Genomic DNA, 56,625 nt, shown 5'->3' with positions numbered 1-56,625 from the left:
TGTCCATGGTTGCCGCCATTCCTCGTCGTCGTCCTGTCCTATTGTGGCGGTAGCCCGCCGCGATCAGAGAGTCGGGTCCTCTCCCGCGTCGATCGCCTTCCACTGATCGGCCCCGTGATCAGAGGTGCCGCCGGATTGCTTGCCGACGGTCGCCGCTGCCGGTTCACGCTCATACCGATCGGTAGGACGCTTCCAGCGGTGTGCGGTGAGCACGGTGAACAGACCGGCGAGCAGCAGCGCCACTCCCCCGGCCAGAGCCGGCCACGGTGCCGCTCCGGTGCTCAGCACCACGCTGTCGGTCACTGCCTGGCTCAGCTCGGGACGTAGCCGGCTGAGCTCGTCTACGTCCGGCCGCACCTGCAGCGCAACCGCGATCGCCGCGACACCCAGCAGCGCGACCAGTACGCCGATGATGCGGCGAAGCGCCGTACCGGCGAGTTTGGTGACTACTACCGCGACCACTGCAGCCAGAGCCAGTGTGACTGGCGCTCTGGTGACGCTGTAGCCGTTGAAGGTAACCGCCTGCCGCCCACTGCCCGGATCGGCCGTTGCCCACGTCAGATTGGCAGACAGCACCAGCAGCGCCAACGCGATCAGCGTCAGCAGGTCGACCAGTCGCTGTGGCTTCATCAGATCTCGCTGAACGTTCCCGCGACCGCGATCGCGTTCAGGACCGCTGCTGCCTTGGTCCGGCACTCCGCGTCCTCGGAGGCCGGGTCGGAGTCGGCCACGATGCCCGCACCGGCCTGCACGTACGCCGTCGAGCCGCGCAGCACCGCCGTCCGGATCGCGATCGCGGTATCCGCGTCACCGGCGAAGTCGAGGTAGCCGACGACACCGCCGTACACCCCGCGGCGCGTCACCTCGAGCTTGTCGATGATCTCCATCGCACGCGGCTTCGGGGCGCCCGACAACGTACCGGCCGGGAAGGCGGCGGTGAGTGCGTCGAACGCGGTCTTGCCCGCGGCGAGCTGACCGGTGACGGTCGACTCCAGGTGCATCACGTGGCTGTAGCGCCGCACGTCCATGAAGTCGACGACCTCGACCGTGCCAGGTGCGCAGACCTTGCCGACATCGTTGCGGCCGAGGTCGACCAGCATCAGATGCTCGGCGCGCTCCTTGGCGTCGGCCCGCAGCTCCTCTTCGAGCGCGTGATCCTCCTCCGGCGTCGCACCGCGGCGGCGGGTGCCGGCGATCGGGTGCAGGATCACCTTGTTGTCGGTGACCTTCACCAGCGCCTCCGGGCTGGAGCCGACGATGTCGAAACCGTCCAGACGGACCAGATACATGTAGGGGCTCGGGTTCGAACGGCGCAGCACCCGGTAGATGTCGAGCGCGGACGCGGTCGTCTGCAGCTCGAAGCGCTGGGAGACGACGATCTGGAACGCCTCACCGGCCCGGATCTCTTCCTTGGCCGTCTCGACAGCCTCCCGGTACTCCGCGCTCGAACGCTGCCGGTGCGGGTCGGGCTGGGCGTCGCGGTCCGCGCGGACGACGTACGACGGGGTCGGCCGGGCCAGGTCGGCCTCCATCGCGTCCAGGCGGCGCACGGCATCGGCGTACGCGTCGTCGACCCGCTCGTCGGTGTCGTCCCAGTTGATCGCATTCGCGATCAGCCAGATCTCACCGGTCTCGTGGTCGAGCGCGGCCAGGTCAGTGGCGAACAGGAAGGTCAGCTCGGGCAGTCCGAGGTCGTCGGTCGTTGTGTCCGGCAACCTCTCCAGCCGGCGGACGGCGTCGTACCCGAGGAAGCCGACCATGCCGCCGGTGAGCGGCGGCAGGCCCGGCAGGCGGGGCGTGTGCAGGATCTCGACGGTCTCGCGCAACGCGGCCAGCGGGTCGCCGGTCTGCGGCAGGCCGACCGGCGGGTTGCCGGTCCACACCGCCTGACCGTCCCGCTCGGTCAGCGTCGCGGCCGAACGGACGCCGATGAACGAATACCGCGACCAGACGCCGCCGTTCTCCGCGGACTCGAGCAGGAAGGTGCCCTCGCGCTCGGCGGCCAGCTTGCCGTAGACGCCGATCGGCGTCTCGGCGTCGGCCAGCAGCCGGCGCGTCACCGGGATCACCCGGCGGTCCTTGGCGTAGTCGCGGAAGGTGTCCAGATCGGGGGTGTTCATGCCGTCACCTTGATCGTCCCGTGCTCGAAGCAGCTGCGCGTTCCGGTGTGACAGGCCGGGCCTTCCTGATCCACCAGGACCAGCAGGGTGTCGGCGTCACAGTCGACGAGAATCTCCTTCACGTGCTGGCGGTGACCACTGGTCTCGCCCTTCACCCAGTACTCCTGGCGGCTGCGCGACCAGAACGTGCTCCGGCCCGTCTCCGCCGTCCGGCGAACGGCCTCGGCGTTCATCCAGCCCACCATCAGCACTTCGCGCGTGTCGTACTGCTGCACGACAGCCGGGATCAGCCCGGCCGCGTCGAAGGTCAGCTCGTCGATACTCACTCACCTATTGTCACCGATGGCACCGACAGCTTTGACCAGGCCTCCGAACCCGGACGCCGTACTGCGTCCCACTCAGCTGGCAGGATGTCGGAATGACGACGAGTGAGGCACGAGTCCAGGGGCTGCTCAGCGAGTCTCCGGTGATCGACGGGCACAACGATCTGCCGATCGCGTTCTACGAGCTGTGCGAGTACGACCTGGACGCGCATGACCTGAGTGGGTCGGTGCCGCAGTTGCACACCGATCTGCCGCGGCTGCGCAGCGGCCACGTCGGTGCGCAGTTCTGGTCGCTGTGGGTGCCGCACGACGAGCACGCCGTACGGCGGACCTTCGAGCAGCTCGACTTCGTCCACCAGCTCGTCGCACGGTTCCCCGACGACCTGCAGCTCGCGACCACGGCCGATGACGTGGATGCGGCGATCAAGGCCGGCCGGGTCGCGTCGCTGATGGGCATGGAGGGCGGCTACTCGATCGGTGAGTCGCTCGGGGTCCTGCGCACGATGCGCACACTGGGTGTGCGCTACATGACGCTCACGCACAACAACAACATCTCCTGGGCGGACTCCGCGACGGACAAGCCGGTGCTGGGTGGACTGAACGAGTTCGGCGAGCAGGTCGTCCGGGAGATGAACCGGATCGGCATGCTGGTCGACCTGTCGCACGTCTCGGCCGACACGATGCGGCACGCGCTGCGCATCACCAGCGCCCCGGTGATCTTCAGCCACTCCTCGGCCCGCGCGGTCTGCGACGTACCGCGGAACGCGCCCGACGACGTACTGGAGACGCTCGCCGGAAACGACGGCGTGTGCATGGTCACCTTCGTCCCGTACTTCGTCTCCCAGGAGTACGTCGACTGGGTGGCCGGCCTGCTCGCCACCGCGGAGTCACTCGGTCTGGACAAGGACGACCCGGCGCAGCGCGACCAGGTCCTCGCCGCCTACGACAAGCCGAAGCCGCTCGCCTCACTGGCCGATGTGGTCAAGCACGTCGAGCACGTCCGCGAGGTCGCCGGGATCGACCACGTCGGGATCGGCGGCGACTACGACGGCGTCCCCGAGACCCCCGTGGACCTGCCGGACGTCTCGTCGTACCCGCGACTCTTCGAGGCCCTGGCCGACCGCAACTGGAGCGACCAGGACCTCACAAAGCTTGCCGGAGGCAACATCCTCCGCGTCCTCCGCGCCTCCGACGACATCGCCGGCTAGGCAGCGGGGCTAGGCGTCGCGGCGGAGGTCTCGGAGGTCTTCGCCGCGGACGAAGCCGGCTGCCTCGTAGGTGGCGACCGCGCCGACGTTGAAGGCCGGCGTGTACGTGTACGCGGTCGACGCGCCCATCTGCTGCAGGTGGTACGCCGCTGCGACGGTGATCGCCTCGCCGTAGCCCCGGCCGCGGTGCATCCGGTGCACGCCCATCGGCTCCAGATACCCCGGCTTGCCCGCGCCCGCCGACCACACCGTCACGGCCGCCACCGACTCCCCTAGCTGGTTACGACCCACCAGACACCGCGCATCGGCGTACGGGATGCCGTCCGCCATCGTGAACCACCGCTCATTGGTGAACGTCGACCCCTCGAACGACTCCCGCTGCACAGTGACGCGCTCATGCGCCTCCTCGGACCCGATCACGTCCACCCGCAGCTCCGGCACAGGCACCGGCACACTCAGATCCCGCCGCAACGGCACCCACGGCTCATCCAGCTGCCACCCCGCCTTGAACAACACGTCCTTCACCAACGCCCCCGGCGGCGCCTCCACAAACACCTTGCCCTCAATCAGTACGCCGCGCTCCGGGTCAGCCACATCCGCAGCCACCCGCTCAGCCAGCTCCACGTCCTCCAACTCCGCCGGATCAAACGCGATCCGCACCAGATCAACCTCATCCAGCAACCCCAGCGCAACGATCCGCCCGTCCCGCGTCCACGTCCGAATCGCCGCCGCCGTCCGCTCCGCCCCGAACCGCCAGTACCAACCCACGTCCCCCGGATGCAACTGATGCGGAGTCGCATCCCCCTGCCACTCCCGCAAGGCCCCCACCACATCGCCCAACCCACCCACCGTCGCCGTACCCATCTCAATCGCCATCCCCCAATCCCACACCATCCCCTCCCCGCCCCCGCACAGGCGCACCCCCAAAGCCGCCCCGGCGCCCGCCTCCCGCCGCCCAAAGGTGGGCCGCCTTCTCTTTGTGCACGCCGCGCATCTTTGGGAACCCACCAACCACTGCAACGCCCCGGAAACGGTTGATGGGTTCTCAAAGATGCGGCGCGCGCACAAAGACGCCGTACCTACCCAAAGACACGCCAGCCCACCCTTGGGCACGAAGCACGACTTTGGGCACCAGCGGCAACTTTGGGAACCCACCAACCACCGGGACGCCTCGGAAACGGTTGGTGGGTGCACAAAGATGCGGCGCGCGCACAAAGACGCCGTACCTACCCAAAGACACGCCAACCCACCCTTGGGCACAAAGCACGACCTTGGGCACCAGCGGCAACTTTGGGAACCCACCAACCACCGGGACGCCTCGGAAACGGTTGGTGGGTGCACAAAGATGCGGCGCGCGCACAAAGACGCCGTATCTGCCCAAAGACACGCCAACCCACCCTTGGGCACAAAGCACGACTTTGGGCACCAGCGGCGACTTTAGGAACCCACCGACCACCGGGACGCCTCGGAAACGGTTGGTGGGTGCACAAAGATGCGCGGCGTGCACAAAGAGAAGGCGGCCCACCTTTGGGGGCGGGGTGGGAGTTATCCACAGGGGCGGAGAGCGGGGTGGCGGCGGGGGCGCGGGGTGGTGGAGGGTGGCGGCATGGAAGGACTTGAGATTGTTCGGCTACCGCAGCGGCGGGAGGTGTTGCTGGCGATCGGGCTGAGTGACGCCGACCTGCGACGGCTTGTACGGCGGGGAGAATTCCAGCATCACCACGGGCACTACCTCGACGGCGCCGTCGCCGCGGATCGCGCGATCAGCGCGTGTGCTCAGGCTGCGCATCCGGGCTCGGTCGTGGGCCACTTCAGTGCCGCACGGCTTACAGGTCTCAGCACTTGGGTCGACCGCGCACGCAGTGCGGCCCCGCCGGACGACGCCGCCTGGCTGACCCGGCCGCCAGGGTCGCAGCGAAACCAGCGGCGCCCGAACATCGTCGTACGACGGGCCGGCCTGCCACCTGCGGACCTCTCACGGCACGGCTGGCTGCCGGTCACCAGCGCCGCCCGAACCGTAGTGGATCTCGCCCGGGAGCTGCCGACCCGCGAGGCGATCGTCACCGTCGACGATGCCTTGCGAGCCGGTACGACGTCGGCTGAGCTGACGGCGGTCCTCGAGCGCCAGGAGCAGTGGCCTGGGGTACGGCGGGCTCGGGCCACGATCGCGTTCGGTGATGCGCGGGCGGAGTCGCCTTTGGAGTCGATCACCCGGATCAGATGCGCGACCGGAGGTCTCCCGGCCCCGGAGCTTCAGGTCCAGTTCTTCGACGGATTCAACTGGATGCCGGAGCGGGTCGACCTGTGGTGGCCGGAGTTCCGCACTGCCGCGGAGGCCGACGGCCTCGCGAAGTACGAGGCGGCGACCGCCGAGGAACGCCGCCATCTGCTGCGCCTGGCACATCGACGTGACCAACGGCTCAGTGATCGAGGGATCGAGCTCGTCCACTTCGGCTGGGAGGACTCCGTCGACCCGCGATCGGATCTCATCTCCCGCCTGTGCGCCGCATTCGACCGCGGCCGCGCCCGCCCCGGCACCGACCCTGTCTGGCGCGTCGCGCCCGCCTACACCCAGCTCGCCGCCTAGCCGCGGCTTTGGGTAGCCACCAACCATCTTCGGCACGGCAATCTGGTTGGTGGGTTCACAAAGTGGGGGTTTGGGGTGTGGGTGGTCGGGCACGGGGTGGGTTCAGTGATGTCTAGAGGTTGGAGCTGTTGTGCTTACCCTGACTGAGAACGCGACTCTGGTGATCAAGAGCATCACGGGGGTCGAGGGCGCGCCGGAAGGTGCCGGTGTGCGGATCTCGCAGGAGAATCCGGCGGATCCGGCGCTGGCGGTGACGACGACCGAGTCGCCGCTACCCGGTGACCAGGTGGTCGAAGAGGCCGGGGCACGGGTGTTCCTCGAGGAGAACGCGGCCAGCACGCTGGACGACAAGATCCTGGACGCGGCCGTGGACGACAAGGGCGGTGTCGAGTTCCTGCTGGTGCCGCAGCCTGGTGCCGGCCGGGAGAACGGTGCTGCGCCGACACCCTAAGAAGGTGCACTGATCCCAGGTACGACGGCGGCACCAACCTGACTGTGGTGCCGCGGCGTACCTGATCCGGGCGCGGCCGGTTCGACCCTCCCAGGGACCGGCCGCTCCCCGGGGTGCCCCTTCAAAGCACTCTTTAGAGAGCACTCCGTTGAGCGATCCAGCTCTCGTGCAGGTGTGAGTACACGCCGCCTGCGTTGACCAGCTCCGCATGCGGTCCGCGTTCGACGACCTCGCCATTGTCGAAGACCAGCACCTCGTCCGCCGCCTCGGCCGTGGACAGCCGGTGCGCGATGGTGACCGACGTACGGCCAGTCATCAACCGCTCCAGTGCCGCATTGACCCGAACCTCAGTCCCCGGGTCAACCGCGGACGTCGCCTCGTCGAGGACGAGCAGATCCGGATCCGCGATGTTCGCGCGCACCAGTGCGACCAGCTGACGTTCCCCTGCGGACAAGGACTCACCACGCTGCCCCACCGGCGACTGCAGCCCGTCCGGCAGCGACTCCAGCCAGTCCGTCAGCCCGAGTGACTCGAACGCCACCAGTAACTCGGCATCCGTCACCTCAGGCCGTCCGAACCGGACGTTGTCGGCCAGCGACGCGTCGAACAGGTACCCGTCCTGCGGCACCATCACCACACGCTCCCGCAGCGACTCGAACGAGATCTCCCGCGCGTCCACGCCGTCGAGCAGGACCGCACCCGAGGTCGGATCCATCAACCGCGTGAGCAGCTTCGCGAACGTCGTCTTACCGGAGCCCGTCTCCCCCACAACGGCCACCCGCCGATGCGGCTGCAGCCGGACGTCGACATCGCGCAGCACCAGCTCGCCTTCGGGATAAGCGAAGTTCACGTCCGCGAACTCGACCGTGATCGGTCCACGGGCCTGCTTCACTCCCGACTCCCCCGGGTCAACCACATCGGCCGGAGTGTTGATGACACCGAGCACCCGCCGCCAGCCGGCGAACGCGCTCTGCGCATCGGTCAGCACCTGCGTAGCGATCTGCACCGGGTCCGAGAACAGCGCAACCAGGAACATGAACGCGAGGATCTCCCCCAGCGTCGCGTTACCGTCCACTCCGAGCAGCACACCGGCCGTCAGCACACCGGCGTTGGCCAGACCGGCCGCCAGACCACCGATGGAGAAGGTGATTCCGGTCAGCGTCTGGGCACTGGTCGCCGTACGGCGGTAGTCGTCGACCGTCGAGTCGATCCGGGCCTGCGTCCGCTGCTCGATCGCGTACGCGCGCACCACCTGCGCACCGACCACCGGCTCCGCGACCGCGGACAGCATCTCGCCGACCTTGGCCCGGACCACGCCGTACGCGGCCGACATCCGGCGCTGCAACGCTTTGAGGCTCGCGAAGAGCGGGATGAAGCAGACCAGCACCACCAGAGCCAGCTGCCACGAGTAGAAGAACATCACCACGGTCGCGAGCACCATCTGCCCGAGGCTGACCAGGAAGATGAACCCACCGAACTGCAGGAACTGCGAGACCGTGTCGACGTCGGACGTCACCCGGCTGACCAGTGCGCCCCGGCGCTCGGTGCTCTGGGTCAGCACCGGCAGATCGTGCACGTGCCGGAAGGCCTTGATCCGCATGGTGGCCAGTCCGCGCTCGGAGTTGATCGCGAGCCGCACAGTCGTCAGGTACGACGCTACGGCGGTCACCAGCAGGCCGACCACGCAGATGGCGACCATCCAGACCACGAACGACATGTCCGGCCCACCGGGACCGGACAGGCCCTTGTCGATGGTCTGCTGGACAGCGATCGGGATGACGATCTTCCCGGCCGTCATGGTCAGCGCGAGCAGCGCAGTGACCCACCAGCCCTGAGCCAGCTCGGGTGAGATCCGCAGCCCCTGTCGCAGCGTCTCCAGACCACCGGCGTCATCGCCATGGTCGAGCCGCGTGGCCTCCGCCGAGCTCATGCCTTCACCCCATCAAGATCATCAAGCTCTTCGTCCAGCTCGGCTTCTTCCAGCCTGCGCTCGGCGTCCTTCTCGTACGCGTCGACAAGATCCCGGTACGCCGCCGACGTCTCCTGCAGCTCGGTGTGCGTACCCTGCGCGGTGATCCGGCCCTCGTCCAGGAACAGCACCTCGTCGGCGAGCGAGATGGTCGCCTTCCGGTACGCGATCACGAGCACAGTGGTCGCAGCGGTCGCGTCCGCCTGCACCACGGATCGCAGTCCGGCCAGGATGCGCGCCTCGACCTGCGGGTCGACCGCACTGGTCGCGTCGTCCAGGATCAGCAGCCGCGGCCGCCGCACCAGTGCGCGGGCCAGCGCGATCCGCTGCCGCTGTCCACCGGACAGCGTCGTACCGCGTTCACCGACCTTGGTGTCCAGTCCGTCCGAGAGCGTCTTCACGAACCCGTCGCCCTGTGCGATCCGCAGCGAGTCCCAGATGTCCTCGTCGCTGTAGTCACCGCCCAGAGTGATGTTGCCGCGGATGGTGTCGTCGAACAGGAACGCCGTCTGCGCCACCAGCGCGACGGAGTCCGCCAGCTCGCCCTGCGCCAGCGCACGCAGGTCGGTGCCGTCGACCTTGACCGCGCCCTCTTCGGGATCGACCAGTCTGGTCAGCAGCGTGGTCATCGTCGACTTCCCCGCACCAGTCGGCCCCACCACTGCGACTGTCCGGCCGGGCTCGACAGTGAAGTCCATCCCGCTCAGTACGTCGCGATCCGGCAGGTACCCGAATCGCAGCCCGGACACGTCGAGCCGGGCCGCCGTCCGCGACGTCAGCCGGTCCTCGCCGTACTCCATGCCGCCCTCTGCGGTCAGCACGCGCTGCACGCGGTCCCAACCGACCACGGACCGCGGCAGCTCACCGAGCACCCAGCCCAGCGCCCGGATCGGGAAGGCGATCAGGGTGAACAGGAACGCGACCTGCACCACGTCACCCGCGTCCGCAGCGCCCGAGCGGACCCGCCCGACGCCGACCAGCAGCACGATCAGCACGCCGATCCGCGGCAGTGCGTCAATCACCGGGTCGAACATGCCGCGGGCCTTGTTCACCGCGATGTTCGCGTCCCGCAGCGCGTACGTCGGGGTCCGGAAGCGCTCGGTCTCCGCAGCCTCGCGGCCGAGCGTCTTCACCACCAGCGCGCCGTCGAACGACTCGTGCGCCACCTCGGACACGTCAGCGCGCAACTGCTGCGCGCGCGTGGCCAGTGGCTGCAGGACGCGCTGGAAGATCACGTTGGCCACGAAGACCAGTGGGAAGACCAGACAGCCGACCAGAGCGAGCCACACGTCGGCCATGAACATCGCCGCGGTCGCGAAGGCCAGCATCGCGAGCACACCGATCGCCATCGGCAGCGGAGCGATCACGAACCAGATCGACTCCACATCGGCATTCGCATTGGAGAGCAGCTGGCCGGTCGGGTGCTGGTGGTGCCACTCCAACGGCAGCTTCTGGTACTGCCGGGTGACACGGCGCCGGTACGTCGCTTGCAGCCGGAACTGCATCACGCCCGCCCCGACGCGTCGCCCGACGACTCCGATAGCGCGCAGGATCGCGATCCCGAGGAACAGCGAGACCAGCGCGGCCAGCGCACCGAAGGTGGTGTCACCGCGCTCGAGGGCCGGCCGGATCACGTGGTCGGTGGCCCAGCCCAGCGCCCAGCCGTCGGCCACCGTCATCGCGCCGTACAGCATGCTGGCGGCCACGGAGAGCGCGAAGACCCACGGCTCCTCCCAGACGGCGACCCGCAGGACCGCGAACCCACGCCGGGTCGCGCTCCCCTTGTCAGGGACTTTCGGCACGGGCAAGAGTCACTCCAGGACGGTCAGGTGCGAACAGCAGTCACAAACATGACAACGATCGACATTCTGCCATTCCCCACCGACAACTTCGATCCCGTTACTAGGCTGTACAACGTGACTGACTACAGCCGGGTGGAACGACTTGCTCTGTGTGACCTCTTCGAGCAGCTGGGACCGGACCAGCCGACGCTGTGCGACGGCTGGACGACGTACGACCTGGCCGTGCACCTGTACGTCCGGGAGTCCGATCCGATGGCGGGTCCGGGGATCATGATCTCGGCGCTCGCCGACACCACCGAGAAGCGGATGGAGCGGGCCAAGGCGAAGTACGGCTTCACCGGGGTGGTCGGCAAGGTCCGCAACGGACCGCCGCGCGCCTCGATCTACGGGCTGCCGCTGATCGGGCACCAGCTGAACACGACCGAGTACCTCGTGCACCACGAGGATGTCCGCCGCGCCCAGCCGTCGTTCACCGTGCGCACGCTGCCTGCCGACCAGCAAGCCGGTCTGTGGAAGGGCCTCCGAGTCGCGGGCCGCACGATGACCCGCAAGGCGACCGCCGGCATCGTGCTGCAGCTCCCCGACGGCAAGTCGACGGTCGCGAAGCACCCCGTGAACGGCCGCACGGTCACTGTGATCGGTGAGCCGGTTGAGCTGGTGCTCTTCTGCTTCGGGCGGCAGGCAGTCGCCGATGTTCAGCTCGAGGGCGACGCAGCGGTCATCGACGAGCTGAAGGCGACCTCATTCGGCTTCTGAAGCTCCTGAAGCTCCTGAGGCTTCTGAAGCAGCAGCGGCGCGCTTGTGCCGGAGCTTCTGCACCAGGCTGCTGACCACCGTGGTCAGCAGCACCAGCGCGATCGCCGCCACGACACCCTGCCACGGCTCCGGAAAGAGCGCGTAGCCGAGCAGTCCGATCGCCATGTAGACCGCCGACCACAGCGACGAGGCGGCCAGGTCGACCAGTGCGAACCGCTCCCAGCGGTAGCCGGCCAGACCGGCCGCCAGCAGCACCGGCACCCGTCCACCAGGCACGAGCCGAGACGTGAGCAGTACGCCGATCTCGTGCTCGCTCAGGCGGTCCCTGAGCGCGTCCAGCCGCTGGTTGTCGCGCAGCCACCCAACCCGCTTCGCCAACCGCTCACCGCCGAACCTGCACCCGGCGTACACGATCAGGTCACCGACATAGGCGCCGGCCGCACCAGCGATGAGCACTCCGACCAGTCCGATCGGATTGCTGTGTGAGGCGAGCACTGCGCCCGCAGAGACGGCCGCACCGGTCGGTAGCACCGGCAGGATGGCACCGATCAGCACCGCGCCCGCGAGTGCGAACAGGTACCAGAGGTCGAAGTCTGCGCCACCTGTCATCCGGTCACCTCGGTCGACTCTCCCGGTACCAACACATCTACCTCTACCGCAGGATCCAGCTCAGCCATGGCGACACGGAACTGCTCCCCCGGCGGCAAGAACAGCTCCGGTCGTACCCGCTCGAATCCGATCGGCCAGAACGTCCCGAAGTGCACCGGGATCGCCACACTCGCCCCGACCCGCTGGACTGCCTCAGCCGCCCGCGACGGGTTCAAATGCCCAGGGCCGAGCGACGGCCCCCATCCACCCACCGGAACGAGCGCCAGGTCGACCGGACCGGCCTCGGCCGCCAGATCGTCGTACAGGTCAGTGTCTCCGGCGAACCAGACGCTCGGTGCGCTGTCCACGCGATACCCGACCGCCGGACCGCTGTACGACGACCAGGGCAGCCGGCGGCCGTCGTGGTGCGCGGTGATCACGGTGATGTCGAGTGAGCCGATCCGGATCTGATGACCAGGTGCCACCTCGACACAGCGGTCTGAGAAGGCAGCGCCATAGTCATGGTGGATCAGCCGAGCCGCACCGCGCGGTACGACGAGTGCTGCCTCCGGAGCGATCAGCGGTAGCGAGGTGAGGTGCAGGTGGTCGGCGTGCATGTGTGAGACGAGCACTGCGTCGCACTGCCCAGCCTCGGGTGTAGGCGCCGGACCTCGGCGGCGTCGCAGGTGCGCGATGCGCGAGGTCAGCACTGGGTCGGTCAGCAGCCGCGTACCGTCCGCCTCGATGGTGGTGGTCGCATGCCCCCACCAGGTGATCCGCACGCTTCAGGCCTCTACCTTCGACTCGACCGGCTCCTCGACGTCCTTGCGCTGCCCAAGCTTCTCAAGCCAATCGATCAGCAACGTATGGACCTCGTCGGAGCCTACGGGAGGCTCCTTCAGCTCCCAGCGGCTCGGGTGCACCAGCACCGCCTGCGTCTGCCAGCCACCGATACCGCCGTGGCAGCCGACGAGCTCCTCGAACGCGGCCACCTCATGCGTGTACTCGTCGAGCCGGCTGACCACCACCACATCGCCGTTGTGCGGTAGCTCGGCCTGCCTCAGGATCGAGGCCGGCGCGAACGGGCCGTACTGCGCCAGTGGGTCCTCGCCTTCGATCCGACCGGTCTTGAGTACCCGCACCCCGGCCCGGCCGATCGCAATCGGCCCCTCGGCCAGCGAGTCGACCACCACGAACCCGACACCCGGATGCGTCGCCAGTCCGGGGATCAGCTTGGGGTGCAACAGCTCGAGCTCCTCCAGCGGCACCCGACCCGGCGTAGTGGCCAGGTAGATCAGTGCGAGGTTGCCCGAGGCGGTCACCACCATCTGCTCGTCGGAGTTGACCGCCGGCTCACAGTCCTTGGGACCCAGCTCCACCTCGCCGCGGGCAGCCTTGCCGTGCAGCGCCTTCCGGGTCACCGTCCCGGCCACGCTGCGGCGCAACGACAGCTCGGTGAGGAACGCGTTCACCGGTCCCCAGCCCTCGGACTTCCCAACCGCGGAGACCGGCTCAGAGGTCGTGTCGACCAGCTCGTCGACCACCTCGGTCAGCGTCCGCCCGTACCGCTGCAGGAACGTCGAGCCCTGGCTCTGACCGTGATCGGACAGTACGACGATCTCGTACGAGTGCGGGAGGATGTCGATGATCCGCTTGAGCGCACCGAGCACCCGGTCCAGACCCTCCAGTGCCTGCAGGGACTCCGGCCGCGTCGGACCGGCGTGGTGCGCGACCTCGTCGTAGTCGACGAAGTCGCAGTAGATGACCGGTGTGCCCTTCACCAGCTCGTCTGTGATCAGCGAGACGTTCAGATCGCGCAGGAGCACGTTGGTGATCGCCCGCAGGAAGATGTAACTGCCGCCACGCTTCACTCGCGGTATCAGGTTGCGTCGGTTCTGTCTGCGGGCCTGGAACAGCTCCTTCACCATCTCGGCCACGCAGAGCACCAGTCCGCGGGCACCGCCCTGCGGACTGGTGAAGAACCGGACGTACCCGCCGCTGCGGCTGTTCGGCAGCGCGGCCCGGCTGAATACGAGCTCGCAGTGCTCGGCGTCCCCGGACCAGTTGTTGCTGATGCTCACGCCACCATCGGCGAGCAGACCGCGGCCGGTCGACATCCGGGCCTCGATCTCGGCGGCGTCCCGGCCCCGGTTCGTCACCATCACCCGGCCGGTTTCCTTCTCGTACCACCGGAACGCGGGGATCTGACCGGAGCCGCCATGCAGGATGCCGGCCTGACTGGCCGGAGTGGTCGCCGGTACGCCAGTGTGCCACTCCACCATCGAGTGCTTGCCGTCGCGGATCCAGCCACCCAGATGCGGCAGGTTGCCGGACATCACCATCCAGTTGAGCAGTGGTGCCGACAGACCGTCGAGCTGGATGATCAGCATCCCGGTCTTGGGGGCGGCGGTCATCTTGCGGGCCCGACGGCGTACCACCCGCATCACCTCGGCGACGTACGCGTCGTCACTCCCGGCGTAGGCGAACCAGCCGACGAAGGCGCTGACCGAGGACATCACGATCGACACCACGAGCACTGCCTCGGGTCCACCGTGCAGGTTGACGCCGGGGTCGACGGTGACGCCGAGGTACACCACTCCGAACTGGGACAGCAGTCCACCGACCAGTACGCCGATCGAGCCGATCAGGACCGCGACTCCGGCCAGCACCCAGCGCACCAGCACGCTGAAGACCGCCAGCAGCACCACGAGCCGCAGGATCGGCATCCGGCCGTCACTACTGATCTGGGGCAACGTCCAGAACGTGATGATCAGGGAGATCAGCGACAGCATCCCGCCGACCAGCATCGCCTGCAGGCCGCGGCCGGTACGCCGCAGGTCCAGCCAGACCGGACGCCGTCCGCGCCGGTCGCCGGAGACCTGTTCCGGTGGTTTCGCCATGTCCTGCCTGTACTCCCCGTCCGCCCGTTCCCCGTCGTGTCACTCTCGTGCAGTACCGAGCGTACGAGGCGACGTCCGGTCCAGTGCCATCGCGCCACGCACCGGACGGGCTGTTCCCGGGTCAGGGCCGGGGTCTCGCCCGGTAGGTCCCTGACCCGGAAGCATGGCTGCTACTGCAGTTCCAGGTAGTCCACCTCGGTGTAGAGCGTGCCCTTGGTGAGCCGGACGGTGTTCCAGCCGGCCTGCAGCGTCACCGGGACCGACGACTCGTGCCACTGGTTCCAACCGGTGAACGGATAGCTCACCGAGCCCTGGCTGTTGCCGTTGATGACCAGACCGTGACTGGCTGTGCCCTGCGATCCGTTGGCGTACCCGACGTGCAGTGTGTAGCCGCCGGCGACCGGAGCGAAGACGCGGTTCTCCACCCAGGAGTCCTCGAAGTCGATGTAGCCGACAGCCTTGCCACCAGATGCACCCGCCGAGTTCTCCCGCAGCAGGCAGTGGTTCAGTACGCCGCTCTCGGCCTCGGTCCGGACTCTGCTGCCGCGAACGACCGGCCAGTCGTTCGGCCAGCCGACGTCCGCGACGTACAGGTGCCGGGAGCCGTTCGCCCAGCCGTGCAGGAACACCTTGTCGCCGACGAAGTCGGCACCGCCCGGTCCGCAGACGTGTCCGTCGAAGGCCTGCGTCGTCATCAGCGGCCGCTGCTGGACCGTCCACGGTCCGGCCAGGCTGGTCGCCGTCGCGTACGTCGACTGGTAGTTGCAGTCGTTGTAGCCGTTGGTCGAGAAGAACAGCAGGTACCGGCCGTCGCGCTGAACCAGATCGGGCGCCTCGGCGATCCCGTTGGAGCTCAGCAGCGCACTGTTGCCGCCGACCAGCGTCTTGCCGTTGTCGGTGGTCTTGGTGAGCCACAGGGTCGAGGGCTTACCGATCGCGTTGCCGTCGTTCTTCCAGACCAGGTAGCGGCTGCCGTCGCGGTCCACAAAGGTGTTCGCGTCGATCGCCCCACCGAGGTCGAGCGGGCAGATCAGCGGTTCGGTACCGACCGGGGTGAACGGGCCGCGCGCCGAGGTGGCGGTCGCGACGCCGATGCACTGCCGGCCAGAGGTCTTGTGCCAGGCGGTGTAGGTCAGCGTGTAGGTGCCGTCCGGGTTCGGGTACACGTCCGGCGCCCAGGTGCGGCCGGGCTTGGCCCAGTCTGCCGACGGACCGCCGGGCATGGCGTCACCGCGGGTCGACCACGGCCCGGCCGCACTCGGCGCTGTAGCCACCGGCACATGCCCGAGGTCGTTGTTGGTCGAGTAGGCGTACCAGGTGCCGTTCTGCTGGAAGACATCCGGATCCGGGAAGTCCCGGGCGATGATGTCGGCCGGGAAGACCGCACCGGCAACCTCCGGTACGGCGGCCTGCACCGGCCCTCCCAGGACGGCGGCCAGTCCGATCACAAGTAGCTGTCGAAGCATTCTGCACTCCTTGGAGTGGGGGCGGAATCTGCAGTTTTACATCGATTCACCTGGCATGCGAGATCTGAGCACCGCCCGGTCTGCGTACAGGCTGTGCAAGACCCCTCGAGGGTGTTGACTCGAGCCTGTCGGATTCTGCCTGGTCAAGGAGTGTCGAGTGAGCTATTCACCGTGGGTTTCAAGGCGCAAGCTGATCGCGGCCGGCGCAGTACTCGCCGTAGCCGCGGGAGCGCTGGTCTCGCAGTCCGTCGGCTCCACGGCATCGGCTGACGACACCCCGCTGCAGGCTCAGCTGGACCAACTGCTGGCCAACCCCGCCTACACCGGGTCACAGGTCGACCTGGTCGTCCGCGACGCCACCACCGGCGACACGCTGTACAACCGCAACGGCGGCAACCGGCTGATGCCGGCGTCGAACACCAAGTTCTTCTCCTCGGCCGCCGCGATGGGTGTCCTCGGCCCGTCGTTCCGTTTCCACACCGACGTACTGGCGAGCGCTCCGACCAAGAACGGCAAGCTGCGCGGCGACCTGTACCTCAAGGGCTACGGCGACCCGACCACGCTGGAAGCCGACTACATCGCCCTGGCCAAGAAGCTCAGCGCAAGCGGCGTCCGACGCGTCGACGGCGACCTGGTGGCCGACGACTCCTACTTCGACCACGTCCGCCTCGGCGACGGCTGGGCCGGTGACGACGAGTCCTCGTACTACTCCGCCCAGATCTCGGCACTGACGCTGGCACCGAACACCGACTACGACTCCGGCACGGTGATCGTCCAGAGCCTGCCCGGAGCGGCTGCCGGCGACCCGGCTCAGCTCACCATGGTTCCGGCGAACGGCGTACTGAAGATCGTCAGCACCGCGACCACCGGTGCGACCGGCTCGACGAACACGCTGGCCATGGAGCGTGAGCACGGCACCAACACCATCCGGGTCAGCGGCTCGGTACCGCTCGGCGCGGCCAAGGCCAGCAAGTGGGTGAGCGTCTGGGAGCCGGAGCTCTACGCGGCCGACGTGTTCCGCCGGGCGCTGGCTGCCGAGGGCATCAAGGTCGACGGCCGGATCAAGAACGCCACCACGCCGGCCGGCGCCACTGTGCTCGCCAAGGACGAGTCGATGACCGTCGGTGAGCTGATGAATCCGTTCCTGAAACTGTCGAACAACATGCACGCAGAGCACCTGGTGAAGACCATGGGCGCGGTCAAGAAGGGCCAGGGCACCTGGGCGGCCGGTCTGGCCGTCGTCAACGAGTACGTGAAGAGCAAGGGCGTGGACACCAGCACCATCCGGCTCAGCGACGGCTCCGGACTGGCCCGCAAGGTGAACGTGACCGCGAACTCGATCACCACGCTGCTGATCGCCGCGCAGCAGGAGCCCTGGTTCCAGCAGTGGTACGACGCCCTGCCGATCGCGGGCAACCCGGACCGGTTCATCGGGGGCACATTGAGTGCCCGAATGCGCAACACTCCGGCCGCCAACAACCTGCACGGTAAGACCGGTTCGCTGACCGGAGCGACCGCGCTGTCCGGCTACGTGACCGACAAGGACGGCCGCAAGCTGGTCTTCTCGATGCTGAGCAACAACTACATCACCTCCCCGCGCCCCGTGGAGGACCAGGTGGGAGCGCTGCTCGCCTCCTGGAGCGACCAGACTCCCCCGGCCGCAGCCGTTGCCCCGGACAACAAGCGGAGCACGCAGCCGGCCTCCGAGTCGGAGTGGGTCAAGCCCAGTTAAACCTGTCGACAGTACGGCGGTCGTTCTCCACTCTGTGGACATGACTGCCGTACTGCCAGACACCTTCACCGTGCGACCACCGTCCGAAGCCGACGCGCAAGCCGTCTTCGACCTCGTCGCCGAGTACAACAACTCCGTGGTCGGGTTCGCCGACTACACCCTCGACGACGCCGTCGACGAGCTGACCGAGCCCGGGTTCGACCCGGTCACCGACGGCTGGCTCGTCTTCGACGGCGATCACCTGGTCGGCTACGGCTCGGTCTTCGGCAAGGGCGAGTTCAACGTCCTCGACATGGACGCCGTGACCAGCGACCCGGTCGTCGAGGCCTACCTGCTCGAGCAGATCGCCCGGCGCGGCCGCGAACTGGCCGCCGCCCACGGTCACACCTCCGTGCAGCTCGACACGGGCGTCTACCGCCTGGACACCGGCCGCCGCGAACGTCTCGAGGCGCTGGGCTACCTCCGCGGTACGACGTTCCACCGGATGCGGATCGACCACACCGGGCCGGTGCCGACGCCCGAGGTACCCGCCGGAGTAGTCGTCCGCCGAGGCACTCCGGACGAAGAGTCGCAGCGCATCGCCCACCGCCTGCTCATCGACGCGTTCACCGGGCAGTACGGCTTCGAGGTGCGCTCGTTCGAGGAGTGGCGCGCGTCCCACGAGGCCCAGTCGACGTTCGACTGGTCCGGCATGACACTGCTCGAGCTGGACGGCAAGGCGGTCGCGATGCGCGAGTGCACCGACGCCTTCATCGAGGACGAGAACTGCAACTACATCGGCCGCCTGGGCGTACTCGAGGAGGCCCGCGGCAAGGGACTGGCCAAGTTCCTGCTCCGCGACCAGTTCGCCCTGGACGCTGCCGCCGGACGCACCGGTACGCTCCTCCACGTCGACACGAACAACCCGACACCGGCCCTGGGCCTGTACCTGTCGGTCGGCATGACGGAGTCCCTCGTCATCGACTCCGTGCGCTGCACAGTCACCGTCTGAGGGGACGGCCAGCCGGAATGGTCGCGGTCCACTCCGGCTAGCCGTCAGTTCAGTACGGCGCGCTTTCCGCCGACGCCGGCGTAGACGGTCCTGCCGTCGACCGGCCGACGCAGGTTGAGCTGGATCACCGACGGGTGGTTGTCGGTCCCCAAGGGGTTGCACTGCGGAGACTCGGTCGGGTCCGGCGCGAGCGAATAGCGGTAAGCAGCGACCCTGACCGAGTTGTCGTCCTGCTGGAGGATCCGGACCACGGTGTCGGGCAGGCAGTCCCACGACGAGGCCGAGTTCGGCGGTACGCCGACCAGCAGCACGCCGGGCTGATCCTTCGCCGCTGTCACCGAGGTGATCCGGATCTCGCCGACCAGCAGCATCACCGTCTTGCCGTACTTGAAGGAATCCGGTGGCGGGCCGTCATCCAGCAGACCGGTCTTCACTTCCCCGGTCTGCACATCCATCGTGATGACCGCCTGCTCCGGTGCCGCCGGTGCCGCCGGTGCTGGATCGGCCCGCGGGCGGTCGACGACAGCCAGCGTGGCGCCACCTGCGATCACAGCAGTGGCAACCAGCGCAGTGACCAGCCGGTTGCGGGTCTTCCGGCTGCGGGCAGCGCGTTCGACGTACTCGAAGGGCGGTGCCTCCTCCGGCGTCTGCTCGTTGACGTACCGGGTCAGTAGCTCACGCATTCTCAGGCACCTCCTTGACCTCCAGCAGCGGTTGCAGCGCCTGCCGCGCCCGGGCCAGCCGGGACTTCACCGTGCCGACCGGCACCTGCAGCTCCTCAGCGATCTGGTCCAGCGGCAGATCCATCACGTGATGCAGCACCACCACCGCCCGCTGGGCGGCCGGCAGCGTAGCCAGCGCCGACTCCACATCCAGCGCGGCACCATCCGGCGGCGCCACCACCTCGGCCCGGCGCCCCGTCAACCGCGTCAACGCCTTGGCCGCCACCTGCTGCCGCCGCAGTCGGCTGATCAACGTCCGCACCGCCACCGACCGGACCCAAGCCTCCGGATCCTCGTACTTGCTGATCGACTCCCACCGGCCCAGCAGCTTCACGTAAGCGTCCTGAGCCACCTCCTCGGCGTCCGGCCGGGACCCGCCGATCGACACCAGCAGGCCGATCAGCCGCGGCCAGCTCCGCCGATACAGCACGGCCACATCCGGCACCAGATCCCGATCCACCGAGTTACCCTCCCCTGCGCTCCTGGTGATAACACGCGCTACCCCACCACCAGGTTCCACCACATCCGAAACTTGTCGAGAAGAGATCTGAGAGATTACTCTCGAAATATGTCTCTCAGAAATCCGTACGGCGATTTCGAGATCACCGACCCCCAGGCGATGCGGGCGCTCGCGCACCCCGTCCGGCTGGCGGCGCTCAGCTGGCTGCAGCGCCACGGACCGGCGACGGCGACCCAGCTCTCCGAGCACGTCGGCGCCTCCCCCTCGGTGACGAGCTGGCACCTCCGGCACCTGGCGAACTTCGGCCTGGTCGTCGACGGTCCGCCACCGACCGGCACGGACAAACGGCAGCGCTGGTGGCGCGCGGTCGCCCGCGGCTTCCGGTACGACATGCCGGCCACGCCGGAAGGTGCCGAGGCCGGCGCCCTGCTACGCACCGAACTCATGAACCAGGCCCTCGGTACGGCGCAGCAGTGGCTGACCGAGACCGCACCTCGGCTCGAGCCCCGCTGGAGCCGGGCGGCCGGCGCGAGCAAGACCCGGCTGGAGGTCACCCCCGAGGAGCTCGAGACGATCGAGTCCGCCATCGAGGAGCTGCTCGCGCCGTACGTCCAGCGCCGGAACGCCGGGGAGTCACCCGAGGGCTCGGGCTCGGTCGCCCACCTGCGCATGCTGTTGCCTGAAGCAACGGATACGGACCGGCCGTGAGAGCGGTGGCCGCTACCAGCCTGTGGCGCGACATCCGGTTCCGGAGGTTCTGGTCCGCGCAGTCGGTCTCCGAGTTCGGCGACCGCATCACCGAACTCGCGCTGCCGCTGATCGCGGTCACCCTGCTCGACGCCTCCCCCGGCGAGGTCGGCCTGCTCACCGCGGCGGTCTGGCTACCGAATCTGCTGTCGCTGTTCATCGGTACCTGGGTCGACCATCGGCCGGACAAGCGGCCGTTGATGATCGCTGCCGACCTGTCCCGGACGATCCTGCTGCTCAGCCTCCCCGCGGCGTACTGGCTGGGCTTCCTCACGCTCGGCCAGCTCTATCTGATCGCAGTCCTCACCGGAGGCGCGCGGGTCGTGTTCAACACGGCGTACTCCGCGTTCTTCGTCCGGCTGGTGGATCGCGACCACTTCCTCGAGGCGAACAGCAAGCTCTCCACGACCCGGTCGATCTCGTTCATGGCCGGACCGGCCGCTGGTGGCGTCCTGGTCCAGTGGCTGACCGCGCCGGTCGCGCTCGTTGTGGACGCGCTCACCTTCGCGTTCTCGGCCCTCCAACTTACCCGGACGAAGGTCACCCCCGCCCCGCCTGAGGCGACGACCGAACCGCTGCTGCGCCGGGCGCGGGCGGGCATGGGCTATCTGCTCCGGCATCGGTATCTGCGCCATACCCTGGCCTGCTCGACCACGATCAACTTCTTCAATCTGATCGGTTCCGCACTGCTGGTCCTGTTCGCCAGCCGCGACCTGCACCTGTCGGCCGGCACGATCGGGGTGGCGTTCGGCATCGGCTCGACCGGCGCACTGGTCGGCGCGGTGGCGGCGGCACCAGTCAGCCGGCTGATCGGGATCGGTCCGTTGATCGCCGTCGGTGCCATCGTCTTCCCGGGCGCGATCGCGATCGCTGCGCTCGCCGACGGGCCGACCTGGGTCAAGGCAGCGGCGCTCGCGTCGGCCCAGTTCGTCGGCGGTTTCGCTGTGATGTGTTACGACATCCCGAACAACTCGCTGCAGGCCGCGGTCACCGACGAGCGGATGCGCAGCCGGGTCTCGGGCGCCTACAGCAGCATCAACTACGGGATCAGGCCGCTCGGCGCGGTCGTCGGCGGGTTCCTCGGGACCTGGATCGGGGTCCGCGAGACCTTGCTCGTCTCCGCGGCCGGCGGCCTGTTCGCCGTACTGTGGCTGATCCGCTCACCGGTCCTGGGCACGCGCGATCTCAACGGCCTGCGACCACCGGACACTCAGCTCTTGTCGATGTCGGAGAAGCCCGAGTAGAAAGGCGTTGATGCACCACCCCGAGCTCATAACGCCCGCTCCGGTCAGTGGTCTGTACCGCGAAAGCTAACCACTGACCGGTTCAGGAATCAGTCGTGCACTGCCCTGTCGGCCAGATCCTCGATGTCGTCGACCTTCGTCACGGTGGTCCGGAGCGGGACCTCCTTGATGAAGAGGACGGCGATCAGGCTGACGGCCGCGCAGGCGGCGGCGATCAGGAAGATCCGGCCGGTGGCGTCGCCGTACGCGTGGCGCACGAGCTCGGCCAGTTGCGGCGGGAGGTGGTTGACGTCGAGCAGGCTCTGGCCGCCACCGGAGGCCTGGTCGCGGGCGCTCGGCGGCAGACCGGCGAGGATCAAATCCTTGACCCGGGAGGCCAGCACGGCACCGAGGGCCGCGACGCCGACCGCACCGCCGAGGCTGCGGAAGAACGAGACCGTCGCACTGGAGGCACCGATCTGGCTGACGTCGACCGTGTTCTGTACGGCGAGCACCAGGTTCTGCATCATCATGCCCATGCCGATGCCCATCGACAGCATGCCGAGACCGACGAACCAGTACGGCGTGGTGTGGTCGATGCTGCCGAGGATCAGCAGGCCGATCACGAGCAGGATGCCGCCGATGACCAAGTAGCGCTTCCACTTGCCGAAGCGGGTGATCAGCTGACCGGATCCGACGGAGCCGATGAACGAGCCGAGCATCATCGGGATCGTGAGCAGACCGGCCTCGGTCGGGCTGTAGCCGCGGGCGATCTGGAAGTACTGCCCGAGGAACAGCGCGCTGCCGAACATCGCGACGCCGACCGCGAGGCTGGCCACGATCGCCAGCGCGGTGGTCCGCTCCCGGACGACCTTGAGCGGAACCAGCGGCTCGGAGACCTTGCTCTCGACCAGGACGGCCAGTGCACCGAAGAGCAGGGTGCCGCCGACGAAGAGCGCTGACTGCCAGGACATCCAGGCGAAGTCGTGACCGGCGAAGGTGACCCAGAGCAGCGGCAGGCTGGCCGCGATGCTGATCAGGATCGCGCCGAGGTAGTCGACCTTGACCTTGCGCTTGAGCAGCGGCAGGTGCAGGTACTTCTGCAGAATGATCAGGCTGATCACGGCCAGCGGCACGCAGACGTAGAAGCACCAGCGCCAGCCGAGCCACGAGGTGTCGACGATGACGCCACCGATGAGCGGACCGGACACGGTGGCGACCGCCATCACGGCACCCATGTAGCCGGAGTACCGGCCGCGGTTGCGGGGCGGGATCGCCGCACCGATGATCGACTGGGCCAGCGCCATCAGGCCGCCCATCGCGAGACCCTGCAGCACCCGGGCGCCGATCAGGAACGGCATGTTGTGCGCCGTGCCCGCCAGCGCGGAACCGACCACGAAGAGCGAGATCGCCAGCTGCACGAGCAGCTTCTTGCTCATCAGGTCGGACAGCTTGCCCCAGATCGGCGTGGACACCGTGGTGGCCAGCAGGCTCGCCGTCAGCACCCAGGTGTACTGCGTCTGGGAACCCTGGAGGTCGGCGATGATCGTCGGCAACGCATTGCTGACGATCGTCGAGCTGAGCATCGCTGTGAACAGCGCGGCCAGCAGGCCGATCAGGATCTCGAGGATCTCGCGGTGAGTGAGTTCCGGAGCACTGGGCAGTTGGCTCCGGGTCTCGGTGACAGTCATCAGTCTCCCGTTGTGTGTGAACGCCTCACGGAGTCGGCGGCTTCGGTGACGGCGCGGGCCAGCCGCTTCAGGACACCGGCAGCCTCACCCAGTGCGTCGTCGTCGAAGTCCGCCAAGGCGGAGCGCAGTTGCTTGGTATAGGCGGAGTACATGGCCTCCAGCCGGGCCTTGCCGTCGTCGGACACCCGGACCAGCCCCACCCGGGCATCTGCCGGGTCCGGCCGACGGCTCACCAGTCCGTCGGCCTCCAGGGCGGTCAGTTGCCGGCTGACCACAGAGGCGTCGACGCCGAGCTTCGCGGCAATCTCCTTGCCACGCTGCTCGCCGTCCGTCATCAGCACCTTGAGGACACTCGCGTCAGCTCGACGCAGATTGCTGGTCCCCGGCATCAGGTGCTTGTGCTCAATACAGCGCACGGCCCGGATCAAGGCGCTGACACCTTCCATCAGCTCCTGGGCCGACGCGTCCCGCTCTACCCCCGGGACAAGGGGTTGCTGAGCTAGTTGCATAACTCAACTATACATTATTAGTTGGTTTCTGCAACCATATGTGCGAACCGCTGCTGCTCGACTACGGAGCGTGCAATCAGCTGAGGTCGGAGTTGAGGTGGCCGAGGAGGCGGCCGAGGTCGGAGAGGTCCTCGGGGTTCCAGCGGCTGAAGATGGCGCGGAACTCCGTCTGGCGCTGCGCACGGAAGGCGCTGAAGCGCTCGGCACCGAGGGCGGTGAGTTTGAGCAGGCGGGCGCGGCCGTCGTCCGGGTCGCCGACGCGCTCCAGGAGGCCGAGGCCTTCGAGCTGGGTGATCCCGCGGCTGACGGTCGACTTGTCCAGGCCGAGGGCGAGGGCCACGTCCGAGGCGCGGACGCCGACGCCGGCACCGCCCATGAACTCGACCTGCGAGATCAGCGCGTAGCCGGCCGCGTCCAGATCCGGGTGCACGCGACGGGCCATCATCATCGAGGCCGAGCGGGCCCGCCGGAACAGGGCCGACAGTTGCTGCTCGATATCCGCGACCAGCGGCTCGGTGGCACGCTCGATCTCCGGGGAGGTCTCGGTCATCGGACCACGATCCCGGCGTCGCGCAGCGCCTTCTTGACGTCGGCGATCCGGAAGTCGCCGAAGTGGAAGACACTCGCCGCCAGTACGGCGTCCGCCCCCGCCTCGACCGCCGGCGGGAAGTGCTCGGGCGAACCCGCTCCCCCACTCGCGATCAGTGGCACGTCGACGACGTCGCGAACAGCCTTGATCAGCTCGAGGTCGAAACCCCTTTTGGTGCCGTCGGCATCCATCGAGTTCAGCAGGATCTCGCCCGCACCCAGCTCACACCCGCGTCGCGCCCACTCGATCGCGTCCAGCCCCGCCGACCGGCGACCACCGTGCGTCGTCACCTCGAAACCACTCGGCTGATCAGAGGAACGCCGTACGTCGAGGGAGAGCACCAGCACCTGATTGCCGAACCGGTGCGCGATCTCCTTGATCACATCAGGCCGCGCGATCGCACCAGTGTTGATCCCCACCTTGTCCGCGCCGGCCCGCAACAGCCGGTCGACGTCGGCCGCCTCCCGCACTCCCCCGCCGACAGTCAGCGGAATGAACACCTGCTCCGCCGTCCGCCCCACCACGTCGTACGTCGTCTCCCGCGAACCCGAGGAGGCGGTGATGTCGAGGAAGGTGAGCTCGTCGGCCCCCTCCGCGTCGTACACCTGGGCCATCTCGACCGGATCGCCGGCGTCGCGCAGCCCGGTGAAGTTCACACCCTTGACCACCCGCCCGGCATCGACATCCAGGCAGGGAATCACACGCACGGCGAGAGTCACGCGGCCAGGATATCCGGGCAGGCATTCGACCACGGCTTAATAGTCCACCGATGGCAACTTGTCTCCCGGCCGGCACGTCGTGCAGGTGACGAAAAGTGTTCCGACCTGGGAGGTAATTGCTCATGCAGCGATCATTCCGCCGGCTGGCGGTGGGGGCCGCGAGTCTGGCCCTGCTGTCGACGAGTGTGATCGGTTCGGCCACCGCCGAAGGAGTCGGGTCGCCGGGCGCACCGGGTGTCGGGGACAGCGTGTTCCCGAATCTCGGCAACGGCGGGTACGAGGCCGAGCACTACCTGATCGAGATGAAGTACGACGCCGCGACCAAGCTGATCGACGCCACCATGACGATGAGCGCCCACGCCACCCAGCACCTGTCCGGTTTCAACCTCGACTCGTACGGGCTGGACATCGAATCCGTCGAGGTCGACGGCGTGGCCGCGCAGTACGTCCAGGACGGGCACGAACTGGTCGTCACCCCCGGAAGCCTGATCGGATCGCGCTTCACGGTCAAGGTGCACTACCAGGCCGACCCGCGCCGGTTGAAGCCGCCACTCGGCGGGTTCGTCGCGACACCCGACGGATTCAGTACGGCGCCGCAACCCGATGTCGCGCACACCATCTTCCCGAGCAACGACCATCCGTCGGACAAGGCGAAGTACACGTTCAAGGTGACCGCGCCGCAGGGCACGATCGGAGTTGCCACCGGTTCGAAGACCGACGAGACGGCCAACGCCGACGGCAGTACGACGTACACGTACGTGTCACGTGATCCGCTGCCGACCGAGCTCGTGCAGATCTCGGTCGGCGACTTCCAGGTGATCGACCGCGGTACGACGCCAGGCGGCGCGCGACTGCGTGACGTCGTACCGAAGGCTCGGGCGGCAGATCTGGAGCCCGCACTCGGACTGACCAAGGGGCAGCTCGGCTGGGTCGAGGAGCGGCTGGGCCCGTATCCGTTCGAGGCCTACGGCCTGCTGCCGGCGAACTCCGACGCGGCCGACGCGTTCGACTTCACCGGGCTCGAGACACAGACCCTGACGCTCTACAAACCGAACTACCTGAAGCGGCCGGAGAACCAGATCGGCACCCACATGGTGCACGAGGTCACCCACAGCTGGTTCGGCAACAGCGTCTCCCCGGCCGACTGGGGCAGCCTCTGGCTGAACGAGGGGAACGCCAACTACTACTCGTTCCTCTACCAGTACGAGCGCGGGTGGACGGACACCCACGGCAAGACGAACATGCTCGACCGGATGAAGGAGACCTACGGCAACGGCGACATCTGGCGCGCCAGGTCGGGTCCGGTCGCCAAGCCGAACGCCGCGAACCTGTTCGACGACATCCGCTACACCGGCGGAACGCTGACCCTCTTCGCCCTCTCGGAAAAGATCGGTGTGGAGAAGTTCGACCAGATCCAGCTCGCCTACCTCCGCACCTTCAAGAACCGCTCCGCCACCACCGAGGACTACATCGCCCTGGCCACCAGAGTCTCCGGCGACCCGACAGTCCGCCCGTTCCTCGAGGACTGGCTCTACGGCACCAAGGAACCCCCGATGCCGAACCACCCCGACTGGACCATCACCCCGCCGACCGCGAAGGCCCTCCGCACCACCAACGTCCAACGCGACCGCTACGAAGGCTGACCCCCGGATCGACAGCGGTGCTACCAGGGTAGTACCGTCAGATCATGGCTGTTGAAAAGCTGAGCGTCTCTCTTCCGGACACCGTTGCCGCCCGAGCCCGGCGGGCGGCCGAACGGGCCGGTCTCCCCTTGTCCACCTGGCTGGCCGAGGCCGCCGAGACCGCGGCGGATCTGGCTGATGCGCATCAGGCCGCCGAAGAGTACGAGGCGACCTTCGGCGAGCCCGATCCGCAGGAACTGCAGGCCGGCCGCGCGCAACTGGCGGAGGTCGGTGTCATCATCGGCGCGGCCGAGACGCCGGAGTACGCGGCCGGCCGTACGGCGGCATTGGCGCGTCTGCTCGGACTGCCCGAAGAAAAGCGGCTGGGATGACCGTCTTGATCCTGGACGCGGGCGCACTGATCCACGTCGAGAACAAGCCACGGGGGCGGGTGTACGGCCTGTGCCGCGATGCCCTGGACAGCGGAACTCATGCGCGGATACCTACGGTCGTACTGGCGCAGGTGTGGCGAGCGAGCCCACGACAGGCGCCGATCGCCACGCTGCGCCGGATCTGCAAGACCATCCCCTTCACCGACGACACAGCCGAGGCAGTCGGCCGGCTTCTCGCAGTGTCAGGTACCGCAGATGTCGTCGACGCGGCCGTCGTGGTGGCCGCGCTCAGTCACGGTGGAGCAGTGCTCACCTCCGATCCCGGCGACATCAGCAAGCTCGCCGATGCCGCGGGGATCGCGATACCGCTGATGGTCGTCTGACCCGGGCCTGCGCGGCTGTCCCCTGTGGCGGCCGCGCAGGCGGGTGGTCAGCTAGCCGGGCCGATCAGCTTCCACGGCTCGTGGTCGGGATCCGGACCGGTTCCCGGGGCGTTGTTCTGGGTCCACCACTTGGCTTTCCAGACCTTGTTGTTGTACTTCACCGTGACCTGCTCGACGGCTTGGGTCGTCGGGTCGTAGACCTTGGCCGAGTCCCAGTTCCCCGCGCTACAGCCACCGGCCGGCGGCGTCGCCGTACCGAGTCCCTTGAGGTTGTCGGTCACCGGCGCGTACGCCGTCCCGCCGATCGACAGGCTGGTGTTCACCGGGCCGGTGATCGGGAGGAAGTAGATGATCGGCAGATCGAGCGTCTTCCCGGCCGGGATGATCTGGCAGTAGTCCAGCGTCGTGCTGACCCGATGGAAGGTCGAGCCGGAAGTCAGCTTCCACTGCCCGCCCTGATCACCGGTCTGCCAGTTGACGTCCTTCACCAGCGGAGACGTCGACGCGGGAATGTCGAACGACAGCTTGGTGTCCTTACCACCGCCGAGCGTGCGCCCGGTGTTGTTGATGATCCGGACTGTCGGCTGCAGCGGCCACAAGTTCGCCGTCGCGGTCGGGTAGTTCACCATGTCCACACTGAGGTTCGCCGTCACCGCAGGCGCCGTACCAGAACTGCCGCTGCGGAGATTGTTGTCATAGGCCCCTGAATTGCCCAGCTTCTCGTTCAGCCGGGTGGTCAGGGTGTAGCCCATGCCGCAGGGATGCTGGGCGTCAACGGTGTCCGGACAGGCGAAGTCGCCGCCGAGCTCCCACATCATCACGCCGCCGGCGCCGGTCGACTTCACAAGATTGGTGACCGCGTCGATACCTTGTTCGTCTTCCGTGGACAGGAACACCTTCTTGTCGTTGTTCCACAGCCACGACGTCTTGGTCGTGTCGTCCCAGTGCCGCGAGTACTGACCGCTCAGCTTGTCGGCGGCCTCGTTCGGGTCCAGACCGACGTTCGGCGCGTATCTGGGGAAGATGTTCTTCTCCAGGTTCTTCGTGTGCCACAACGGGTTCGTCCCCGATCCGAGCTCACCGCCGTTGGACGTCTCGTCGTGCCAGATGTTGTCGATGCCGATCGCACCGTCACCACAGGGACGCCGTACGCCGGTCCCGGGCTCGCAACCGGTCTTCTGCGAGTTACCCCAGAGACCGTTCACCCCACCGGTCACGTTCTTCCAGCCACGGGTGTAATACGGGATCCCGATGTTCACCCGGCCGGCCTGCATCGCGCCACGCAGGTACTTCATCGCCCAGCTCGTGTTGAAGTACCCGATCCCGCCGTACTCCGGGGTGGAGTACTGATCGGCCAGCTCCGGGTCCTTGCCGTCGTCGAAGAGCGCGGCGTTCGGACCGACCACGTCGTTCCAGGTGCCGTGGTAGTCGTACGCCATCAGGTTCGTGAAGTCCTGGTAGTCCAGCGCGGTCTGGTTCGCCATGCCCCGCACGAGATAGCCGGAGGCCGACGACGCCGACGTGAGCTGGTAGTACTTGTTGTCGGCCGCCGATGCGCGGTTCAGCGAGTCGCGCAGCGTCTTCATCAACGCCGCGTACGACGTGGGCAGCCCCTTCCGCCGCGGATTCGCCGTACCCCAGTCGTTGGGGTTGCCGGTGTCGTCCAGGACTGTCGGATACTCGAAGTCGATGTCCACCCCGTCGAACCCATAGGTCCGCACGAAGTCCACAGCCGAGCTGGCGAACGTGTCGATCCCACCCTGGTTGACCGAACCATCAGCGTTCGTGGTCATCGCGTAGAACCCACCCGACCCCGCCCAACCACCGACGGAGATCAGCGTCTTCACCCGCGGATGCAGCTTCTTGTACTTCGTCAGCAGGTTGAAATGACCCTTGTACGGCAACGACGGATCCATCTCGGCACCCGTTTGACCGGGCCACTCCATCGTGGTCGCCGCGTCGTCGACAGAGATGCGGTTGTTGTTCACCGACGCGAAGGCGTAGTTGATATGCGTAACCCTCGACCACGGGATGTTCTTCACCAGATAGTGCGGCGTGCCGTCTTTGCCCGTCCGCCCACCGTTGAAGTAGGCAACGACCCGGCGGTCACGACCCTGACCGAGCCACTCCCGGCCGTCGGCCTGATAGATCTTGCAGTACGGCGTCGCCACGCCCGGCGTGGTCGCCAGACCATCCGGCCGGCAATCGTCGGCCGCCGGTGCCAGCGGCCGCGGACCGCCGTCGTCACCGCCCGGGTGCTGCTCCATCGGGTCGCCCACTCCCCCGTTGTCGTCGACGGGGTCGGGTCCGGTGCGGTTGCGCTCGACGATCTCGTCGATCAGCCCACCGCCCGGGAAGTCCATCATGATCACGCCGGTCCGCGACATCGACGGCTCACCGCCGAACTTGTCATCACGGCCGGGATAGAACTCCGGACACCGGCCGTCGGTGTTGTGCAGACACTGGATCAGGAACTCGTTCACCCCGTTGGCGGTCGGCGTGCCGCCGGCCACGGTGAACGGGTGCGCGCCGGATCCCGAGCCGCTGGTGTAGTTCACGTACATCGAGCTCGGCTGGTAGACGTGCTCCTTCTCACCAGGCCGGCTCAGGTCCCAGACGCCGTTCGTCCGGCGCATGTGGGTGCGGACCTTCTCCCACTTGTCGTTGATGTCGCTGACGTCGTCGACCTGGTAGTCGTCCTGGACCCACTCGTCGTTCGACCCACCACCGGGGTACGGGATCTTCAGCCCGTAGCCGCCGTAGATCCCGCCGCGGACGCCGCGGAACGTCGTCAGCACGATCTTGCCGCGGGTCTCGGCGAGCGTCGGGGTGTCGGCCTGGTCGGTCCCGGTCACCGACGGCGTCCAGAACAGGCTGCTCCAGTTGGTCGCCGGATTCGAGTCGTCACCGTCGCCGGTGTACGCCTTGCCTTCCAGGTACGACCGCAGCGTCTTCAGCCGCCACTCGTCGTTGTCGTAGCCGCCGGCGTCGTTGCAGGAACCGGTCTCACCGGTGCACTCGGCCTTGAGGTGCAGCAGGATCGTCTCGCGCGGATGCGCGGCGAGGAAGTCCCGCGCCTTCGTCAGCACGTCGGCGAAGTTCGCCCACTGGTAGTACGTGCCGTGGTGGACGGTGAAGCTCATCCCGGCATCGCCCTTGTCCACGCGGACCCGGATGTCGATGGCGCGGATCCCGGCGTCGAACTGGGTGGTCAGCGTCTGCCCGCTGTACCCGTGGTTCTCCTGGGTCTTGGTGATGCTGGTGGTGATCGGGTCACAACTGTCGCCGCCGGTCCCGGAGTAGCCGCAGAGCGCGAGGCTGTCATGGGTGCCGGGGACGGAGAGTTTGTCGAGGGTGGTGTCGCCGGGGACACGGCTCATCCAGTCGACATTCGAGGCCGAGGCGCTCTCGATGCTGTTGTAGTACTCGTTGGCGGAGGCAACTCCGGTCGTCATCACCAGTGAGGCGGCGGTGATCGCGAGGGTTGTCACGGCGGCCGTCAGCAGCCGGGATCTGGGCATGGGTGATCTACCTTCGGTCGACAGGGGGCGGACGTCGAACGCGTCGATGGTAGGCCCATGAAAGCGCTCCCACAATGGCCTGGAAACGATCCCATCGTGGATAGCGCATTCCGTTTGGTACAGCATCCGAAAGGGGACCGACGGTTGCCGTCAGCCCCCTTCCGGGTGAACTACTTCCAGGCTTTGCGGCGGCTGTCGGCTGCCTTGACCGGGCGGGTGGACTCCCAGACGCGACGCCAGCGGGCCGAGGTGTCCGGTCCGGTCTGCGCAGGCGACGTACCGGACGCCACCCGTCGGCGCGACTCGTACCAGGTGGTCGACTCCTCGTCGAGCAGCGCGGCAACCGCGGCCGCGATGCGCGGTGCGAAGTCGCGCGGGCTCTCCCCCTCCGCGGGGCGGAGCGGATCGCCGTACCGGACGGCGACCGTCGGGCGACCGGGAACCGGCCAGCCGCGGCCGCGCGGCATCGCGGCGAACGAGCCCTTGATGCCGACCGGGATCACCGGCACGTTGTGCTCGACCGCCAGGTACGCCGCGCCCATCCGGAACCGCTGCAACCAGCCGTCAGGTGAACGAGTGCCCTCGGGGAACACCACAACGTTCCAGCCGTCCGCGAGCAGATCGCCCGGGGTCGCGCTCAGCTTGCCGCTACGACGCTCGATCGGGAACGTGTTGAACACGATCGCCGAACCGGCCGCACGCCACCACGTGTCGAAGAAATAGTCCGCGGCCGCGGCCATCGCCGTACGGCGACGCATCGCGTCCGGCAGCGAGAGCAGCAACAGCGGCGTGTCCAGGTGCGACGAGTGGTTCGCCACGATCAGCGCCGGACCGTCGAGCTTGAGCAGCGAGTCCAGCCCGCTCACCTCAGGCTTGACGGTGCCGTTGACGATCGCGTTCAGCGGACCCTTCTGCAGCACGTCACGGACCGCCATCGCGGCCGGTGTCCGGGCCCACTTGGTCGGGAAGACCGAGGTCTCCTTCGGTACGACGTACGGCTCGGCCGAACGCGGCACCTGCGCCCGCCGGCCCCAGCGCCAGCCGCGCGCGACCAGCTTGACGTCGCGCGCGGTCTCGCGCCCGTACTTCACCAAGCTGTTGCCCATCAGTGCACGTCCGCGATCAGGTGCGGCGGGTTGTGCAGGTAGGTGATCGACGGCGACCGGCCGACCGAGTGGCTCACCATCTCGAGCGCGTCCTGCAGCGTCGAGGCGGACCGGAAGCCCATCCGCTCGACCGTCTTGCGGTTCGCGCCGACCCAGACGATGTCGCCGCAGTGGTCCAGCGCGTGGCTGATCCAGTACCACATGTAGAACGGGTGCACGCCGTGGTACGCGTACGACGTCCGGTACAGGTGGATGTACCACGGGTCCTCGGCGTACTGCTTCTCGAACTTCGCCTCGATGGTGGCCGGGTCGGTCGACTCCGACAGCACCTCCTCGAAGAAGTCGACGTACGACGGGTGGTGCAGCTGGCTGAACTCGTACGGCACCGGGTGGTAGAGGATCAGCGCGCCGTCCTTGCGGACGATCGGGTTCCCCCGGTACGAGTTGAAGTGGTAGCCCATCCCCATCACCGCGGCGAGGATCGGGTTCATCACCGAGTTCACGTTGTAGGGGCTCAGGTACGGCACGCCGATGACGCCGACGTCGGCCTGGCCCTGCACCTCGACCATGTGCTGGCGGTGCACCATCTCGATGGTCTTCTCGTGCACCGGCTCGATCTTGCCGGCGTTGATACCGGTCAGCCCGTACGGCGACCGGACGTCGGTGTAGATCTTGTGCCGGATCTTGCTGCCCGCCGCCGCGAGGCCGCGCTTGGCGCCGAGCATCGAGGCCTGGTCCTTGAGCGACCACTCCCACTCGCGCTTCTGCAGGAACGACAGGCCGCCGGAGAACAGATCGTTGTTCAGGGTGGTCTCGATCTGGAAGACCTTGACGTGCTCGGTCAGCACCTCACCCATCCGCCAGGCCGAGTGGTGCATCTTCGAGGCCTTGTGGTCCATGAAGGACCGCGAGTGGATCATCGTGTGGCTGTTGTGGTGGTGCTTCAGCGACTTGTACGACGCCAGTCCGATCGACGTGGACTTGTGGCCACCGTCCATCGCCACCAGGTTCACGTTCACGTAGACCAGCAGGTCGGACTCGGCCGCCCGCTTGGAGATCTCGACGTCCTCGCCGTGCCGGGTCTGGCCCAGGTGGGTGAGGTTGTCGGCGTCCTCGGCGTCGAAGTTGTAGAGCTTGCCCTCGGGGAAGAACGACCGGAAGACGCGCTCGCCGACGATGTCGCGCAGCTCGTTCGGCGTCAGCCGCCGGTGCAGCGCGTTGGCCGAGATGATCTCGACGTCGTCGACCCCGGCCTGCGCGGCCAGCTCCAGCACGGCCTCGATGACACGCTGCCGGATGTCCGGCTTCTTCATCGGGGGCAGCGGCAGCGAGATGTCGTCGAACGCGATCGTCAGCCGCATGCCCGCGTGCAGGAGCTCCGGCAGCGGCTCGGACTCGATCGGGTTCAGCAACGCGTTCTGGATCGCCTCCTCCACATCGCGCACCGCGGGCAGTGCCTCCGGCGGGTAGACCACGCGGGTGCCGAGCGGGAACCGCTCCAGCAGGAATCCCTCACCGTTGTGCACGATGAGCGGCGGCGTGCGGTCGTCAACCTCAAGCACAAAACCTGGCCGGGACATGTCAGAAACCCTCTCGTCGTACGGCGGGCGCCCTCATGAGGCCCTCACATCGAAAGCAACCTTGACCGTGCCGAGGCGGCCGGCCGAATGCGCGTGGTCGAGTGCCTCACGCCAGCGGTACAGCGGGTACTTCGCCCCGACGACCCCGTCCAGCGGAGCCTTCGCGGCCAGGTCGAGCGCGGTCTCGAAGGCCGGGCGGCCGTTCGGCTCCGACGTCGAGGACGCGTAGGTGCCGGCCACCTCCAGCTCCCGGAACCACACCGGGGACAGGTCGACGCCGGTCCCGGGCATCCCGGACAGGACGACCCGGCCACCGGCCTTGGTGACCCGCAGTACGGTGTCGATCGAGTCCTTGCTGCCGACCGCGTCGACGGCGACGTCGACCCCGCCGAGCAGGAACTCCTTGGCACCGAGCTCCGGCTTGAGCCGGAACGCACCGGTCGCCCGGCGCACCCCGCGGAAAACCTCGTCGGGTGCGACGACATCGCTGGCCCCGAACGCCCGGGCGAGCTCACGCTGCTTGGCGTGCTTCGCGACCACGGTGATCCGGCCCGCCTGCGTCAGCTCCCGGATCGCGAGCGTGGCGAACAGTCCGACTGCCCCGGCGCCACTGATCAGAACCGACTGCCCTGCCTGGACGTTGGCCCGCAGCGCCGCGTGAACCGCACCGGCCAGCGGCTCGACGAGCACAGCGCGCTCATCGCTCAGCCCCTCCGGTACGGCGTACAGCTGGCTGCGGTGGGCGACCATGACGTTGCCCCAGCCACCGCCGGTGTCCTGGCAGAACCCGGTCTGCAGACCCGGCTTCAGGTGGCCGACCGTGATCCGGTCACACCGGTTGGTGTGGCCGGAGACGCAGCCCTCGCACAGCTCGACACCGCGGGTGGCGCAGGTCAGGACGCTGTCCATCACCACTCGGGTGCCCTTCGGCAGGTCCTCGCAGTCGTCCAGCAGCTCACCGACGACCTCGTGGCCGGGAACGAACGGCAGCGACACCACGGCCGAGAAGTACATCTTGGTCGAGCCGAACACCATGCCGAGATCCGAACCGCAGATCCCCGACAGGAGCGGCCGGATCCGCGCCCAGCCCTCCCGGTCGGCCTTCGGCTCGTTGATCGTGACGAGGCGCAGCGGCGCCGCCGGACCGGTCAGCATGCCGGGGATCCGGCCACCGACCGCCTTGGCCGCCAGATACTTCGCCGGCGAGCGGTACATCTCCAGAGCCAGCATCATCGTGCCAAACCTCCAGAACGCTGTACCCCCGGGAGCTCCAGACGGGACGAGGTGGTCGGGGTCTTCCAGTCGACGATCTGCCAGCGCCCGGCCCGGGCGGCCCGGTACAGCGACACATCGGGCGAGACCGCGACCGGGTTGCCCACGGTCGTCAGCATCGGCAGGTCCGAGTGGCTGTCGGCGTACGCGAAGGACTTCGACAGATCGATGTTGCCCTGCCGGGCCCGGTGCTTGATCCACGCCGCCCGGGACTCCCCGACCAGCGGCGGCCCGGACAGGTAGCCGGTGCAGCGGCCGCGGTCGTCGACGGACAGTTCGGCCGCGACGATCTCGTCGAACAACGGCTCCAGCGGCCGGGTCAGCGGTCGCACGGCACCGGTGATCAGGATCGTCTTGTGGCCGGCGGCCCGGTGCTCCCGGATCCGCCGTACAGCGGCACCGCTCAGGCGCTCGAGCACGTGCTCGGCGAGGATCTCGTCGACGATCCGGTTGAGCTCTTCCAGGTCGGCGCCGGCGTACCGGCGGTAGATCGTGCGCAGGAACGCGCCGCGGTCCTTGCGCTCGGCCGAGATCAGCTTCGGCAGCCGCCGCAGCATCTGCCCGATCTCACCGGCCCGCTGCGGACCGTCCAGCTCGGGCAGCCGCATCCACAGATAGGTCTCGATCACGTTCGACGACAGCAGCGTGCCGTCCATGTCGAACGCCGCGATGATCTCGCCGTCGCCGTCGACCGGGCCGGTGAGCTGCTTGAGCTTGCCGGCCGTCTCGGCCAGTCCCTTGTTCCGCTTCTTGCGGACCACGTCGAGGCGGCGCATCGACTCGGTGACGCTCGGGCAGTGCACGTCCTGCAGGTAGTACTGCCAGTCGACGACCGAGGTGTCGCAGGCGAACTTCACCTGGTCGTCGCCTTCGAGCGCGTTGTGCAGCGCGAGCACGTTGTCGTCGATGAAGTTCAGCTCGGCGTGCGCGTACTCGGCGTACAGGTCCAGGTAGCGGCGCAGGAAGTCGATGCGGCGCTTCTGCACGTCCAGCTCGCGGGCGTACTTGCGGGTGCGCTCACCGCGCGGCACCCGGGTGATGACCGCGTCGGCCAGCTTGTGCGCGCGCTCGCCGTACCGCAGCATCGTCTCGACCGAGTCGCCGCCGGGGAACTTCCAGACCGGCAGCCGGACCGCGCCGCGCTCGCCCAGATCGAACGGGTGCTTGGAGAAGTAGGCGTGGATCTCGGCGTAGACCTGGTGGAAGGTCAACGGGTTCCGGGCACCGGAACCGATGTGGTAGTACTCCGGCTTGCTCAGCTCGGGCTCGGTCGCCATCACCGCGCAGATCGCGCCGACCACGTGGTCGACCGGGATGATGTCGATGGTCGCGTCCGGGCTGGCCGGGAACTCCGGCAGCTCACCGCGGCCGTAGGCCAGGATCAGCGGCTCGGCCATCTTGAAGCCCTCGATCCAGCCCGGGTGCGGGCTGACCAGCGCGGACTCGATGATGGCGGGGCGCACGATCGAGGTCGGGAACTTCGCCGCGAACTCCTCCACCACGCGCTCGCCGAGCGCCTTGGTGAACGTGTAGCAGTCGGTCCAGCCGAGGCTGCGGGCGCGCTCGGTCCCGGTGTCGACGAGCCGCTTGGCGACCCACTCGGTACGGCGTCGCTCGGTGTCGGCGGCGGCGGTCAGGTGACCGGCGCGACGGTGTACCTTCTCGGCCGCCTTGCGGAACTTGGCCAGCATCGGCGCGGACCGCGACTGCTCCTCGATCCGCGACTTCATGGCCATCCCGGCCTCGGCCTCGACCCGCCAGTCGGCGGTGTGATCGACCGACGCCTCCGGGATCGCGCCGCGCCGGCGGCCGGCCGTGTAGGCGGTCGAGATGTGCACGTAGTGGATCGAGCGATCCGTGCCCTGCCGGCTCTCGTCGATCCGTTCCAGCAGGCTCTTCGTGCCGAGCACGTTGGTCGTGAACGCCTCGTGGATCGGCGGGTCGAAGCTGACGTCACCCGCACAGTGCACGACGATGTCGAGATCGTTCGGCAGCGCCGGTACGTCGGACAGGTCGCCCTCGACCACCTCGATCCGGGCGGCGGTCAGGGCCTCGGCGTCGGCGTACGGGGTGCCCTCGCCGTAGAACGGCTTGAAGATGTCCTTCTTCAGCAGCTGCGCCATCCGCATCGCGCCGGTCAGCGAGCCCTTGGGGCGGATGATCGCCACCACGGTCGTGCCGGGCAGGTCGCCGATCATCCGGTGCAGCAGGGCCTCACCGACGAAACCGGTGATCCCGGTAACGAGGACCTTCTTGTCCTGCAGCTTGTCGGCCAGACTCACTTGTCGCCTCCACGCGTGAGTTCGAGTGCCTCGGTCAGGGTGAACGCGCCGGCGTACAGGGCCTTGCCCACGATGACGCCCTCGACACCGTCGGCGACCAGCGTGCTCAGCGCTGACAGGTCGTCGAGGCTGGAGACGCCACCGGAGGCGATGATCGGCTTCGCCGTGCGCGCGCACAGATCGCGGTACAGGTCCAGGTTGGGCCCCTGGAGCATGCCGTCCTTCGTCACATCGGTGACCACGTAGCGCTCACAACCGGCAGTCTCCAGCCGCTCGAGCACCTCGTACAGGTCACCACCTTCCTTCGTCCAGCCCCGCGCCGCCAGCGTCCGGCCGCGCACGTCCAGCCCGATCGCGACCCGGTCGCCGTACTGCTGGATGATCCGGTCGCACCATTCCGGGTCCTCTAGCGCGGCCGTGCCGATGTTCACCCGGCGCGCACCGGTCGCCAGCGCCGCCTCCAGGGAGTCGTCGTCGCGGATCCCGCCCGACAACTCGACCTGCACGTCCAGCTTGCCGGTCACCTCGGCCAGCAGCTCACGGTTGCTCCCGCGCCCGAACGCCGCGTCCAGGTCGACCAGGTGGATCCACTCCGCCCCGGCCTCCTGCCAGGCCAGCGCAGCCGCCAGCGGATCGCCGTACGACGTCTCACTCCCGGCCGCACCCTGCACCAGCCGAACCGCCTGACCGTCCGCCACATCGACGGCAGGCAGCAGCACCAAGTTGCCAGACCGGGGTGGTGGGGTGGGGGAGGAACCAGACACAGACATGGCCCACACCCTAGAGGGCGTTGATGGCTGATTTGTAACCAGATGCCCTGCTGAATCACTCAGAATCAATCTGTCTCAGCAATACCAGTAGGTCAAGTGGTCTACCTGATTACGCTGGGCAAATGGTGACTCTGGAGGAGCTCTCGCGCGACCCGCACCCGGCGCTGGCCGCGATCCGTCCCATCGGCTGGGTCGAGCCGCTGGGCGGCTGGGTGGTCACGGGCCGGTCCCTGGCGATCGCCGTGCTGCGCGACCCCGACACCTTCACCGTCGACGACCCCCGCTTCTCCACAGCCCAGGTCGTCGGCCCCTCGATGCTCTCCCTGGACGGCCCCGCCCACGCCGCCCACCGAGGCCCCTTCGACTCCCCCTTCACCCTCGCCGAGACCCGCCGCCGCTTCACCCAACCGGTGACGGACACCGTCGCCGACCTGATCTCCGCCCTTCCCAGCCGCCTGGGGTCCGCCGACCTGCGGACGGCGCTGGCCGGACCACTCTCGGTCGCGGTCGTCGCCTACTCCCTCGGCCTCCCGCAGGCATCCGCCGCCACCGTCCTCGACTGGTACACCGCGATCTCCGCCTCGGTCACCGGGGTAGCCGCTGGGCGTGAAGTCACCGCCGAGGGCGCGGCCGCCTTCGCCGAGCTGCACAAACACGTTGCCTCGGGCATCGATTCGGAAGGACTGCTCGGTGCGGCGGCCCAGCGGCTGAGCGTCGACGAGGTCGTGGCGAACGCCGCCGTACTGATGTTCGGTGGGATCGAGACCACCGAAGGCATGATCACGAACGCCCTCTGGCACCTGCTCACACACCGGGAGCAATTGGAGTTGGTGCAGGCCGACCCCTCGCTCCTCCCCAATGCCCTGGAAGAGTCGCTGCGACTGGAACCAGCAGCGGCAGTCGTCGACCGTTACGCGACCCGCGACGTCTCGCTGGCCGGCGCGCAGATTCGCCGCGGCGACCTCGTGGTGGTGTCACTCGCCGGCGCGGGCCGCGACCCCGAGATCTTCCCGAACCCCGACACCTTCGACGTACGGCGATCCAACGCGCGCCGCCACCTCGCCTTCGCCAGCGGACCGCACATCTGCCTCGGCATGCACCTCACCCGGCTCGAGACGCAGACCGCGGTGGCCGCCGTACTGGAGTTGCCGGGGCTGCACCTGCTCCCCGGATCACCGGCACCCAGCGGACTCGTGTTCCGCAAGGTGCCGGCGCTCAACGTGGCATGGGAGGAATGAGGCCGTCCCGGGTCAGTACGACGGTTGCTCCGGACTCACCGGCCGCCTGGACCATGCGAAGCGCCGCCAGCGCCGGGTGGTCGTCGAGGAGCTTGGCGGAGTTGGCCAGCGAACGCAGCGCCGCCGCCTCACCCCGGGCCCGCTCCAGCGCAGCCCGGCCGCGCTGACGCTCCAGTGCGGTCTCGGCCAGCGCAGACCGCAGCTCACCGACCAGTGCGAGGTCCCGAATCGACGCATCCTCGACGGTGATCCCCAGCCCGGCCACCTCGGTGCGGACCGGCTCAGGCAGCTCGGCGCTGACCGCGGACCGGACCTCCGGCCGAAGCAGTTCCTCGAGCTCACGCCGGCCAACGGCCTCGCGGACCGCGAGCTGCAGTGCGACGTGCAGGAGGTCGAGCGGCGCCTCGGCGTACTCGACGAACGCGCGCGGATCGCTGACCTGCCAACGAACGACAGCGGTCACCCGCACCGTCACACCGTCGGCGGTGAAGATCTCCTGCCCGGACACGGTCAGCTGGCGTACCCGCAGGTCGACGCTCTCCCGCCGTACCCTCCAGATCTTGCGCAGCGAGTGCCGCCCCGGCTCCAGCATCGCCTCGAACACACCGTCGCGATACACCAGCATCCGCTCGTGCGCCTGCACAACAACCTTCGCCACTGCTCGTCCTCCCTGATCCTTCCCCGAAATGAGATCCGCCCCGGCACACACCCGGTACGGCGGCGGAGGTTCCGGCACCGTACTGACTGCCGGGCCTGCTGGCCGCGCTCCGGGAAAGCCTGTGTGCCGGGGCGAATCGTTGCGAGGGCTTGTCCGTTGCAAGCGGAGTGCACCGCATCAGGACGACGCGCAGAACGGACTCCGGTACACCGGCATCCGCTGCAGACCTGACCGTGCCTGTTCAGTGTGGCGGCAGACCGTGGCCCTCAGCAACCGGTTTGCCTCAGGCGAAGAACACGTCGTACCCGAGCCGCAGGATCAGGCCGGAGACGACCACCAGGAAGACCACACGGACGAACTTGCTCCCGCGGGCGACCGCGGTCCGCGCACCGAGCAGACCGCCGACCATGTTGGCCGCACCCATGATCAGGCCGAGCTTCCACAGCGGCGCGCCATGCAGGGCGAAGATGCCGATCGCACCCAGATTCGTGGCCACGTTGGCGATCTTGGCCTTCGCACTGGCCTGGAGGAAGTTGTAGCCGAGCAATCCGACCAGCGCGAAGATCAGGAACGAACCTGTCCCCGGGCCGACCGCGCCGTCGTAGAAACCGATCACCACCCCGACTCCACAGGCGGCGAGATAGTGCTCCTTGCCGTCGAAGCGCAGTGCCGTCCGCGCTCCCAGCGACGGCTTCATCGCGGTGTAGATGGCGACTCCGATCAGCAGCACCAGCACGATCGGCTTGAACCACGACATCGGGATCTGCGTCGCCACCAACGCTCCTGCGGCTGATCCGAGCCCAGCCAGAATCGCCAGCGGGATCACGGTCCGCTTGTCCGGCCGCACCTTGACGCCGAACGTGACCGCGCTGGTCGTCGTACCGAACAGCGACGAGATCTTGTTGGTCGACAGGATCTGCGCGGGTGAAGCGTTCGGCAGGCCGAGCAGCATCGCGGGGAGTTGCAACAGCCCACCACCGCCGACCACGGCGTCGATCCAGCCGGCCGCGAACGCGGCGAGGATCAGGAAGATCAGGGTCCAGGTGGAGATATCAGGCACACGCTCCATGATCAGGTAAGGCCATTGTTCTAAACAACCTTTACGTGACCCATCCCACCTCAGCGCGCCAGTACGGCGTCCAGCACCGCCGCCAGACCGATCCGCGATCACCCACTAGGCGAATCAGTTGGCGCTACTCGCCGGCCACCTCGGACTGGATAGCGCCTGGCCGCTGCACCATCCCGAGGTCATCGCGGACGGCCCAGCACTCGGAGATCCGACGGCCCTCGATCCGGAACATGTGCGCCCATCTCGACCGACATCTCCCCCGCGGAACTCGACCCCCTTCCATTTCGCCGCGCGAACGCCGTACAGGACGACGAGATCCCCTCGGCCACCCACCGCTGCTCGGGACTGATTCGACTGCATCCTTGAGCCCCTGCAGGCCGGGACGCTGAACCGATTCCGGCGTTGTCAGCTGGATGAGCCGAGCTGGGCAAGGTGGTCTCTGAGCTCTTCGACGCGGACGGCGATCTTGGTGCGCTCTTCCGCTGCGAATCTGCGAACCTGAACATCCAGCACGGCTTGCACCTGGATGTCGGTCAGGCCTAGCTGAAGTGACAGCTCCCGCGCGGCGGCGTCGACCGTGGTCGAACGGGCGACGATGGCGAGCATTTCGTCACGGTGGTCGAGCGCGATCAGGAGTCCTTCGAAGATGCTCAGTTGCTGTTGGACGCCTTCGAGTTCAGATCGCATGAGTTGATCGTGCCAGCAAGCAGCCCTCCCTGTCGTCTTGGTCGTCTTGGTCGTCTTGGTCGTCTTGGTCGTCTCGGTCGTCTTGGTCGTCTTGGTCGTCTCGGTCGTCGTTTCCGAGTGCCCGAAATCTCCGATTGCTTGGTTCGCTCGACGTCGTGGCTTCATCGGAGGTCTCACTCTCCTCGATCCCCATCCCCTCGCGGCCCGGCATTGGTATTCCCTGGGCCGACCGCGCCACCCAGGCATTAGACACGATCTCTTGTGCAAGATTCATTGCGAACTGGACCAGGAGGAATCGGAGAACTTGACCACCGCCGGCCACGGCCCCTTCTCCCGCTCTCCCGCTCTCCCGCTCTCCCGCTCTCCCGCTCTCCCGCTCTCCCGCTCTCCCGCTCTCCCGCTCTCCCGCTCTCCCGCTCTCCCGTCAAGGCGATGCATACCCGGTTTCGGCATCTTGGAGATGTGATGTTTCCCCTTGTGGATAAGCCGATTCGGCTCCTCCGGCGATTTGAGTGAGAGCGGCGATGGGCGTACATTCGAAGACATGTTCGAGGGAGATCTGACGACGCTGTCGACACGCGACTTGCTGGAGTCGTGTGCCGATACCCACGCGGCCGAGCACGAAGCCGCCGCGCGGCAGCTCGAACATGCAGTGGAGTACGCAGACCGTTTCCACCCCGATTCGGTCAGCGACCGCGCGGACTGCGCGATGCGTCTCGAGCGCCGGGCACGTCGCGGGTCAGGTGGTCGTGAACGTGCGGTTGTGCTGGGTGGGGAGGGGTGCCCGCCGGTGCTGGAGTTCTGCGTTTCCGAGTTCGGGGTGGTGCTGGGAGTTTCTCCCGGCGTCGCTCGGGATCGGATCGCCACCGCATTGGCGTTGCGGTCGCGGTTCCCGTTCATCTGGGCCCGGCTCCTGGACCGTAGCGCGACCCCCTGGAAAGCCCGCAACCTGGCCCGGGACTGCCAGGACCTTTCGCTCGAAGCCGCGTTGGCTGTCGACCGCGAGGTCGCGCCCATCCTCGACACGATCTCACCGACCCGGCTGGCCAAGATCATCAAGGCCGCGAAGATCCGCGCCGATCCCGCGCGGGCCAAGGCCGAAGCGGACAAGAAGGCCAAGGAGCGAGGCGTCTGGGTCAGCCACACCGACGAGCACGGCACCAAGACCGCGGTCATCAAGGCCAGCTCCGCCGATGTGAGACGCCACTACGCGGGCGTCAACGCGATCGCCGACGCCCTGTTGGCCCAAGGCGACAAGCGCGACATCGACGCCCGGCGCGCGACCGCCGTCGGCATCATGCCCGACCACCGCTACGCCGAAGAGCTCCTCGCCCGAGCCCGAGCCCGAGCCCGAGCCCACGGCACGGCCCACGGCCACGGCACCCCCGCCCCCACTCCAACCCCAGAACGCGCCCCCACCTCTCCTCGCCCTCCGGCTCCCACCGGCGCGCCTACTCCTCCGCCTACGCCCGCTCCGGATCCAGCGTCCGCTTCGGCCCAAACTGCCGCCACCGATTCCGCTTCCACTCCGGACCAGGCTCCTACTTCCGGCCCAGCTCCCACTGACGCTTCCACGCCGGCGCACGCTGCCGCTGCCGCTCCTGCTCCGGCTCCCGCTTCCGCTTCCGCTTCCGCTTCCGCTTCCGCTTCCGCTTCCGCTTCCGCTTCCGCTTCCGCTTCCGCTTCCGCTCCGCCCCAGGCTGCCGCCGCCGCTCCCGCTCCGGCTCCCGCTTCCGCTTCCGCTTCCGCTCCGCCCCAGGCTGCCGCCGCCGCTCCCGCTCCGGCTCCTGCTCCCGCTTCCGCTCCGCCCCAGGCTGCCGCCGCCGCTCCCGCTCCCGCTCCGGCTCCTGCTCCCGCTTCCGCTTCCGCTCCGCCCCAGGCTGCCGCCGCCGCTCCCGCTCCGGCTCCTGCTCCCGCTTCCGCTTCCGCTCCGCCCCAGGCTGCCGCCGCCGCTCCCGCTCCGGCTCGCGTGGCCGCTGCGGCTCCCGCTCTGGCCCAGGCTCTCGGTCCCTCTGCTGTCGTGGCTCCTCCCGCTGCACCGGCTTCCGCGTCTGCGTCCGCCGAGGTGTCCGCGAGCACGTGCGGTTCCACGTCGGATCCTGGTCCAGCGCACGAGCCCGCGGCCGGGCGCGGTACTGGATCCACGCACCCACCTGCATCCGGGCACTCCGGCCCCGGCGCGACAACTCGGGGAACCATGTTCTCCGAGTCGAACGACGACGAAGGCGACTGGGGCGACACCTGGTTCGAACCTGACGCCGACGACGAAGCCGATCGCGAGGCTCCCCATCCCAGCTTCAGCGACCTGCCTGATCCCCTCGACGAACCGTTCGACCTCTCGACCCGCATCCCGTCCGACAGGCTCGGAGACGGAGCCGACGCCGACGCCGACGGCAAGGACTGCGACGGGCAGGCGATGACGTACGCGGACCAGCGCGCCCTGGCCGCACGCCTTGCGCAGATCAAGCAAGATGCCTATGCGCGGCACAGTGACAGCCAGCGCAACCGGCACGGTGATTCTCCGACCGATCGTTCAGCCCAAGCGCGCCCGGGCAAAACCGAGATCTATGTGCACATAACCGCCGAAACCCTCGCGTGCACCGCCGCCGGCGGAGACGGCGTGCTGCGCGTCGAAGAAGCCGGTCCCCTGCTCGCATCGCAGCTCGCGGAGGTTGTCGGATTCGGGCCGTATGTGGTGAAGCCTGTCATCGACCTCAACAAGACCAAGAGTTCCGATGCCTACGAGGCCACGAACCAGATCCGCGAGCACATCAAGCTCGTCTACCCCGCCGAGCAGTTCCCCTACGGAACCCGCGAGACCACCAACAGCATCGACCATGACCACATCGAGCCATGGGACCCGGAGGGTCCACCAGGCCAAACCAGCACCGAGAATCTCGTACCGCTGAGCCGCTACGGCCACCGGGTGAAGACGCTCGCCGCCGGCTGGAGCGTCCGCCGCATCGACGCCCACACTCTCGAATGGACCACACCGCACGGATTCGTGGTCCGCGTCGACCCGGCCGGTACCCACCGGCTCCCCCGCCACCCACCGGATCCCTAAGGCTCGGGCGGCGGCATCAGAGATCGGCGTCGCGTAGTGCTTTGGCTGTCGCGGCGGCGACCGCGGCCAGCAGACACACCAAGGCGCATCCGGCGAAGAAGACGCCTGTTCCCCAGGCCGCCGCGACCAGGGCGGTGGCCGGGTAGAGCAGGGGGCTTAGGCCGAGGGTGCACAGGGAGGTTACCGAGCCGACCCTGCCGAGATACCGAGGTTCGGTCGTGCGTTGGAGTAAGGCATTGCCGATAGCCATCGCCGCACCACTGATCGCTCCGAGCACGGCGGAACCGACAATCAAGGCGCCGGCCGTGGCGACCTGGCCCAGGCCGCCCACCAGTACGGCGGTAACTGTCAGAGCACCCACGAGCGCGAACCCGGCGCGCGGAACGCGAGCCAGAACGGTGAGCAGAATTCCGGTGGCTGCACCTCCGATGCTGAACACGCTCAGGGCCCAGCCGAGGATCGCCGGACTCCACTGCCGTTCGGCGGTCAGTAGGACCAGACCAATTCCTACCGGACCGCTGAAGCACAGCTCGCTCAGCCCGACCACTACGACAAGGCGGGCCAGCTGCCGATTTCCCCGTAGGTACCGCAGCCCATCCCGGAGATCGCCCAACGGTGAGCGGGTCGAACGCTCGGCGGTCTGTCCCCAGTTCAGGCGGACGGCAAGAAGGAGACCGAAGGACAGGCTGAACAGCAGCCCGGCTAGACCGAAGCCTGCGGCGGCTCCGGCGGCAGTCAACACGATCGCGGCCATCAGTGGACCGACCGCGTTGCTGACCCGAACCGCGAGCACACGCAGTCCCTGCACCCGGCCGAGTTGTCCCGCATCAGTGAGCCGACCTGACAGCGCCCCCACGGCAGGCATGAACAGCGCGTCGATCACGCCGAAGACCAGCGCGACGACGTACAGCGTGGGCAGTCCGGCGCCGGCGAACTGCATCAGCGCGGCAGCGCAGGCGATGATCACGCACCGGGCGAAGTCGCTGCCAATCACTACTCGGCGCGGTCCGTATCGGTCAGCGATCACTCCGCCGAACAGCATCAACACCGCCCGGGGAATGGCTCCGACGGCCAGCACCGCGCCGACCTGCGCCGGCCCGGCAACCCGGGTCACCGCCCAGGAAAGGGTCAAGAAGAAGACGACGTCGCCGCTGGCTGACGCGGTGTACGCCGTCGCCCAGCGCAGGACATTGCCGTCCCTGTAGGCGGCCGTAGGGCTTGTACCGCTATGCGTCATCATCCGGCTCAAGCAGTGGAAACCCGTGAAGCTGGAGCGCTACTGGCGTTGCGGCCTCGTCGTCGAGGTGGCTGTACTTCTTGACGACCGCGGCGAGCTCTGACTTCAGTTCGTTGAGTTCGGCCGGGGCCAATCGCAGCGTGTAGTTGCTGAAGGTTGACACCTCATACCACTCGTCGGGCAGCAACGGTGCCGTGTACGCCAACCGTCGCAGCTGCTCGCTGTACGCGAGCAACACCGCATGCAGGTAACCGCGACTGTCTTCTCGCTCCTCAGGACTACTGCTTGCAGGATCGTGCACCGATGACCGATGCCGAGCCTGCCACCAGCGGTCGCGCCTGGTGCCACGCTGGGTGTCTTCTTCGATCAGACCCCCGTTTGCCAACTGGCGCAGGTGGTAGCTCGCCGCACCAGAGTCGATCTCGTACTGCTCCGCAAGCTGTCGCGCAGTCGCAGGACCACGCTGCCGCAGGTGTTCCAGCAAAGTCAGCCGCATCGGGTGTGCAAGCACCCGCAAAGCGGCCACATCCAAAACGACGTCGTCCGGCGGCGTCTGATCACTCATGAGACACAGCCTAACCCAGAAGAGTTCTTCGCGAAGAGTCCTTCTGGGTTTAGTCGCAGTTACCGGTCGATGGTCGGGGCCATGGCAATTGAAGGAATGGTGATCAGACTGGATTCAGCTGGTCCCGCCGCTCAGCTGAAGGTGGATCGCGTCCAGCGCGGTTCCGGCTTCGGGATCTTTGGTCCAGTCGTTCAGGGGCCGGTCGCCGCTCCACCGCGGTACCAGGTGAAAGTGCAGATGGAAGACCTCTTGGCCGCCCGCAGCCCGATTGGCCTGCAGGAGGCTGATACCGTCCGCGGGCAGCCGCTCGATCAGGAGTCGGGAGACCGCCTGCAGCGCAGGAGCCAAAGACGCGACCGCCTCGGCGGCGCCGTCGGATGTCAGGTCTACGACGTGCAGCCGCGGTACGACGAGAGTGTGCCCTCGGCGGAGCGGGTTGATGTCCAGGAACGCCACTGCCCGGTCGTCCTGGTGGACGAACCGGGCAGGGAGTTGCCCCGCGATGATGCTGCAGAAGACGCAGTCCACGGGGCCGGCTACCTCAGCTGCGAACCGTCTTGACGAGGTGCTCGACGACCTCGGCCACGGGGACGTCGGCGCGCTCGCCGCTCCGGCGGTCCTTGACCTCGATCGTGCCGTCGACGAGACCCTTGCCCACAACGGCGATGGTCGGGACGCCGATCAGCTCGGCGTCCTTGAACTTGACGCCCGGGCTGACCTTCTGACGGTCGTCGTACAGCACGGTCAGCCCGCGGGACTCCAGCTCGGCCGCGATCTCGGCGGCCTTCGCGAACAGCTCGGGATCCTTGCCAGTGGCAACGAGGTGCACGTCGGCGGGTGCGATCTCGCGCGGCCAGACCAGGCCGAGCTCGTCGTGGTTGCCCTCGGCGATCGCGGCCACCGCGCGGGTGACGCCGACACCGTAGGACCCCATGGTGACCGTGACGAGCTTGCCGTTCTGGTCGAGCACCTTCAGGTCGAGGGCGTCGGCGTACTTGCGGCCGAGCTGGAAGATGTGACCCATCTCGATCCCGCGCGCGGACTCCAGCGGACCGGAACCGTCCGGCGCGTCGTCACCGTCGCGCACCTCGGCGGCCTGGATCGTGCCGTCGGCGGTGAAGTCGCGGCCGTGCACCAGGTTGATCACGTGGAAGCCGGCCTTGTCGGCACCCGTCACCCAGGCCGAGCCCTCGCCGACCCGCGGGTCCAGCAGGTAGCGGATCTTCGACGCGTTCTCCGCGCCCAGCACGCCCGGACCGATGTAGCCCTTGGCCAGCGAGGGGTTCTTCTCGAAGTCGGACTCCTCGAACGCGACGACCTCGGCCGGCTCGACCTGCGCACCCAGCCGCTTCTCGTCGATCGCCCGGTCCCCCGGTACGCCGATGGCCAGCGGCTCGCGGGAGCCGTCCGGGTTCACCAGCATCACCAGCACGTTCTTGAGGGTGTCCGAAGCCGTCCAGTCGCGACCGTCGGTCCGCGGGTGCTTCGCGTTCAGCGCGTCGACCAGGGTGTCGATGGTCGGGGTGTCCGGGGTGTCGACGACCTCGGCGGCCGGCACGGCGGACGCGTCGACCGGCGCGGACTGCGCGACCACGACGGCCTCGACGTTCGCGGCGTAACCACCGGCGGAGCGGACGAAGGTGTCCTCGCCGTTCTCCGCGATCGCCAGGAACTCCTCGGACCGCGAACCGCCCATCGCGCCGGACATCGCCTGCACGATCACGTAGTCGAACCCGAGCCGGTCGAAGATCTTGATGTACGCCCCGCGGTGCGCCTCGTACGACGCGGCCAGGCCGGCGTCGTCGATGTCGAACGAGTACGAGTCCTTCATCACGAACTCACGCCCGCGCAGCACGCCGGCCCGCGGCCGGGCCTCGTCGCGGTACTTGTTCTGGATCTGGTAGATCGACAGCGGCAGGTCCTTGTACGACGAGTAGAGGTCCTTCACCACCAGGGTGAACATCTCCTCGTGCGTCGGGCCGAGCAGCATGTCCGCGCCCTTGCGGTCCTTGAGCCGGAACAGGTTCGGCCCGTACTCGGTCCAGCGGCCGGTCGCCTCGTACGGCTCGCGGGGCAGGATCGCCGGGAAGACCAGCTCCTGCGCGCCGATCGCGTCCATCTCCTCGCGGACGACCCGCTCGACCTTGCGCAGCACTCGCAGACCGAGCGGCAGCCAGGTGTAGACACCAGGCGCCGTACGGCGGATGTAGCCGGCGCGGACGAGCAGCTTGTGGCTCGGGACCTCCGCGTCCGCCGGATCCTCGCGAAGGGTGCGGAGGAACAGCGACGACATACGCAGAATCACGGGAACTCCAAAGGGATGAAACAAAAGGACGACCTAGAGGATATCCGTCCCGCGAAGGCCACCGGACCAGTTATCCCCAGGCCACATCTTCGAGCCGCACCGCAGGCCGCCGGGACCGAGGCCTCATTTCGTTTCGCGGGAGGCTTTCAGGGCCCATTTGATCAGCGGCATCTGCAACGGCAGCCGGGCCCAGCCGATGGCTTTGGCCTGCGGGGTTCCCTTGCGCTGCAGGTCGGTCGCCATCTGCACGTTGGCCGGGAAGACCGCCACCAGCAGGCCCGCGCTGGCCAGGCCGGCCAGCCGCCGCGTCCGCGGGTTCAGCAACCCGGCCGCGCACACCAGCTCCGCGACACCTGACGCGTAGACCAGTTCCTTCTTCCGCGGCAACGCCTTCGGCACCATCTTCTCGTACGGCGTGGGCCGGACGAAGTGCAGAACGCCGGAGACGCCGAACAGAACTGCCAGAGCCGTGGTGGTCTTGCTTCGGGACGCCATGCGAGTCACCTTACTCCGGAGTAATCAGAGGAGTGATCGGAGGCGTGATCAGAACAGGATCGTGGCAAATGTCTCGACGGTGCGGAAGCCGACCCGCTCGTACGAACGCCGCGCGGGAGTGTTGAACGCGTTGACGTACAGCGTCACCACGGGCGCGATCCGGCGCGCGAGCTCGACCACCGCGGCCATCCCGGGCGCCGCGATCCCCTGCCCGCGGTACTCCGGATCCACCCAGACCCCCTGGATCTGACAGACCCCGGTGCCCACCGATCCGACCTCGGCCTTGAACACGACCCGGCCGTCCTCGATTCGCGCGAACGCCCGCCCGGCCCGGATCAGCTCGGCCACCCGGGACCGGTAGAAGGTCCCGTCGGGACCGGTCTGCGGCGGTACGCCGACCTCTTCGGTGTACATGGCCACGCAGGCCGGGTAGAGGATCGGCAGCTCGACCGGTTCGACCGCACGGACGAGCGGATCCGGCTCGACCACCGGCGTACCTTCGATCACCATGAAGGGCTGCTCGCCGCGCACCTCGCGGGCCGGACCCCAGTGTGGTTCGAGTGCGGTCCAGAGCTGGTCGACCGCACGGGCCGGGCCGAGGATCTGGAAGCAGTTCCGGCCGCGGCGCAACGCGTAGGCCGCGAAAGCGCGCAGTGCGGCGTCGTCGGCGCCGACCGGAACCATGTTCCCGCCGGCATGACACAGCGCCTCGAGTTCGCCCTTGTCGACGTACCCCCAGACCTCGGCGCCGCGCCGCGGATCGAGCCCGGACGCTTGCACGAGACTGTCGACGAACACGTTGACGACCGGGTCACGGGCGATCACCGCGCGCGCCGCCGCGAGGTCACGAGGACCGAGAACCCGTACGCCCACGCGCAGAACCTAGCGGATGAACGGCCCTGCGGCACGCAACGGGTCAGTGATGTCCTGCACTCTGTAGTCCGAGCCCCATCCAGCACAGCTCGTCGCCCAGATCCCGATCTGGCGTCGCGACCGGCTCCCCGAACCCGTACGAGCGGTAGAACCCGATCGCCTGCGCGTTGTCGACATGTACGTCGAGCAGCAGCTCCGGCGTACCAGGTGGCAGCGCATCGACCGCCGCGTCGAGCAGTGCCTTGCCCGCGCCCTTTCCTTGGTGGTCGGGCAGCACATACAGCTTCCACAGCACCCAGAAGTCCGCCTCCTGCCCGAGGCCAGCCATGCCGATCAGTACGTCGTCCTCGACCGCCACCAAGGTGATACCGGTCCGGATACTGCGCTCGACGGCCGCAGGCGACCACCACTCCGCCAGACCGTCGGCAATCCACTCGGGCGACGCCAGTCCGCCGTACGCGACCGGCCAGGTGGTCAGCCCGATCTGCCGGACCGCATCGATGTCCGCAACCACAGCCCGCCGTACGGCGATCACGTGCGCACCACGACTGCCTGGCCATCGGGGTCGACGATCTCGAGACTGTCGCCGACGAGCGTGACCTGGTGCCCCGAAGCGACCAGACGCGCTTGCACGTCCTCCAGCGCTTCAGTAGTCGTGAACTCCAGCCGCACCTCGTCGCCCGGCGTACCGAACCGGAAGACCTCGGCCACACCGAGCTTGGCCAGCAGTTCCTGCCACGCTGCTTGGTTCGCCGCGTCCAGCAACGGCGTGAGCAGCACGCGCCCATCCGGACGGGCGTCGTTCAGCTTGTAGCCGTACAGGTCGTCACTGCGCTCGTCGATCCAGAGGTCCTCGCCACCAGGTCCGGTCACCCGCAGCACTCGCCCGTACGCCTCGTCCCAGATCGCTACGTCGGGATAGCCGGCACTCTCCAGCACCTCCTTCAGCCGGTCGATGTCCTCGGCCTCGAACGAGAGTCTGGTCTGCCCAGGCTTCCCACCGGTCGAACTGGTCGCCGCACTGTGCAGCGCGACCATCCCGCTCCCGGCGAGCATGTCCACCCAGCCGCCGCCCGGGGACTCGATCCGCGCCTTCAGCCCGAGGGACTCCAGCAGGGCCCGCATCTCAGCCACCCGGTCTGTGAACCGCAACGGCCGCACCACCACGCCACTCATCCTCGCGCCTCCCCATGCTTGTCCAGGTATTCGGTCAGGGCCTGCTCGACCAGCGCCGACAGACTCGCCGCTTCGTCGATCGCCTTGTGCTTCACCCGCCGCACCACTCCCGGCGGCAGGTACACGTTGAACTGCACCTTCTTGTCACCGTCACCACTCATGGCTATATTGCTAGCATTCTAGAGAGCTACCAGTCAACAGGAGTGCGACGATGAACCTCAGCTTCGACCACCTCGGCCTGCTCAGCGACACGGCCGCGAAGAACCAGGACCTGGCCGATTTCTTTGCCGGCGTCCTCGGTCTGGAGATCGACGGCGACGCCAGTCAGGGGTACGCCGAAGTGAAGGCGGGCGCGATCACGATCGCCCTGCACACCGGGGCGATGGTCGACGACTTCGGTGCCCACGGCGGCACCCTCCTGCAGTTCCGGAGTGACGACGTACGGGCTGATGTCGAAGAGATCCGAGGGCGCGGCGGGAAGATCACGGTCGAGCCGCTGGACACCGATTGGGGCACGACGTCGGCGTATGTCGCCGGGCCGCACGGTGTGCTGGTGGAGCTCTACGAATGGACGACACGCAAGTAGGTGCTGTTGCGCTTGTGCAGGGTGATCGGGAGTACGACGTTGCGCGGGGCGCCGGGCGTGGCGAGCAGGTCGACCGCCGCCCGGCCCATGTCGTGGACTGGGAGGGACGCCGCGGCCACTGTGAGCGGGAGGATGCTGGCGGGGCCGGCGTCGTCCATTCCGGCCAGCTCGATGTCACCGGGGACCTCATAGCCGAGGTGCGCGAGTTCACGGGCGGCTGTGGTGACGATGAAGCCGTCTGAGCAGAGGAGGACTGTCGGCGGCTCGGAGTGATTCAGCAGCGCAGTCAGGCGAGCCTTGCGGGCCTCAGGCGTCAGGAACTGGTGCGTGGTGAGCGCAGTCAGCTCGGGCCGGCTCGAGAGGCCGTGAGCGCGGAGTGCTTGCTGGTGACCGCTGAGCCGGTCGCGCACACTCGTGCAGTCGACCTCTCCCCACAGCGTCGCCATCCGCCGGTGCCCGAGACCGATCAGGTACGCCGTGAGCTCGTACCCGACCGCGAATTGGTCAGCCACGACCGCATCGGTCGGCACATCCGGCTGGTACCGGTCAATCAGCACCACCGGCAGCGTGAGCTCCCGGAGCACCTGTGACGAGCCCTCCACCGGGTACAGCGCGATCCCGCTCACCCCACCGGCCACGGCTCGCCGCAGTGCGCGCTCCTGCAGTTCCAGCGAGCCCTTGCTGTCGTAGAGCACTAGCTCGAACCCCAGTTCCTCGCACCGCGATTCCACCCCGGTGATCACACCTTCCTTCACCGGCCCCTGCCCGTGAATCACCAGCGCGACCGCGCGCCGCCGTACCGGCTCAGAGGCTGGCTGGACTGCAGTCCGCTCGGCGACGAAGGTGCCTCGCCCCTGCTGCCGGATAAGCACCCCGTCCGCGACCAGATCGTTCAGTGCGCGGATCGCAGTCGTCGTACTGACGCCGTACCGCTCGCAGACCTCACGCTGGGTGATGAACGGCTGGTCCGGAGCGTGACCGCCTTGGGCGATCAGGGCGAGCAGCTCCCGTTTGACCTGCTCGTACCGCGGCAGCCCGGGCTCGATCATTGCACCACCCTCGAATCGTTTGCCGTGTTAATGCACTAAATCCTACGGTGCTCTCGAGACCACCGCCCTGGCCCAAGGAGAGTCCATGCGACCGACCCGCCTGCTCGCCGCCGCCCTGACCACCGCATTGGCCGCCGTGCTGGCGGCCACCGGACTGCAAACGACCGCAGACGCCGTCCCGAGAAGTACCACGGCAACCACCGCCGCAAGCCTGACCGCCGACTTCTCGGTCGACAAGGGATCCGGGTACGCCGAGGTGTTCGGCTCCGGGATCAACGTTCCCGCGCTCACCGACACCGCGAAGATCGACACCCTGCACCAGGCCGGCACCCGGTTCATCCGCGGTGACGCCTACCTGCAGCAGATCCTGCCGCGCAACATCACGATCGACACGTACCTGAAGGGGATCGGCACCGTCGGCAGCGTCGCCGATCCGGACACCTGGGACTGGAGCAAGTACGCCTGGGTCGACGAACACCACCAGCGCGGCACGAAGACGGTCCTGATCCTGAGCTACCTGATCGACTGGCTCGGCTACAACGGCAGCGACTACAGCATGCCGAACGGCGAGGCCGGCTTCCGCGTCTACGAGGACGTGATCAAGAAGATCTACCAGCGGTTCCGCGGCAAGGTCGACCTGGTCGAGGTCTGGAACGAGCCCGATCTCGGCGGCTTCCTGGATCTGCGGGGATCGCCGTACAACCACGACGACCAGCGGGACCGGGCCAGGGCGTACAGCAAGATCTACCTGTCCGCGTACGGCGCGATCCGCAGTATCGACAAGGACATCCCGATCGGTGGGCCGGTCGCCTCCAACCCGAGTATCGGGGCGCAATGGGTCGATCAGCTGCTGGCGGATCCGGCCCTGAAGGACAAGTTCGACTTCGTCAGCTACCACGACTACAACCAGTACACGCAGTACCGCGACGAGTCCGTCGAGACCCTGCGGCAGCACGCGGCCGCGGCGGGCCGGCCGAACATGCCGGTCTACGTGACCGAGTGGAACTACTCCGCCGCCTACGCGCAGGTCCCGATGAACGCGAGCGACGCCCGCAACCTCAGTTACTCGGCGCTGCGGATGACGAACCTCTACAAGCAGCGCGCGGCCGGTGCGAACGTCTTCGCCGACAACGACGAGGCGATCGAGCCGAACTTCTTCGGTGTCCACAGCAACGGCATGCTGCCCGCGCGAGCCCGTGCGTACCAGTTGTTATCCCGCGACCTCGGCCTCGGCGACGGCGTCAGCAAGCTCCGCCAGGTCTCCGCTCCCCCGAACCCCTCCACCGGCTTCGGGGCTGCCACCACTGCCAGTGGCGACAACGTCAGTTGGGTTGTCAACGACACCGCGCAGCCGCTCGAGGTCGACCTGCGGCTCACCGGCCTGGCCACGAACGGCGCGACGGTCGCGAACCTCTTCGAGGCGAGTCCGAACCAGAACCCGGTGACACCGAAGTCCTCGATCCCCGTGACCGTCGCGGGCGGCGCGACCCGCGTCGCGCTGAGCGTCCCGCCGTACTCGGTCAGTGGCGTCCGGCTCGGAACCAATGCCCTGGGCAACAACCTCGCCCGGACCGCGACGGCCACCGCCTCGACGGTCAGCAAGGACGACCCGGGTCTGGTCGCGGCCAACGTGATCGACGGGACCGTCGGCGTTCACGCGGTCGGCGAGTGGGCCTCCGATAAGCAGCTGAGCCCGAACGTCACGCTGACCTGGCCGACCGCCCAGACCGTCGGCCGCGTCGTCCTGTTCGACCGCGCGAACCCGACAGACCTGGTGCGCTCCGGCCGGCTCGTCTTCAGCGATGGCAGCATCGTCCCGATCCCCGAGCTGCCGAACGGCGGCTTGGCGAAGGACATCACGTTCGCACCCCGCAGTACGACGTCCGTCCGGGTCGAGCTCGTCGGCGCCGGCCTGAACGTCGGTCTGTCCGAGATCCAGGTGTACGACGGCGCTGACGCGGCCCGGGAAGGCACCATCACGGCCAGCAGCGGCTCGCCGTACAACGCAATCGACAGCCGACCGAGCTCGGAGTGGGTGTCGACCGAAACCAACCCGTGGGTGCGGATCGACTGGGTCAACACGCACCAACTCGACCGCATCGTGCTCAACGACCGCCCCGACCCGGCCAGCAACATCACCGGCGGCACGCTGACCTTCAGCGACGGCACGCGCCTCGCAGTCACCGGCATCCCGGCCGACGGCTCGGCCAAGATGGTGGCCTTCCCGGCCAAATCCGTGACCTGGGCCAAGTTCACGGCGACCGGCTCCGGCGGCAACGTCGGCCTGTCGCAGCTGCGCACCCTCTCGGCCCCGAACCTCGCGTCGAGCGCCGCGGTCGCCGGCTCATCGACGTACCGGAATGATCCCGCGTACGCCGCGCCGGCCGCGACTGACGGTGTGGTCAACCAGTGGTTCGCGGGCGAGTGGGCATCCAACGGGGAGCTCAATCCGAAGCTCACGCTGAGCTGGCCGGTCGCGCAACGCGTCAGCCAGGTCATCCTGTTCGACCGCAGCAACCTCGAAGACCAAGCGCGCGGCGGCACTCTCACCTTCAGCGACGGCAGCAAGGTCGCCGTGTCCGGCATCGACAACTCCGGCACCGGCCTGGTCGTCAACTTCCCGGCCCGCACCACGACCTCGGTCGTCTTCGAGACCGTAGGAGGCAAAGGTCTCAACAACGGGCTCGCCGAGATCCAGGCGTTCGGCGCCAACGACACCCGGCGTCTCGAGTCGGTCGACGACCCGGGCAAGTTCTGGCGGCACCGCAACAGCCTGGCCCGCATCGACCTGCCGGGCCAGCCCGACGCCGACTTCGACTTTCGCGTCGTCGCCGGCCTCGCTGACCGCGACGCGATCAGCTTCCAGTCCGTCAACTACCCCGGCAGCTATCTCCGGCACGCCGACGGCCTCCTCCGATTGGATGCCTACAGCAACCAACCGCTCTACCGCGCCGACGCCACCTTCCACCCCGATGGCCGCACCTTCCGCGCCCACAACTACCCCACGAACACCATCCAGCACACCGCCGACGGCCAACTCCGGATCGGCCCGGCCAGCACACCTGCGGCGGAGTTCACCATCCGCTAGTCGGTGTGGCGGGTGCGGTAGTTGCCAACCTTGTGGCGGTTGCCGCATCGCTGC

At 68.0% G+C, this 56,625-nt stretch carries 53 protein-coding genes (1 of these 53 cut by a window edge); 15 read left to right on the top strand and 38 right to left on the bottom strand.

Annotated features, from left to right (window positions below; all coding sequences use genetic code 11):
• Positions 1–63: 63 nt before the first annotated feature.
• The 3 genes from OG474_RS35815 to hisI are packed head-to-tail and all read right to left on the bottom strand — an operon-like array spanning position 64 to position 2,446.
• On the bottom strand, positions 64–630 hold the full coding sequence (locus tag OG474_RS35815; protein ID WP_405058070.1) for a Trp biosynthesis-associated membrane protein: 567 nt from the start codon (positions 628–630) through the stop codon (positions 64–66).
• The gene (locus tag OG474_RS35810; protein ID WP_405058069.1) at positions 630–2,120 is read right to left on the bottom strand and encodes an anthranilate synthase component I; all 1,491 of its coding nucleotides are present in this window, start codon (positions 2,118–2,120) and stop codon (positions 630–632) included. Before OG474_RS35810 ends, OG474_RS35815 begins: the two co-directional genes overlap by 1 nt.
• A complete protein-coding gene (hisI, locus tag OG474_RS35805; protein WP_405058068.1) occupies positions 2,117–2,446 on the bottom strand; it encodes a phosphoribosyl-AMP cyclohydrolase in 330 nt (109 codons plus the stop codon). The genes OG474_RS35810 and hisI overlap by 4 nt, the downstream gene beginning before the upstream one ends.
• 92 nt (positions 2,447–2,538) lie before the next feature.
• On the opposite strand from hisI, the gene OG474_RS35800 reads away from it, so the two are divergent.
• Positions 2,539–3,651: a dipeptidase gene (locus OG474_RS35800; protein WP_405058067.1), complete on the top strand. Its 1,113-nt coding sequence runs from the start codon at positions 2,539–2,541 to the stop codon at positions 3,649–3,651.
• A 9-nt stretch (positions 3,652–3,660) separates the two neighbouring features.
• Here OG474_RS35800 and OG474_RS35795 read toward each other — a convergent pair whose 3' ends face one another.
• Positions 3,661–4,527, bottom strand: coding sequence for a GNAT family N-acetyltransferase (locus tag OG474_RS35795; protein ID WP_405058066.1), 867 nt, complete (start codon positions 4,525–4,527; stop codon positions 3,661–3,663).
• A gap of 730 nt (positions 4,528–5,257) precedes the next feature.
• Between OG474_RS35795 and OG474_RS35790 the strand changes: the two genes are divergently transcribed.
• A complete protein-coding gene (locus OG474_RS35790) occupies positions 5,258–6,238 on the top strand; it encodes a hypothetical protein (RefSeq protein ID WP_405058065.1) in 981 nt (326 codons plus the stop codon).
• Positions 6,239–6,368: 130 nt separating this feature from the next.
• Positions 6,369–6,689, top strand: a complete 321-nt coding sequence (locus OG474_RS35785; protein ID WP_405058063.1) for a Fe-S cluster assembly protein HesB — start codon at positions 6,369–6,371, stop codon at positions 6,687–6,689.
• A 133-nt stretch (positions 6,690–6,822) separates the two neighbouring features.
• Here the strand turns inward: OG474_RS35785 and OG474_RS35780 are convergent, their stop codons facing one another.
• Together OG474_RS35780 and OG474_RS35775 are read right to left on the bottom strand one after the other, a co-directional pair.
• Complete coding sequence (locus OG474_RS35780) at positions 6,823–8,619, bottom strand: ABC transporter ATP-binding protein (protein ID WP_405058062.1); 1,797 nt, start codon at positions 8,617–8,619, stop codon at positions 6,823–6,825.
• Complete coding sequence (locus tag OG474_RS35775; RefSeq protein WP_405058061.1) at positions 8,616–10,460, bottom strand: ABC transporter ATP-binding protein; 1,845 nt, start codon at positions 10,458–10,460, stop codon at positions 8,616–8,618. Before OG474_RS35775 ends, OG474_RS35780 begins: the two co-directional genes overlap by 4 nt.
• 114 nt (positions 10,461–10,574) lie before the next feature.
• Here OG474_RS35775 and OG474_RS35770 point away from each other — a divergent pair, with 114 nt between their 5' ends.
• A complete protein-coding gene (locus OG474_RS35770; RefSeq protein WP_405058060.1) occupies positions 10,575–11,216 on the top strand; it encodes a TIGR03085 family metal-binding protein in 642 nt (213 codons plus the stop codon).
• On the opposite strand, the gene OG474_RS35765 is transcribed toward OG474_RS35770, so the two are convergent.
• The 4 genes from OG474_RS35765 to OG474_RS35750 all read right to left on the bottom strand — a co-directional run bounded on the left by OG474_RS35765 (position 11,202) and on the right by OG474_RS35750 (position 16,170).
• A complete protein-coding gene (locus tag OG474_RS35765) occupies positions 11,202–11,825 on the bottom strand; it encodes a DedA family protein (protein ID WP_405058059.1) in 624 nt (207 codons plus the stop codon). The two genes, OG474_RS35770 and OG474_RS35765, sit on opposite strands and share 15 nt — an antisense overlap.
• Positions 11,822–12,586, bottom strand: coding sequence for an MBL fold metallo-hydrolase (locus OG474_RS35760; protein ID WP_405058058.1), 765 nt, complete (start codon positions 12,584–12,586; stop codon positions 11,822–11,824). The genes OG474_RS35765 and OG474_RS35760 overlap by 4 nt, the downstream gene beginning before the upstream one ends.
• 3 nt (positions 12,587–12,589) lie before the next feature.
• On the bottom strand, positions 12,590–14,704 hold the full coding sequence (locus OG474_RS35755; RefSeq protein ID WP_405058057.1) for an alkaline phosphatase family protein: 2,115 nt from the start codon (positions 14,702–14,704) through the stop codon (positions 12,590–12,592).
• A 170-nt stretch (positions 14,705–14,874) separates the two neighbouring features.
• Positions 14,875–16,170 (bottom strand): family 43 glycosylhydrolase, encoded by a 1,296-nt coding sequence (locus OG474_RS35750; protein ID WP_405058056.1) that lies wholly within the window; start codon positions 16,168–16,170, stop codon positions 14,875–14,877.
• A 157-nt stretch (positions 16,171–16,327) separates the two neighbouring features.
• Here OG474_RS35750 and dacB point away from each other — a divergent pair, with 157 nt between their 5' ends.
• On the top strand, positions 16,328–17,902 hold the full coding sequence (gene dacB, locus OG474_RS35745) for a D-alanyl-D-alanine carboxypeptidase/D-alanyl-D-alanine-endopeptidase (protein WP_405058055.1): 1,575 nt from the start codon (positions 16,328–16,330) through the stop codon (positions 17,900–17,902).
• Between the two features lie 40 nt (positions 17,903–17,942).
• On the top strand, positions 17,943–18,893 hold the full coding sequence (locus tag OG474_RS35740) for a GNAT family N-acetyltransferase (protein ID WP_405058054.1): 951 nt from the start codon (positions 17,943–17,945) through the stop codon (positions 18,891–18,893).
• Between the two features lie 44 nt (positions 18,894–18,937).
• On the opposite strand, the gene OG474_RS35735 is transcribed toward OG474_RS35740, so the two are convergent.
• Entirely contained in the window at positions 18,938–19,576 is a 639-nt protein-coding gene (locus OG474_RS35735; RefSeq protein WP_405058053.1) for a hypothetical protein, read from the bottom strand.
• Positions 19,569–20,075, bottom strand: coding sequence for an RNA polymerase sigma factor (locus tag OG474_RS35730; RefSeq protein ID WP_405058052.1), 507 nt, complete (start codon positions 20,073–20,075; stop codon positions 19,569–19,571). Before OG474_RS35730 ends, OG474_RS35735 begins: the two co-directional genes overlap by 8 nt.
• A gap of 108 nt (positions 20,076–20,183) precedes the next feature.
• On the opposite strand from OG474_RS35730, the gene OG474_RS35725 reads away from it, so the two are divergent.
• Positions 20,184–20,783 (top strand): ArsR/SmtB family transcription factor, encoded by a 600-nt coding sequence (locus OG474_RS35725; protein ID WP_405058051.1) that lies wholly within the window; start codon positions 20,184–20,186, stop codon positions 20,781–20,783.
• Positions 20,780–22,066: an MFS transporter gene (locus OG474_RS35720; protein ID WP_405058049.1), complete on the top strand. Its 1,287-nt coding sequence runs from the start codon at positions 20,780–20,782 to the stop codon at positions 22,064–22,066. Before OG474_RS35725 ends, OG474_RS35720 begins: the two co-directional genes overlap by 4 nt.
• Positions 22,067–22,155: 89 nt before the next feature.
• Here the strand turns inward: OG474_RS35720 and OG474_RS35715 are convergent, their stop codons facing one another.
• The 4 genes from OG474_RS35715 to hisF all read right to left on the bottom strand — a co-directional run bounded on the left by OG474_RS35715 (position 22,156) and on the right by hisF (position 25,553).
• Positions 22,156–23,736: an MFS transporter gene (locus OG474_RS35715; protein ID WP_405058048.1), complete on the bottom strand. Its 1,581-nt coding sequence runs from the start codon at positions 23,734–23,736 to the stop codon at positions 22,156–22,158.
• Positions 23,736–24,245, bottom strand: coding sequence for a MarR family winged helix-turn-helix transcriptional regulator (locus OG474_RS35710; RefSeq protein WP_405058047.1), 510 nt, complete (start codon positions 24,243–24,245; stop codon positions 23,736–23,738). The genes OG474_RS35715 and OG474_RS35710 overlap by 1 nt, the downstream gene beginning before the upstream one ends.
• A 76-nt stretch (positions 24,246–24,321) precedes the next feature.
• Positions 24,322–24,795, bottom strand: a complete 474-nt coding sequence (locus OG474_RS35705) for a MarR family winged helix-turn-helix transcriptional regulator (protein WP_405058046.1) — start codon at positions 24,793–24,795, stop codon at positions 24,322–24,324.
• Positions 24,792–25,553, bottom strand: a complete 762-nt coding sequence (hisF, locus tag OG474_RS35700) for an imidazole glycerol phosphate synthase subunit HisF (RefSeq protein ID WP_405058045.1) — start codon at positions 25,551–25,553, stop codon at positions 24,792–24,794. The genes OG474_RS35705 and hisF overlap by 4 nt, the downstream gene beginning before the upstream one ends.
• Positions 25,554–25,675: 122 nt before the next feature.
• Between hisF and OG474_RS35695 the strand changes: the two genes are divergently transcribed.
• Genes OG474_RS35695 through OG474_RS35685 form a run of 3 tightly spaced genes read left to right on the top strand, consistent with a single transcriptional unit; the run spans position 25,676 to position 27,950 of the window.
• Positions 25,676–27,196 (top strand): M1 family metallopeptidase, encoded by a 1,521-nt coding sequence (locus tag OG474_RS35695; RefSeq protein WP_405058044.1) that lies wholly within the window; start codon positions 25,676–25,678, stop codon positions 27,194–27,196.
• 44 nt (positions 27,197–27,240) lie between these two features.
• Positions 27,241–27,567 (top strand): hypothetical protein, encoded by a 327-nt coding sequence (locus tag OG474_RS35690; protein WP_405058043.1) that lies wholly within the window; start codon positions 27,241–27,243, stop codon positions 27,565–27,567.
• Positions 27,564–27,950 (top strand): PIN domain nuclease, encoded by a 387-nt coding sequence (locus OG474_RS35685; RefSeq protein WP_405058042.1) that lies wholly within the window; start codon positions 27,564–27,566, stop codon positions 27,948–27,950. The genes OG474_RS35690 and OG474_RS35685 overlap by 4 nt, the downstream gene beginning before the upstream one ends.
• A 47-nt stretch (positions 27,951–27,997) precedes the next feature.
• On the opposite strand, the gene OG474_RS35680 is transcribed toward OG474_RS35685, so the two are convergent.
• The 6 genes from OG474_RS35680 to priA form a co-directional block, all read right to left on the bottom strand.
• Positions 27,998–31,471 carry a phosphatidylinositol-specific phospholipase C domain-containing protein gene (locus OG474_RS35680; RefSeq protein WP_405058041.1) on the bottom strand — a complete coding sequence of 1,158 codons (3,474 nt, stop codon included), beginning with the start codon at positions 31,469–31,471 and terminating at the stop codon, positions 27,998–28,000.
• 170 nt (positions 31,472–31,641) lie between these two features.
• On the bottom strand, positions 31,642–32,577 hold the full coding sequence (locus tag OG474_RS35675) for a lysophospholipid acyltransferase family protein (RefSeq protein WP_405058040.1): 936 nt from the start codon (positions 32,575–32,577) through the stop codon (positions 31,642–31,644).
• Entirely contained in the window at positions 32,577–34,157 is a 1,581-nt protein-coding gene (locus OG474_RS35670; RefSeq protein ID WP_405058039.1) for a lactate racemase domain-containing protein, read from the bottom strand. Before OG474_RS35670 ends, OG474_RS35675 begins: the two co-directional genes overlap by 1 nt.
• A gap of 33 nt (positions 34,158–34,190) precedes the next feature.
• On the bottom strand, positions 34,191–35,390 hold the full coding sequence (locus OG474_RS35665) for a zinc-binding dehydrogenase (RefSeq protein WP_405058038.1): 1,200 nt from the start codon (positions 35,388–35,390) through the stop codon (positions 34,191–34,193).
• Positions 35,387–37,711, bottom strand: a complete 2,325-nt coding sequence (locus OG474_RS35660) for an HAD-IB family hydrolase (protein ID WP_405058037.1) — start codon at positions 37,709–37,711, stop codon at positions 35,387–35,389. Before OG474_RS35660 ends, OG474_RS35665 begins: the two co-directional genes overlap by 4 nt.
• A complete protein-coding gene (priA, locus tag OG474_RS35655; RefSeq protein ID WP_405058036.1) occupies positions 37,708–38,481 on the bottom strand; it encodes a bifunctional 1-(5-phosphoribosyl)-5-((5-phosphoribosylamino)methylideneamino)imidazole-4-carboxamide isomerase/phosphoribosylanthranilate isomerase PriA in 774 nt (257 codons plus the stop codon). Before priA ends, OG474_RS35660 begins: the two co-directional genes overlap by 4 nt.
• Before the next feature lie 122 nt (positions 38,482–38,603).
• On the opposite strand from priA, the gene OG474_RS35650 reads away from it, so the two are divergent.
• Positions 38,604–39,719, top strand: coding sequence for a cytochrome P450 (locus OG474_RS35650; RefSeq protein WP_405058035.1), 1,116 nt, complete (start codon positions 38,604–38,606; stop codon positions 39,717–39,719).
• Here the strand turns inward: OG474_RS35650 and OG474_RS35645 are convergent.
• The 5 genes from OG474_RS35645 to OG474_RS35625 all read right to left on the bottom strand — a co-directional run bounded on the left by OG474_RS35645 (position 39,697) and on the right by OG474_RS35625 (position 44,292).
• A complete protein-coding gene (locus tag OG474_RS35645) occupies positions 39,697–40,377 on the bottom strand; it encodes a slipin family protein (protein WP_405058034.1) in 681 nt (226 codons plus the stop codon). The genes OG474_RS35650 and OG474_RS35645 overlap by 23 nt on opposite strands.
• A gap of 283 nt (positions 40,378–40,660) precedes the next feature.
• Positions 40,661–41,437 carry a TSUP family transporter gene (locus OG474_RS35640; protein ID WP_405058033.1) on the bottom strand — a complete coding sequence of 259 codons (777 nt, stop codon included), beginning with the start codon at positions 41,435–41,437 and terminating at the stop codon, positions 40,661–40,663.
• A 414-nt stretch (positions 41,438–41,851) separates the two neighbouring features.
• On the bottom strand, positions 41,852–42,133 hold the full coding sequence (locus OG474_RS35635) for a DNA gyrase subunit A (RefSeq protein ID WP_405058032.1): 282 nt from the start codon (positions 42,131–42,133) through the stop codon (positions 41,852–41,854).
• 1,030 nt (positions 42,134–43,163) lie between these two features.
• Positions 43,164–43,505 carry a hypothetical protein gene (locus tag OG474_RS35630; protein ID WP_405058031.1) on the bottom strand — a complete coding sequence of 114 codons (342 nt, stop codon included), beginning with the start codon at positions 43,503–43,505 and terminating at the stop codon, positions 43,164–43,166.
• Positions 43,506–43,674: 169 nt separating this feature from the next.
• Positions 43,675–44,292 (bottom strand): hypothetical protein, encoded by a 618-nt coding sequence (locus tag OG474_RS35625; protein WP_405058030.1) that lies wholly within the window; start codon positions 44,290–44,292, stop codon positions 43,675–43,677.
• A gap of 38 nt (positions 44,293–44,330) precedes the next feature.
• Between OG474_RS35625 and OG474_RS35620 the strand changes: the two genes are divergently transcribed.
• Positions 44,331–45,197, top strand: a complete 867-nt coding sequence (locus OG474_RS35620; protein ID WP_405058029.1) for a hypothetical protein — start codon at positions 44,331–44,333, stop codon at positions 45,195–45,197.
• A 16-nt stretch (positions 45,198–45,213) separates the two neighbouring features.
• On the opposite strand, the gene OG474_RS35615 is transcribed toward OG474_RS35620, so the two are convergent.
• The 9 genes from OG474_RS35615 to OG474_RS35575 all read right to left on the bottom strand — a co-directional run bounded on the left by OG474_RS35615 (position 45,214) and on the right by OG474_RS35575 (position 52,009).
• Positions 45,214–46,437 carry an MFS transporter gene (locus OG474_RS35615; protein ID WP_405058028.1) on the bottom strand — a complete coding sequence of 408 codons (1,224 nt, stop codon included), beginning with the start codon at positions 46,435–46,437 and terminating at the stop codon, positions 45,214–45,216.
• The gene (locus tag OG474_RS35610) at positions 46,424–46,999 is read right to left on the bottom strand and encodes a helix-turn-helix domain-containing protein (RefSeq protein WP_405058027.1); all 576 of its coding nucleotides are present in this window, start codon (positions 46,997–46,999) and stop codon (positions 46,424–46,426) included. Before OG474_RS35610 ends, OG474_RS35615 begins: the two co-directional genes overlap by 14 nt.
• Positions 47,000–47,113: 114 nt before the next feature.
• The gene (locus OG474_RS35605; RefSeq protein WP_405058026.1) at positions 47,114–47,527 is read right to left on the bottom strand and encodes an HIT family protein; all 414 of its coding nucleotides are present in this window, start codon (positions 47,525–47,527) and stop codon (positions 47,114–47,116) included.
• 13 nt (positions 47,528–47,540) lie between these two features.
• Positions 47,541–49,304 (bottom strand): proline--tRNA ligase, encoded by a 1,764-nt coding sequence (locus tag OG474_RS35600; protein ID WP_405058025.1) that lies wholly within the window; start codon positions 49,302–49,304, stop codon positions 47,541–47,543.
• 123 nt (positions 49,305–49,427) lie between these two features.
• Complete coding sequence (locus OG474_RS35595) at positions 49,428–49,799, bottom strand: DoxX family protein (RefSeq protein WP_405058024.1); 372 nt, start codon at positions 49,797–49,799, stop codon at positions 49,428–49,430.
• 48 nt (positions 49,800–49,847) lie between these two features.
• Positions 49,848–50,672, bottom strand: coding sequence for a GNAT family N-acetyltransferase (locus OG474_RS35590; RefSeq protein ID WP_405058023.1), 825 nt, complete (start codon positions 50,670–50,672; stop codon positions 49,848–49,850).
• A gap of 43 nt (positions 50,673–50,715) precedes the next feature.
• Complete coding sequence (locus OG474_RS35585) at positions 50,716–51,207, bottom strand: GNAT family N-acetyltransferase (RefSeq protein ID WP_405058022.1); 492 nt, start codon at positions 51,205–51,207, stop codon at positions 50,716–50,718.
• Positions 51,204–51,848, bottom strand: coding sequence for a VOC family protein (locus OG474_RS35580; protein WP_405058021.1), 645 nt, complete (start codon positions 51,846–51,848; stop codon positions 51,204–51,206). The genes OG474_RS35585 and OG474_RS35580 overlap by 4 nt, the downstream gene beginning before the upstream one ends.
• Positions 51,845–52,009: a CopG family transcriptional regulator gene (locus OG474_RS35575; RefSeq protein WP_405058020.1), complete on the bottom strand. Its 165-nt coding sequence runs from the start codon at positions 52,007–52,009 to the stop codon at positions 51,845–51,847. Before OG474_RS35575 ends, OG474_RS35580 begins: the two co-directional genes overlap by 4 nt.
• A gap of 50 nt (positions 52,010–52,059) precedes the next feature.
• Here OG474_RS35575 and OG474_RS35570 point away from each other — a divergent pair, with 50 nt between their 5' ends.
• The gene (locus OG474_RS35570; protein ID WP_405058019.1) at positions 52,060–52,434 is read left to right on the top strand and encodes a VOC family protein; all 375 of its coding nucleotides are present in this window, start codon (positions 52,060–52,062) and stop codon (positions 52,432–52,434) included.
• Here OG474_RS35570 and OG474_RS35565 read toward each other — a convergent pair.
• Positions 52,410–53,483: a LacI family DNA-binding transcriptional regulator gene (locus OG474_RS35565; RefSeq protein ID WP_405058018.1), complete on the bottom strand. Its 1,074-nt coding sequence runs from the start codon at positions 53,481–53,483 to the stop codon at positions 52,410–52,412. The two genes, OG474_RS35570 and OG474_RS35565, sit on opposite strands and share 25 nt — an antisense overlap.
• An 85-nt stretch (positions 53,484–53,568) precedes the next feature.
• On the opposite strand from OG474_RS35565, the gene OG474_RS35560 reads away from it, so the two are divergent.
• The gene (locus OG474_RS35560) at positions 53,569–56,571 is read left to right on the top strand and encodes an AbfB domain-containing protein (protein ID WP_405058017.1); all 3,003 of its coding nucleotides are present in this window, start codon (positions 53,569–53,571) and stop codon (positions 56,569–56,571) included.
• Here OG474_RS35560 and OG474_RS35555 read toward each other — a convergent pair.
• A protein-coding gene (locus tag OG474_RS35555) for a CGNR zinc finger domain-containing protein (RefSeq protein WP_405058016.1) crosses the window boundary here: on the bottom strand, positions 56,568–56,625 show its end. Its footprint extends 569 nt past the window's final position; the window shows 58 of its 627 coding nt (coding positions 570–627); the start codon falls outside the window, past its right edge — the gene reads right to left on this strand; it ends in the stop codon at positions 56,568–56,570. The two genes, OG474_RS35560 and OG474_RS35555, sit on opposite strands and share 4 nt — an antisense overlap.

The sequence above is a fragment of the Kribbella sp. NBC_01505 genome (assembly GCF_045040285.1).
In the GTDB taxonomy this organism is placed as follows: domain Bacteria; phylum Actinomycetota; class Actinomycetes; order Propionibacteriales; family Kribbellaceae; genus Kribbella.
The sequence above is the reverse complement of the archived record's forward strand: the minus strand, read 5'-3'. Positions and strand labels throughout refer to the sequence as shown.

What these genes read in the sequence shown, in the direction of transcription:
- OG474_RS35560 (WP_405058017.1), top strand. Translation starts at nt 53,569, where the DNA reads ATGCGACCGACCCGCCTGCTCGCCGCCGCCCTGACCACCGCATTGGCC.
- OG474_RS35695 (WP_405058044.1), top strand. Translation starts at nt 25,676, where the DNA reads ATGCAGCGATCATTCCGCCGGCTGGCGGTGGGGGCCGCGAGTCTGGCC.
- OG474_RS35690 (WP_405058043.1), top strand. Translation starts at nt 27,241, where the DNA reads ATGGCTGTTGAAAAGCTGAGCGTCTCTCTTCCGGACACCGTTGCCGCC.
- OG474_RS35580 (WP_405058021.1), bottom strand. Translation starts at nt 51,848, where the DNA reads ATGAGTGGCGTGGTGGTGCGGCCGTTGCGGTTCACAGACCGGGTGGCT.
- OG474_RS35725 (WP_405058051.1), top strand. Translation starts at nt 20,184, where the DNA reads ATGTCTCTCAGAAATCCGTACGGCGATTTCGAGATCACCGACCCCCAG.
- OG474_RS35670 (WP_405058039.1), bottom strand. Translation starts at nt 34,157, where the DNA reads ATGTCCCGGCCAGGTTTTGTGCTTGAGGTTGACGACCGCACGCCGCCG.
- OG474_RS35665 (WP_405058038.1), bottom strand. Translation starts at nt 35,390, where the DNA reads ATGATGCTGGCTCTGGAGATGTACCGCTCGCCGGCGAAGTATCTGGCG.
- OG474_RS35620 (WP_405058029.1), top strand. Translation starts at nt 44,331, where the DNA reads ATGTTCTCCGAGTCGAACGACGACGAAGGCGACTGGGGCGACACCTGG.
- OG474_RS35740 (WP_405058054.1), top strand. Translation starts at nt 17,943, where the DNA reads ATGACTGCCGTACTGCCAGACACCTTCACCGTGCGACCACCGTCCGAA.
- OG474_RS35815 (WP_405058070.1), bottom strand. Translation starts at nt 630, where the DNA reads ATGAAGCCACAGCGACTGGTCGACCTGCTGACGCTGATCGCGTTGGCG.
- OG474_RS35650 (WP_405058035.1), top strand. Translation starts at nt 38,604, where the DNA reads ATGGTGACTCTGGAGGAGCTCTCGCGCGACCCGCACCCGGCGCTGGCC.
- OG474_RS35795 (WP_405058066.1), bottom strand. Translation starts at nt 4,527, where the DNA reads ATGGCGATTGAGATGGGTACGGCGACGGTGGGTGGGTTGGGCGATGTG.
- OG474_RS35780 (WP_405058062.1), bottom strand. Translation starts at nt 8,619, where the DNA reads ATGAGCTCGGCGGAGGCCACGCGGCTCGACCATGGCGATGACGCCGGT.
- OG474_RS35565 (WP_405058018.1), bottom strand. Translation starts at nt 53,483, where the DNA reads ATGATCGAGCCCGGGCTGCCGCGGTACGAGCAGGTCAAACGGGAGCTG.
- OG474_RS35750 (WP_405058056.1), bottom strand. Translation starts at nt 16,170, where the DNA reads ATGCTTCGACAGCTACTTGTGATCGGACTGGCCGCCGTCCTGGGAGGG.
- OG474_RS35675 (WP_405058040.1), bottom strand. Translation starts at nt 32,577, where the DNA reads ATGGGCAACAGCTTGGTGAAGTACGGGCGCGAGACCGCGCGCGACGTC.
- OG474_RS35635 (WP_405058032.1), bottom strand. Translation starts at nt 42,133, where the DNA reads ATGCGATCTGAACTCGAAGGCGTCCAACAGCAACTGAGCATCTTCGAA.
- OG474_RS35735 (WP_405058053.1), bottom strand. Translation starts at nt 19,576, where the DNA reads ATGCGTGAGCTACTGACCCGGTACGTCAACGAGCAGACGCCGGAGGAG.
- OG474_RS35800 (WP_405058067.1), top strand. Translation starts at nt 2,539, where the DNA reads ATGACGACGAGTGAGGCACGAGTCCAGGGGCTGCTCAGCGAGTCTCCG.
- OG474_RS35705 (WP_405058046.1), bottom strand. Translation starts at nt 24,795, where the DNA reads ATGACCGAGACCTCCCCGGAGATCGAGCGTGCCACCGAGCCGCTGGTC.
- OG474_RS35710 (WP_405058047.1), bottom strand. Translation starts at nt 24,245, where the DNA reads ATGCAACTAGCTCAGCAACCCCTTGTCCCGGGGGTAGAGCGGGACGCG.
- OG474_RS35765 (WP_405058059.1), bottom strand. Translation starts at nt 11,825, where the DNA reads ATGACAGGTGGCGCAGACTTCGACCTCTGGTACCTGTTCGCACTCGCG.
- OG474_RS35625 (WP_405058030.1), bottom strand. Translation starts at nt 44,292, where the DNA reads ATGCAGGTGGGTGCGTGGATCCAGTACCGCGCCCGGCCGCGGGCTCGT.
- OG474_RS35595 (WP_405058024.1), bottom strand. Translation starts at nt 49,799, where the DNA reads ATGGCGTCCCGAAGCAAGACCACCACGGCTCTGGCAGTTCTGTTCGGC.
- OG474_RS35575 (WP_405058020.1), bottom strand. Translation starts at nt 52,009, where the DNA reads ATGAGTGGTGACGGTGACAAGAAGGTGCAGTTCAACGTGTACCTGCCG.
- OG474_RS35610 (WP_405058027.1), bottom strand. Translation starts at nt 46,999, where the DNA reads ATGAGTGATCAGACGCCGCCGGACGACGTCGTTTTGGATGTGGCCGCT.
- OG474_RS35615 (WP_405058028.1), bottom strand. Translation starts at nt 46,437, where the DNA reads ATGATGACGCATAGCGGTACAAGCCCTACGGCCGCCTACAGGGACGGC.
- OG474_RS35790 (WP_405058065.1), top strand. Translation starts at nt 5,258, where the DNA reads ATGGAAGGACTTGAGATTGTTCGGCTACCGCAGCGGCGGGAGGTGTTG.
- OG474_RS35810 (WP_405058069.1), bottom strand. Translation starts at nt 2,120, where the DNA reads ATGAACACCCCCGATCTGGACACCTTCCGCGACTACGCCAAGGACCGC.
- OG474_RS35570 (WP_405058019.1), top strand. Translation starts at nt 52,060, where the DNA reads ATGAACCTCAGCTTCGACCACCTCGGCCTGCTCAGCGACACGGCCGCG.
- OG474_RS35680 (WP_405058041.1), bottom strand. Translation starts at nt 31,471, where the DNA reads ATGCCCAGATCCCGGCTGCTGACGGCCGCCGTGACAACCCTCGCGATC.
- OG474_RS35715 (WP_405058048.1), bottom strand. Translation starts at nt 23,736, where the DNA reads ATGACTGTCACCGAGACCCGGAGCCAACTGCCCAGTGCTCCGGAACTC.
- OG474_RS35685 (WP_405058042.1), top strand. Translation starts at nt 27,564, where the DNA reads ATGACCGTCTTGATCCTGGACGCGGGCGCACTGATCCACGTCGAGAAC.
- OG474_RS35755 (WP_405058057.1), bottom strand. Translation starts at nt 14,704, where the DNA reads ATGGCGAAACCACCGGAACAGGTCTCCGGCGACCGGCGCGGACGGCGT.
- priA (WP_405058036.1), bottom strand. Translation starts at nt 38,481, where the DNA reads ATGTCTGTGTCTGGTTCCTCCCCCACCCCACCACCCCGGTCTGGCAAC.